This window comes from Pseudomonas sp. H3_D04 (assembly GCF_054669175.1).
The window spans coordinates 454,099-509,470 of record NZ_CP162801.1 but is presented as its reverse complement, the minus strand read 5'-3'; the positions used below and the strand labels follow the sequence as shown (position 1 = coordinate 509,470).

The window sequence follows — 55,372 nt, the reverse complement described above, 5'->3', positions numbered from 1 at the left end:
GCGGCGGTCAGTGGTGCGGGGTGGGAGGCTTAGGTTCACACAAGCTCAAGATCGACCGAAAAACCTGTAGGAGTGAGCCTGCTCGCGATGGCGTCAGATCAGTCAGCAACAATGCTGAATGTACTGACGCCATCGCGAGCAGGCTCGCTCCTACAGGGGTTTTGTGAACTGACTGACATCCGGGATGAACCACGGGTTTTTCGGCGCCTTCGATCACTCAGCTCACAGCAAATGATTGGAAATCAAAGTCGATTACTCGAGCGTGGCGCGCTTCACCCAAGTACAGCGTCGAACGCCCTGGATATTCAGTGAGTGACGAAATGTGGGTTAAGCCGTTTTTCCTGCGTGGGCCGTCGTGGTCACCAGAATCCGCGCCCGCTTCGGACGTAATGGCCATAGGACATTATTTCAATTGCGCCCTCCGTACTGCCTCTGCTAGATTTCTCGACAGGCACGAATCTCAAAATAGTCGCCACTGATCCACGCACTTCGTTAAAAAACCACATAAAGGACTAACAATGGCTCGCAACAAAGCAAGGGACGACAAATTTTTCAATTGCGTACAAGAGTTTGAGGACGACTACGTTTCCAGCCACTACGGCACGAACAAGGGAACAGTAAAATCCTTCCTCAAAGACTCATGCAAAACAGGTGTTATCAATTACAGCACCCATGAGTCAGTCTACAAACTGATTGAGGAAAAACTGGGATACCCGGTTCCATCCTCACCAAAATAAACTTGTAGACATTTTAAAAATCGCACCTATAAAAAACCAAACTGCCAGTTTCAGTTCAATCACGTCAAGGATGAAAACAATGAAAAAGTATCTTCTGCTCGCCGGTGTACTTCTCGCAAGCCAAGCGCATAGCGCGCCAAGCTATGTTGTTGACCTTAAACTCATCACACCGAAGCGAACAACTTCAGACCGGATTGACTCTAACGCTCCGTACTATTCAAAAGAAGGTCAGACGCGTAATTACGTAGAACTTGTTTGCGAAGAGAATAAAAAAATCCTGCGTTCCACACCTGTATTTGATGGAACTACCATAGATGGACTATCAAAAGAAAACGAGCTTTCCATTATCATTGAAAGTTCGACCGTGATCGACAAAAGCGAAGAAATCGGCAAAATTAGCAAGTCCCAATGCATCACTATTCGCCCCGACATAAAAACAAATAAGCTCACCGCAAAAATCCCTTTGACGGCTACTGCAGAGTCTAAAAAGATCGATTTAGGCGACGGCTACAGCATCCAGTATGAAGTGCATCAAAAACACTAACCCGGGTTGAATAAACCCCGAGCTTTCGGGGCTTTCGGGGCTTTCAATGCTCAGTGCTTGGCGGGCGAACAACGCGGCAGCCACTGCATCCCCCTCCAACACAGTGGATCGTTTCCTGGGCAGGTCACCAAGGGATGGAATAAATAATGCTGTTCGACTGGCTGGTTATTTACGCTGCGTGGGCGGGAATGTGGGTTTGGGTGGTGCGCGCTCGCGGCACCATGAATGTGTGGCTTGCCAATCTCGCGGGCTTCGTAGGTGGCTGTATCGTCGCAATGATCGTGGAGTACCTGACTCGCGTCGCCAACGGGGATGCCCCACCGAACGCTCCCTATATGTTGTTCTCGATCATGGCCGCGCTTGGCACGTTAGTCGGAACATGGATGTGGCTCATCGCAAGGCTTCAACAGCCGGAAAACCTGTTCCTGCGCCATCTGTTCGCTGGGGCAGTCAGTCTCGTCACCGGCTCGATTGCGCTCAATTTGGCGTGGACGCATTTGGTTTCCGGATGATGAAGGCGCTGAAAAAGAAAACGGTATGTACAGCGATCATGCGAGCCAGTGCTGATCGACATTTGATGTTGGCTGATCTGCGCTATCGCGAGCAGGCTCGCTCCTACAGGGGGGGGTGTGTAACTGACTGACATCCGGGATGAGCCCCGAGTTTTTCGGGGCCTTCGATCACTCAGCTCAGAGCAAATGCTTGGAAATCAGTTTCGAAATTTCCACCATCGATGTCTTCCCGGTGAACTCGAACTTCACCTTCCCCAGCGACGAAAAATAAATCTCCAACTCCGAATCCAGGTCAAACGTCCCCGACGTTTCCACCGAATACGCCACGATGTTTTTGTACGGCAACGAGGTGAAGTCTTTCTTGCTGCCGGTAAGGCCCTGGACGTTGACCGCGATGATCCGCTTGTTGGTAAACACCACGCCATCTCGCATGGATTTGTAGGAGTCGATCACCTGTTCCCCGTCCAGTAGCAGCGCGGTGACGCGTTCGGCGTATTCGTCGTTTTGCTTGAGTTTGAAGAAGCCTTTGTTGTTGAAATCAATCATCTGTCATTCCCTGTTTTTCAAATGGACACCTGGGCCGGTTAAACGGGCAACACCACCAACGCCTCCAACCCGCCCTTCGACCGATTCCGCAGTTTCAATTCCCCGCCATGTTCCAACACTATCGCCCGCGCCGCCGATAATCCCAAGCCCACACCGCCGGTGCTCTTGTTGCGCGATCCTTCCATGCGAAAGAACGGCACAAACACTTGTTCAAGGCTGGCCTGCGGAATACCCGGCCCGCGATCCAGTACTTTGATCCGCACTTCCCCAGCATCAGCAATCAACTCAATCGCCGGCTCACTGCCGTACTTGATCGCGTTATCCAGCAGATTGGTCATCACCCGCTTAAGCCCCAGCGGCCGCCCGAAATACACCCACCGCGTCGGCCCGACGTAGGCGATCTCAACCCCCTGATCCCGGTAATCATCCAGCAACGTTTGCAGCAACTCGGCCAGATCGAACTGGGTCGCCGGTTCAAGCCGCGCATCATCCCGGAAGAATTCCAGCGCCGAGTTGATCATCGCCTGCATTTCATCCACATCACGAAACAGCCGCTGCTGTTGCTCGCTGTCTTCGATGAATTCCCCGCGCAAACGCATCCGCGTCAAGGGCGCGCGCAGGTCGTGGGAGATGGCGGCGAGCATTTGGGTGCGGTCGCGAATGAAGTGTTGCAGTTGGGCCTGCATGGCGTTGAACGCGAGGATCGCCTGGCGGATTTCCTGAGGGCCTAGCGGTTCGATCGGCGGGGCGCGGAAGTCCACGCCGAAACGTCGGGCGCCTTCGGCGAAGTGTTGCAAAGGTGTGGCGAGGCGGCGGGTGGCGATCAGCGCGACCAGGGCGGTGGAGATCAGCACCAGCAGGATGACGATCAGGTAGCGCGGCGCTTCGTCCAGGCCCCAGCTGCGCGAGGGGGCGGAGAACATGACCCAGGTCGCGTCCGGCAGCTGGATCAGCAGCGCATAACGGGCGTCCGCCGAGGGCTCCGTCCAGTCGGCCGGCTCGTAGGTCTGGATTCGTGCGGCAAACTTAAGCAACGGATGCAGGATGGTCGAGCCGATTTCGGAATCCAGGTCCTCCACCGTCGGCAGATTGAGCTCACGTCGATCAAGGTGCCAACTGACGATGAAGCCCTCATCGCTGACGGCGTGCGCCAGTTGGCTGCGCAGCGGCGCCGGGGCGGCCTGGATGATGCGGGTGATGGCGGCCATTTTGTCCAGCAACCCGGTTTCGGTCAGCGGTGGGCGCGCCCACACACCCGCCAGTTGGATAAACAGCCCGTTGAGCGCCAATGAAATCAGCATCGCCAGAATGATGGTCAAGGCGATCCAGCGCGCCACCGTGTCCCGGCGAATCCGCTTCAACCAGCTCATCGCCGGGTCACGCTGGGGGTGAACAGATAACCGCCATTGCGCACCGTGCGAATCATCGCCGGGCGTTTGGTGTCGGATTCGAGCTTGCGTCGCAGGCGGCTGACTTGCACATCGATGCTGCGATCAAACGCGTCATGGCAATGCCCACGCGCCAGGTCCAGCAACTGCTCGCGGGTGAGGATGCGTTGAGGGTGTTCGACGAAGACCAGCAGCAAGTCGAACTCACCGGCCGACAGCGGGATCATCACGTTGTCCGGCGAGCGCAGTTCACGGCGGGTGACGTCGAGGTGCCAGTCGGCGAAGTCGATCAGCGGCCGTGGGCGCTCCGTCACGACCGGCCGGCGTTCGTCCACGCGCCGCAGCACGGCGCGCACCCGGGCCAGCAGCTCGCGGGCGTCGAAAGGTTTGGTCAGGTAATCATCGGCGCCGAGTTCGAGGCCGACGACCCGGTCGCTGAGTTCGCCCATGGCGGTCAGCATGATCACCGGCATGGCGTAGCGAATCCGCAGTTGCTGACACAGGATCAATCCGCTGTCCCCCGGCAACATCACGTCAAGAATGATCAGGTCCGGCGGATGGCGCTCGATGGCCGCCCACAGCGACGCGCCGTCGGTGGCGACCTCGACGCTGTAGCCGTGCTGCACGAAGAATTTTTTCAGCAGATCGAGGACTTCAAGGTCGTCGTCCACAATTAAAAGGCTGTTCACCGAAGGTCACTTAAGGGGCGAATGGAGCCGCCATCTAAAACCATTCCCGGCAGCGCGTCATATATTTCAATCCTGCAATAAAGCGTCAGCACCGCAATAAACCAGACATCTTTGTGCAAGGCCTGGGGCTCAGCATCTCGGCGAATTCCTCCCGAGACTTGCGTCCATGTTGCCTTTCAAATGTGCTCCCTGGCTGGTCCGCAACACATCGATGGCCGTGCTGGCCGCCGGGCTGGCGGGTTGCAGCAGCCAACCGCCGGCGTCCGCCACCGTGACGTGTGCCGAAATCAGCTATTCGGTGTACGACCCGGCGGAACCGTTCAACCGCGGTGTCTTTGCCTTCAATCGGGTGGCCGATGACTATGCCCTGGCGCCGGTCGCCCGTGGCTATCGGTACTTGCCGGACTTTTTCCAGACCGGTGTGCACAACTTTGTCGCGAACTTTGGCGAGCCCAAGGTCTTTATCAACGACCTGCTGCAAGGCAACCCGATGCGCTCGGTCAATACGTTGGGACGTTTCGCGCTCAATACCACCGTGGGCGTGGTGGGCTTGATCGATGTGTCCGGCATGGCCGGCATCCCGCGTCACAAAGCAGATTTCGGCCAGACCTTCGGCGTGTGGGGCATCGGCAACGGTCCGATCGTCGAGCTGCCCTTGTTCGGCACCTCGAACAGCCGCGATGCAGCCGGGCGAGTGCTGAGTTTTGTGGTCGATCCGTTCGGCAGCAACAGCGATACCGTGGACACGCTGTCCACGATCAACACGGTCGGCGGCATCGTCGATGGTCGAGCCGAAGCATTACCGCTGACCGACAGCCTGCAAAAATTGCCGGATTACTACAGCGCCTTGCGCAACGTGGTCGCCGAGCATCGAGCCGCTTATGTGGAGGATGGCAAACAAGGCTCAGCGCAAACAACCCAACCTCAATGCGAAGGAGTACCGACCGATGGTTTCTGAAAGCAATCATTTGACGCTGCAACAGCGAGTGACCCGGCACGACGCGGTTAATGTGCACTGCCGGGAAATCACCCTGCGCCTGTCACCGGACTGCCGCCAACTGGTGCTCAGCCGCTACACCGAACACTACGGCCCGGCGGTGGTGCGCTGGATCGAGCGCAGTCATACGGTGTCGCTGAGCGAGCTGTTTCGCTGGCTGGTGGCCAACGGGGAAACCAGTGTCACGAGGGGGGACAGCCTTTCGCTGCCTTGATGAATCGCCCGTCTCACTTCAACACCACGCCACTGATTTGCTATCGTGCACGCCATCGCCCCACCTCAAAGAACAATGGACGCCATTGTTACCAAGGAAGAATGAATGGTTCTCGTCGCAATATTGGTGTTCTTGGCTGCGTCAGCGGGGATCTGGTTCTGGATAGTGAGGAACCGTGGCAGCTTGTATCTGTGGTTCGCCAACCTGGCAGGTGCTCTGGCCAGTTTGATTGTCGCGACGATCGTGCTGATGTTCATGAGCCCCGATGAGACAAAAACACGACCCGCTTACTTTCTCTATACGATCATGGCGACCTTTGGCGTCTTCTTCGGAACATGGCTCTTCACAGTCGCCAGGTTCAAGCAGGATGAGTATCCGGTCGGGCGCCATTTGATAGCCGGAGCTTGCAGCCTGGTGACGGCATTCCTGACGTTTGTGATATGCGCAGTGATCATTGATGGCAAATGAGCACTGCCCGGCTCGGCTTTACAATTTCAGCAGCAAGCCAGTAGCCATCAGATAATCCCGGGCGCTGCCTGCGCTATCATCGCGCGCTCTGTGCACCAAGAGTCTTGAACCTGCATGTCCATGTCTTCGCCATTCCCCGACAGCTATCGCTCTCTGCCACCGGTCCTCGCCGGCCCGCTGTTGCGGCGTCTGGAGCCCACGCGTCTGGTGCTCTGGCTGGTAGGAACCCGGGCATTGTCGCTGACCTTGCGCCTGCAAGGTGTCGGCGACATTCGCCTCGATGCCGGGCAATGCACGGTCATTCCGGTGGGCAAGCATGCCTTCGTCCACCTGATCGATGTACCACTGGCGACCGCCCTGCCCTGCGACACCCTGATCGACTATGACTTGCTGATAGATGACGCGGCGACCAGTATTGCCGACTGGGCGCCTCATCTGCTGTACGGCGAAGCCCGTTGCCCGAATTTTGTTTTGCGTTCGCGCATCGATCAGTTGATGCACGGTTCCTGCCGTAAACCTCACCACCCGGCAGCCGACGGTTTGCTGTGCGTCGATCGTTTTCTGGCGACAGAACATGCCGCGACGGAGCGCCCGGCCCTGCTGATGATGAGCGGCGATCAGGTGTACGCCGACGATGTCGCCGGTCCGATGTTGCGGGCGATCCATGCGCTGATCACTCAACTGGGGCTGTTCGAAGAACGCCTCGAAGGTGCGGTGGTCAGCGACAGCGCCAAACTCTACGAACACCCTGCCAGTTATTACCATCGTGCGGATTTGTTGCCGGCGCTTGAGAGCAACAAAACCTTGCGCGAGCGATTTTTCGGCGGAGCGCGCAAGCCGATTTTCACCAGCAGCAGCGCCGACAATCACCTGGTGACATTCGCTGAAGTCATGGCCATGTACCTGTTGGTCTGGTCGCCGACTCCCTGGACGCTGATCGCGCCACAACCGCCAGCGCTGACGCCCGAAAGACGCAAGCGTTATGCCCTTGAACAGACGCGTATCGATGACTTCAAGGGGGGCCTGGGGGATGTCGCGCGGGCCATGGCGCATCTGCCGTGCCTGATGATTTTCGACGACCATGACATTACCGATGACTGGAATCTGTCCGCGCAATGGGAGGAAACGGCCTACGGCCATCCGTTCTCCAAGCGCATCATCGGCAACGCGCTGCTCGCCTACATGCTGTGCCAGGGCTGGGGCAACAACCCGGATGCGTTCGGCGACGTGCTGGAAAAAGCCCGATTATTGAGTGCCACGGGGCACGACGATTATCTCGACAGCGACGTCCAGGACGCTCTGATCGATGAGCTGCTCGGCTTTCAACACTGGCATTACGTGCTGCCGACCACTCCGGCGCTGGTTGTCATCGACACCCGCACCCGACGCTGGCGCAGCGAGATGAATCTCAAGCAACCCTCGGGTCTGCTGGACTGGGAAGCGCTCAGCGAACTGCAACAGGAACTGCTCGATCACCCGTCGGCGATCATTGTTTCGCCAGCGCCGATCTTCGGCGTCAAACTGATCGAAACCGTGCAACGCGTCTTCAGCTGGTGCGGTTATCCGCTGCTGGTCGACGCGGAAAACTGGATGGCCCATCGCGGCGCGGCCCAGGTGATCCTGAACATTTTCCGACACTCGCGCACACCGGGTAACTACGTGGTGCTGTCGGGCGATGTGCATTATTCCTTCGTCTACGAAGTCCTGATCCGACACCGCCAGGCCGGTCCGAGGATCTGGCAGATCACCAGCAGCGGCATCAAAAACGAATTCCCGCCCACGCTGCTCGAATGGTTCGACCGCCTCAACCGCTGGCTCTACTCGCCGCGCTCGCCGCTCAATTGGCTGACCAAACGCCGTCGCATGCGCATCATCCCGCACATCCCTGAACATGCCGAAGCGGGTGAACGGCTGTGGAATTCGGCAGGGATCGGCCAAGTGTTCTTCAATGAAAAGGGACAGCCGCAGGAAATCTTTCAGCACAACTCAAACGGTGCACCGAAGACGCGGATGATTGCGCCCGACACAGACGACTGAACGTGTGAGCCACCATGAACCTCACCCGAACCCTGATCATCGGCAACTCTGGTGCGGGCAAAAGCTGGCTGGCTAAACGACTGGCCGAACACCTGCATGCGCCGTGGACTGATCTTGACCGCGTCCACTGGCTGTCGGATGAAAGCAGCATCGCCCGCTCTCGCTCCGAAGCATTGGGCATGGCGCGCGTGCTGGCCGATGAAGAGCGCTGGGTGATTGAGGGTGTTTACGGCTGGATCGTCAGCGAACTGATCAACCGTGCAACAGCGCTGGTCTGGCTGTGTGTTGACGACGAAAGCTGCGTCGCGAATATTCGTCAGCGAGAAAACCGGCAGGACAACGACGAATTGCTGATCGCGTTGCTGGAATGGGCCGGCAGTTATCGTGTTCGCAAAGACTCCAGCGGGTTTTCCGCACACCGGCAGCTGTTCGAAGGGTTCAGCGGTTCAAAAATCAGACTCAGGGATCGGAGTGAAATCGCGGCCTTCGTGAACACTCTTCCCGACTCATCTCACAGCGTTTGAAAAAGGATTGGTATGTTTGCACGGAGCAAGTTAGTCCCCGAACTGATGGTCACCGACATCAAGAAAAGCCTGCATTTCTGGACCTCGCTAATCGGTTTCAAGATTGCCTACGAGCGCCCTGAAGCGGGTTTCGCCTACCTCGATAACAACGGCGTGCAAATCATGCTGGAGCAATACGCTCCAGACGAAGGCCAGTGGATGACAGGAGCATTAGAAGCGCCGTTTGGCCGGGGCATCAACTTTCAGATCACTGTTGATTTTGTCGAGCCGATACTCAAGCGATTGGCGCATGTCGAATGGCCGCTGTTTCGTCCCTGCGCCGATGTCTGGTATCGCGCTGATGCGGTGGAGGTCGGGCAACGTGAATTTCTGGTTCAGGACCCGGATGGGTATCTGGTTCGGTTGGTGGAGAGTTTGGGGGAGCGGGTGTGTTTGTCCGTAGATCGGATCGCGGGCAAATCGGATTAGGATTACATCGGTCTCGGAAACGTCTTGAAGAAGCTTCGGCGATACTCAGTGCAAGCGTAGACACATCGTCTGCGTAACGACCACTCGGAAGTATCGCCTTGTCAACCTGTACTCATTTCTGTACGTTCTTTGCATCGAGCGAGGACTACAACATGCAAACTATCAACTACACCACCGCACGGGCCCATCTGGCCGAAACCATGGATAGGGTCAATGAAGACCGTGTGCCGTTGCTGGTTACTCGCCAGAAAGGCGAACCCGTAGTGATGATGTCTCTGGCGGAGTACAACGCTCTCGAAGAGACCGCCTATCTGCTGCGCTCCCCCGCCAATGCTGAGCGCCTGATCAAATCGATCAGCAACTTGCGTGCAGGGAAGACCCAATCCAGGCAACTCATCGAAGAATGAATATTGAGTTCACTCCCGAAGGTTGGGACGACTATTTGTGGTTCCAACAAAATGACAAGGCCGGACTCAAACGAATCAACCTGCTCATCACAGCTATCCAGCGTGAACCATTCGACGGGCTCGGAAAGCCTGAGCCGCTCAAACACAATTTGAGCGGCTTTTGGTCACGTCGAATTACTGCTGAGCATCGTTTGGTCTACGAGGTCGATGAAGGTGAGATTCGCGTCGTGATGTGTAGATATCACTACTGAACACGATCTCAGGATGTTCTCATCGCCCGACAAACCCCTCTGACAATCATCTCCACTTCCCGCTCATCAATCGTCAGCGGTGGCAGCAGGCGGATGGTCTTGCCCCGTGTCACGTTGATCAGCAAGCCGTGGTCGCGTGCCGCGATCAGGGTCAGGTCGCGGATCGGTTGCTTGAGCTCGATGCCGATCATCAAGCCTTGGCCACGAATCGCCAGGACGTTCGGGTCGTCGGCCAGTTCGGCGCGCAGTCTGGCCAGCAGGCGTTCCCCCTGAAGCCTGGCGTTTTCCAGCAGACCTTGTTCTTCGATGATGTCCAACACCGTGCAGCCGACCCGACACGCCAGCGGATTACCGCCGAAGGTGCTGCCATGGCTGCCGGGGGTGAACAGCTCGGCGGCTTTGCCCCGGGCCAGGCAGGCGCCAATGGGGATACCGTTGCCGAGGCCCTTGGCCAGGGTCATGACGTCCGGGACGATGCCTTCGTGTTGGAAGGCGAACCACTGGCCGGTACGACCGATGCCGGTCTGGATTTCGTCGAGCATCATCAGCCAGCCGCGCCGATTGCACAGTTCGCGCACGGCTTTCAGGTAGCCGGGGGGCGCCAGCTGGACGCCGCTTTCACCTTGAATCGGTTCCATCAGAATCGCCACGATGCGCGTGCCATGGGCTTGCCGCACTTTGTCCAGCGCGCTGAGGTCGCCGAAGGGCACTTTGACGAAGTCGCCGGGCAACTCGTTGAACCCCAGGCGCACGGCCGGGCCGTCGCTGGCGGATAAGGTGCCCAGCGTCCGGCCATGGAAGGCGTTTTCCATCACCACCACCAGCGGCTGCTCGACACCTTTACGCCAGCCATAAAGCCGTGCGAGTTTCAACGCGGTTTCATTGGCTTCGGCACCGGAATTGTTGAAGAACGCCCGCTCCATGCCCGACAACTGCGTCAGTTTCTGCGCCAACCGCTGCTGCCAGTCGATGCTGTAGAGGTTGGAGGTATGCAACAGCAGCCCGGCCTGCTCGCTGATCGCCGACACGATTTTGGGATGAGAGTGGCCGACATTGGTCACCGCCACACCCGCCACCGCATCCAGATACTCACGTCCCGCCTGATCCCAAAGTCGAGTGCCCAGGCCTTTGCTGAAACTCAGGGCCAGGGGTTGGTAAGTGGTCATCAGGCAAGCGGCGGTCATGACATCAAGCTCCATCAATTGTCGGTGTTTTTGCAGTATGGTTAGCCACCTGAGCTGGATAAACGCTGCAACACTTCAATCATCTTAAAGCTGAGCTTGATAATGGATTTATTCCAGGCAATGACGGTTTACGTCAAAGTGGTCGAAGCCGGGAGCATGACGGCCGCCGCACAGCAGTGCGAAATGTCCACTACCATGGTCGGCAATCACCTCCGCGCACTGGAGCAACGTCTGGGTGTGCGTTTGTTGAATCGGACGACGCGGCGCCAGCGTTTGACGGAGTTCGGCTCCGCCTATTACCAGCGCTGTCTGGAGGTGTTGGGATTGGTGGAGGATTCCGAGCGGCTGGCCGAACAAAGTCAGGACACACCGAGCGGGACCTTGCGCATCACGGCCCCGTTGACCTTCGGCACTGAAAAGCTTGCGCCGGCACTCAGCGAGTTCACCCTGCGTTACCCGCAAGTCAAGCTGGACGTGGTGCTCACCAACGGGCGGCCCGACCTTCTCGAAAACGGCCTCGACGTGGCGTTTCGCCTGGGCGCAATCGAACCGTCCAACCTGATCGCCCGCCCGCTCATCGACTACACGCTGACCATGTGCGCCTCGAAGTCTTATCTGGCACGCCGGGGCACACCGGAAAAACCCGAAGACTTGCAACAGCACGACTGCTTGTCCTTTGCCTACCCGGTCGGCGATGACTGGCAATCCGTGGAAAAGCAATGGCGGCTGAGCGGGCCGGAAGGCGAAGTCATGGTGGCCGTCAGAGGACCGATGCTGATCAACAGCTCGGCCGGGCTGCACCAGGCTGCTCGAACCGGGATGGGCATCGTGATGTTGCCCGATGCGCTGGTCGAGCAGGATTTGCTGAGCGGAAACCTGGTCGCGCTGATGCAAGACTATCGACTGCCCAGCCGGCCGATGCACCTGGTGTACGCCCAGGATCGCTACCGCTTGCCGAAATTGCGTCGCTTCGTCGACTTCGCCATGCAGATGTGGGCCAAACACTAGCCGGGGCAATACACCATGCACTAATCTCCCGGCTGACGGGTCACTTTGATATCAGTGCAAGGAGAGCGGTGATGGGTGAGGCATCAAATATCGAGCCGTTGAAATTCAATGTGTCGGATTTGAACGAGGACATGCTGCACACCATTCTGGAACTGGTCAGTGACGGCATTTGGGACTGGAATGCCAACACCGGGTTCGTCTACCGCAATCCCGGGTGGTACGTGATGCTCGGCTATGCTCCGCACTCCCTGGACAACACCGTGTTTACCTGGGAAAACGTGATGCACCCCGACGATTACCCGCGGGTGATGGCGTTGTTTGATGCGTACCTGAATCAACACACGGCGGGCTATCAAGCCGAGTATCGCTGCCGCAAGCAGGACGGCAGTTATATCTGGATCGAAGATCGCGGCTACGTGCTGGCACGCAATGCCGACGGATCGGTCGCGCGGATGGTCGGTGCGCACCGCAGCATCGAAGACAAGAAACGCCTCTTCGAGGAGATGGAGCGGCGCAATCAATCCCTTGAAGCCATCGTCGAAGAACGCACCCGTGAGTTGTCACGGGTCAATCAGCAGCTGCAAATTCAACTGGAAGAAAATCGCAAACTGGCGGAAACCGATGCGCTGACATCGATCGCCAATCGCTATCGCCTGGAAAAAACCCTGCCTCAGGAATGCGAGCGTGCCCAGCGCTTTCGCCAGCCGCTGTCATTGATCGCCATGGACATTGATGACTTCAAGAACATCAACGATCACTACGGCCATGCCCTGGGAGACGCGGCATTGGTGCATTTCGTCAAGACCGTGAACCGCTGCGTGCGCTACGGCGATCTACTGGCACGCTGGGGCGGTGACGAGTTCATCCTCATCCTGCCCAATACCTCGCTGGCCGACGCCCGATCCTTCGCCGAAAAGATCCGCCAAGGCCTCTCAAGCATGCCGCCTGTGGGTGAGTTCCATGTGACCATGAGTTTCGGGGTGGTCCAGCGCTTTGAAGAAGAGCAACAGACCGGCCTTCTGGCCAGGGCCGATCAGGCGCTGTATCGGTCGAAAGTGGCGGGCAAGAATGTGATTTCCGGGTGAGCGCCGTCCTGCATGTCCGCGATGTACTGCCCTCGGAAGCGGAATCCGTGCGGCTGTTTCTTGAGCAGAACGGATGGGCCCACCGCTTGGGATCAACTGAACATTTTGCGCAGTTGATCGCCAGCTCCCAACGTACCGCGCTTGCCGTGAAAGATGCCCAGATCGTCGGGTTTGCCCGTGGCATCACCGACAGCCTATCCAACGGTTATCTGTCTATGGTTGTCGTGTCCGGACAGCATCGACGTGAAGGCGTTGGCCGGGCGCTGGTCGAGCATGTCATGGGCGAGAACACCGACATCACCTGGGTTCTGCGCGCAGGCCGTGAAGGCGCTTCGGAGTTCTTCTCGCGCCTGGGTTTTGAACCGTCGAGCATCGCGATGGAGCGCCCGCGCAGTCGATAGCCAAAACGCCCTTCACATCCCCGCCTTCACCAGCACCGGTTTCTCCTGATACCGATCCGGGTACAGCTGCTTCAGCTGCGCGACTTTCGGCAGGTCGTTGATCACGATGTATGGATACGTCGGGTGCTCGGTCAGAAAGTCCTGATGTTCCTCTTCCGCCGGGTAGAAACCGTTGTAGGTTTCCAGCTTGGTGACAATGGGTTTGGTGAACGAATGGGCGGCGTCGAGCTGGGCAATGTAGGCCTGGGCGACGCGCTGCTGTTCCGTGTTCGCCGGGAAAATTGCCGACCGATACTGCGTGCCGCTGTCGGGGCCCTGGCGGTTCAACTCGGTGGGGTTGTGCGCCACTGAGAAATAGATTTGCAGCAAGGTGCCGTAGCTGACCTGCGACGGATCGAAAGTGACTTCGACCGATTCCGCATGACCGGTATCGCCGTCGCTGACACGCTCATACCGGGCGGTGCTGGCTTCACCGCCAGCGTAACCGGAGACGGCTTTTTTCACGCCTTTGACATGCTGGAACACCCCTTGGACGCCCCAGAAGCAACCGCCGGCGAAGACTGCGGTTTCGCTGTGGGCCTGGGTGGTTTCATCCAGGGCAGGCGGCGGGATAATGACTGCCTCTTCAGCAGCGCCGAAAGAAAACGCCGAGCATTGGCCAATGACGCCTGCAGCCGCCAAACCCAACAAGGTACGGCGCCAGGTAACCGGGATTTTCATGAGTCTGACTCCTGAACAAATGATAGGGCGATCAACCGAACGTAAACGCATACGCCGACACACCCGGATCGAGAAACTCGATGCTGAAAGTGCGGTCCGTCACGCCGCCGTTCTGGCGCACCAATTGATACAACCGTTGCTCGGTAACGCTGCCGCTGCCATCGGGGGCGACGTCGGTACCGTGGGCATCGCCGGGGGCTTTTCCGTCGATCAGCACTTTGAAGCGCACCGGTTTGCCGTCTGCGTCGGGGCCCAGTACCAGGTGCAAATCGCGCGCGTGGAAGCGGTAGACGATTCGGCTGGCCGGCGCGCTTGAAATCGCGCGCTCCGAACCGACGTTCCATTGACCGTCCAGGCCCCAATCGTTGAGTGCCAATTGCGTCGGCGTGCTGTACGCCGACACCTTGTCCGGCACCAGACCGGTTTGCGGCACGAAGTGCTCCGCACGCTGGTAGCCGACATAGGTTTCCGGCGACTGGACTTCATTCATGTCCGGGGCCAGTTGAACCCCGGTGGCATCGGCTGTGATCAGCCCATCGGCGACTTTTGAGGCGCCCGCTTCACGCAGCAGCTGCTGGATGACGCGTTCCGATTCGGCGTATTCGCCTTCACCGAAGTGGTGATAACGAATGCGCCCCTGCGCGTCGGCAAAATAGTGAGCCGGCCAGTATTCGTTGTTGAAGGCACGCCAGATCTTGTAGTCATTGTCGATCGCCACCGGGTAGTTGATGCCCAGGTCTTTCATGGCTTTGGTGACATTGCCCACATCCCGCTCGAACGCGAATTCAGGCGCATGAACACCGATCACCACCAGCCCCTGATCGCGGTACTTCTCGGCCCAGGCTTTGACATACGGCAAGGTGCGCAGGCAGTTGATGCAGGAGTAAGTCCAAAAATCCACCAGCACGACCTTGCCCTTCAATGCCTGTGCGGTCAGTGGAGGCGAATTGAGCCATTGCACGGCGCCATCCAGCGGCGGGAGGTTGCCCTCAATCGGCAATGCGCCTGGCGCTTTTGCTGACATTTTCATCGCCCCGCCAGCGGCCATCATCGCCCCGCTGTTGTTCGGTGATTTGCCGGCCAAACGGCCCACCAACGCCTGCTCGAGGCCGCCGGTGGAAGCCGTCGAAACCCGCGCCAGGATGCCAGTGTCCAGCCCGAGGGCAATCGCCGCCACACCGGCCAACATCGCCGCGCCCAAACCTCGACGGACCCATTCACCCGCGCCGATCGAGCGCTTCATCGCCGCGAAGACTTTACCGCCCAGCAACAACGCCACGGCGAGGGAAGTGGCGGCACCCGCGGCGTAAGCCAGCAACAGCAACGTGGTGGCGATGCTTACCCCTTGCAGCGCCGCCCCGGTCAGCAACAGGCCGAGAATCGGCCCGGCACACGGTGCCCAGAGCAGGCCCGTGGCGACGCCGATCAGGAACGAAGCGCCGGGACGCGGACGAGCATCGGCGCCCGCGGCTTCCGACAGTCGGCTGCCGGCCGCCACCAGTGGGCGCGTCAGGCGCTCGGCCAATCGAGGCAGCAGCAGCGTCAGCCCGAACAGTGCCACGAACAGCAACGCGAGCCAGCGACCGTACTGATTGACTTGCACCACCCAGCCGCCGCCCACCGCCGCCAATGAGGCGACGAGCGCGAAGGTCACCGCCATCCCCGCCAACAGTGGCAAGCCACTTTTCATAAACGGCTGCCCGGTGCGAGCGAAGACAAAGGGCAATACCGGCAGAATGCACGGGCTGACAATCGTCAGCACACCACCGAGATACGCGAGAACCAGAAGCCACATAGCATCGACCTGCAATAAATGAGTGAAAGGAAGTGCCCATGGGTCACGCCGCCCCGGGCTCGAAGGTCATCGCCAGACCGTTCATGCAGTAACGCAGGCCGGTCGGCTTGGGCCCATCGTCGAAGACGTGGCCCAGATGCCCCCCGCAACGCCGGCAGTGGACTGCTTCGCGCAGTACGCCGAAGGAACGGTCCTGACGGGTCGCCACCGCCTTGTCCAGTGGCGCCCAGAAGCTGGGCCAACCGGTGCGGCTGTCAAACTTCGTGTCGGATGAGAACAGCGGCAAATCACACCCGGCACAGGCGAAAATTCCCTCGCGATGCTCGTTGTTCAACGGGCTGCTGTAGGCCCGTTCGGTGCCTTCTTCGCGCAGGATTTCGTACTGCTCGGCACTGAGCATCGCGCGCCATTCGCTGTCACTGTGAGTCACCTCGAACACCTCCGACGCACTGGCCTCGCTGACCAGCGCCGAATGGGCGGCAAATTTTGGCAACACACCGATCACCAGGGCTGCAGCGCCCAGCCCGCCGCTCGCTACAAGAAACTGTCGCCGTGAAAACATGGCCATCTCCAAAATTCCAGGTGCCTGATAGGGAACACAGCCTAGGCTTGGGTTGATCGCCAAATCCTCACGGACAGTTAAACAATTCGTGATAACTCGCCCCGGGGAAAACCCGCACAATGTGCCCATTGCGCTACAAAGGATTGAGCTTTATGGAACAGACCAAACGTGTCCTGGTGGTCGAGGACGACCTGCACATCGCCGACCTTATCTGCCTGCATCTGCGCGATGAGCAGTTCGAGGTGGTGCACTGCGCCGACGGTGATGAGGGTATGCGACTGCTGCAGCAAGGAAGCTGGGACGCACTGATCCTCGACCTGATGTTGCCCGGCGTCGACGGCCTGGAAATCTGCCGTCGGGCGCGGGCCATGGCCCGCTACACACCGATCATCATCACCAGCGCCCGCTCCAGTGAAATGCACCGGATCCTGGGGCTGGAACTCGGTGCCGACGATTACCTGGCCAAGCCTTTTTCAATGCTTGAGCTGGTCGCCCGGGTCAAAGCCCTGCTACGACGTGTCGACGCCATGGCCCGCAACCTGAAAATGGACGCCGGCAGCCTGATCACCAACGGCCTGTCCATCGACCCGATCACCCGCGACGTGTCCCTCGACGGTCGTCGCCTGGACCTGACACCTCGGGAGTTCGACCTGCTGTATTTCTTCGTCCGCCAGCCTGGCAAGGTGTTCTCGAGGATGGACCTGCTCAACGCGGTCTGGGGCTACAGCCACGAAGGCTACGAACACACGGTCAACACCCACATCAATCGTCTGCGGGCCAAGATCGAAGCCGATCCGGCACAACCTGCGCGCATCCTCACGGTATGGGGTCGTGGCTATAAATTCGCGGCCAAGGAGGAGCAGCCATGAGGCTGACCCTGACACAGCGCCTGTCCCTGGTGTTCGCCATTCTGTTGCTGGTGTGCTGTGGCACCTCGGCCTGGATGCAAGTGCGCTCCAACAAAATGCACGAACTGGAGGTGGTTCAAGGGCTGTCGCGTGATCTCGCCCAGCACATCGCCCGCGACACTGTGCTGATGGACACCAATGGTCTGATGCCCAATGCCGTGCGCGAATTGTTCAGCAAACTCATGCTGGTCAATCCGAGTGTCGAGGTCTATCTGCTTGATAACGAGGGGCTCATTGTCGGCAGCGCCGCCCCCGAAGGCCGGATGCGTCGGGATCGGGTCGATCTGGCACCGATCCAGCGCTTGCTCAAGGGTGAGGCGCTGCCGGTTCTCGGCGACGACCCGCGCAGCGTCGACGGACGCAAGGTGTTCAGCGCAGCGCCGTTGCAGGTCAACGGCAAGCCGGAAGGTTACCTCTATGTGGTGTTGCTCAGTGAAGAACACGACCGCTTCGCCGAACGCGGTGCCACCAGCGCCGCGCTCAATACGGCGCTGCTGTCTATCGGTCTGGTGGCGTCGTTGTGCCTGATCGCCGGCCTTGCCGCATTTGCCCTGATCACCCGACCGTTGCGTCGATTGACCGATCGAGTCAGCCAGTTCGACATCGACGGAGTCCCCTCCACACCGCCCGCATCGGACCCGGTAGAAAAAGCATCGAGCCACGATGAAATAGCCGTACTCGACGCCGCTTTCCGCCAGATGCAAACCCGTCTCGGCGAACAATGGCGCTCGCTGACTCGCCAGGATCAGGAACGCCGTGAATTGGTGGCGAACATCTCCCACGACCTGCGCACACCGCTGGCCTCGCTGCACGGTTATCTGGAAACCCTGTCGCTCAAGGACGCCACGCTGTCCCCCGCCGACCGCCGTCGCTATCTGGGCATCGCCCTGGATCAAAGCCGCAAGGTTGGCGGCCTGGCGCAATCGCTGCTGGAACTGGTGCGGCTGGAACACGGTTTCGTGCAACCGGTGCTGGAGCGTTTCTCCCTGACCGATCTTGTGCAGGACATCTTCCAGAAGTTCGAACTCACCGCCGAAGCGCGCCAGATTGAACTCAAGGCCAACTTCGCGCCCAACGTCTCGGCCGTCTGCGCCGACCTGGGGCTGATCGAACGTGTGCTGACCAACCTGTTCGACAATGCCCTGCGCGATACCCCGCAAGGTGGAGAAATCGAACTGAGCCTGCGACCTCAAGGGCCCTTTATCGAAGTCACCGTCAGCGACACCGGCCCCGGCATCGCGCCCGAATTGCGCGAAGGTTTGTTTCTGCGTCCGTTCAACATTGGCGGTGCCCGGCGCGATGGCGGGCTGGGGCTGCGCATCGTGCATCGGATCCTGCAACTGCACGGTCGCGAGATTCAGTTGATCGACGTTCCGGGACGGGGGGCGACTTTCCGTTTCTCCTTGCCGGTGGATGAGCAAACGGCCGAAAAATGGGCCGTTCGCTCGATGAACCTGAATTCGATGGGGAAATAGCCCGGTTTCAGCGGTCACAGCTTTGAACCCGATACCCGATGCTGAGGCGAGAAAACGTTGATGACGGCCACGACGCCCTTGTATATCGGCTGCGCCGGATGGAGCCTGCCCCGTGAGCAATGGAGTGCTTTTCCCGACGAAGGCACTCACCTGCAACGGTACGCGGCACAGCTGATGTGCGCGGAAATCAACAGCTCGTTTTATCGACCACACCGCCCGGCAACCTATGCGCGATGGGCTGAAAGCGTGCCGGAGAATTTCAGGTTTTCAGTCAAAGTCCCCAAGCAGATCACCCACGAGGCTCGCTTGGTGAATGGTGAACAGTTGATCGATGACTTTATTGAGCAATGCATCCACCTGGGCCCGAAGCTTGGCTGCCTGCTGATCCAGCTTCCGCCCTCCTTGCCCTTCGACGTCAACACGGCCGAAACCTTTTTCGCCACCTTTCGTTCGCGCTACACAGGCTTCGCCGTGTTTGAACCCAGGCACGTCAGCTGGCAAACAGCCGAGGCGCAGGCGCTGCTGATGGAGCATCGAATAGGCCAAGTGGCAGCCGATCCTTCGCCACTGCCCAATGGCGATGTACCCGGTGCCTGGCCGGGCATCCGCTACTACCGATTGCACGGGTCGCCGCGAATCTACTATTCAAACTACGAGAAACCATGGCTTGAAGACCTGGCTCGAACGCTACACCCCCAAGCCGACGGCGTTCCCACCTGGTGCATCTTCGACAACACCGCCAGTGGTGCGGCGACCGCCAATGCGCTGGAGCTTCAGCGAATGACATCCCAGCGCCAAAAATGATGACCAACCGCCTGTTCATCCGTGACAACTCGGGTCAGGTCCAATAGATTAGGCGGCCTGAAAAGGCCCTGTGCTTTCTCGCCTAAACCCAAGTTAAAAGAAGTAGTGAAATTTCAATGTCCGATTCCAATACCGCTGAATCCGTAGTCACCTTGTCGTCCAAAGCGGAATACGAAAACTCCATCAATCTTTCACAGCATGTGCCACAGGCCAAGACCATCAGCGAGATGGTCCTGGACGCTTTTCAATCCACCCGGGAAAGCGACCAGATCCGCGAGCTGCGCGCCGCGATCCGCCAGGCGCACGACAGCTTCGACGACGATAAAGCCTATGAACTGATGGGCGAACTCAAACAACTGAAAGACGCTGAAGCGTCCGACATTGCCGCGCTGGAAGACCTGAGCAGCAAATTCCCGATCAGCCGTATTCTTTCCAGCTTCAAGGAAGACCCGGCGTTTCAGGAAATCGTCTATGGCCTGGCGTTGAAGGTGCTGAACCAGACTCACCAGGCCATCAGCAACCCAAGCACCGGCAAGAGCAAAGTGGCTCGCGCCAAGAAAGACCTCGAAGTGTTCACCATCAGCAAGGATGGCGTGAGCGTTACGCTGCCGCTGCGCACTCCACGTGCGAGCCTGAACGTTGATCGCAAAGCGCTGGAGTTCCTCGGTTTCACTTTCGTCGGCGAAGGTGAAGACGCGGCCATTGAAAACGAAACGTTCCTGGACAATACCGGGGCCGAACAAGCGGTCAACCGCAAGAACATCATCACTGCTATTCAACAACAAACCGCGTTCGACGGTTACAGCATCGCTGCGCAGTAACCGATCGACCTGAAAGCTTTCAGTCAGCAAGGAACCTGTGGCGAGGGAGCTTGCTCCCGCCGGGCTGCGTAGCGGCCCCAAAAAATGTGGCAACAATGCCGACTCTTGTGAGTGCTACCCACTCAAGCGGGAGCAAGCTCCCTCGCCGCAAAAGCAGGTATGCCCGAAAGAATTATCGCGCTGACGGATGCAGGGCCGCGATCATGTCCACTTCAATCGGCGCATTTTTCGGCAGCTGGTAAACACCGACGGTCGTTCGGGTGTGTTTACCGGCCTCACCCAATACATGCGTGAAGACGTCAGACGCTCCATTGGCAACCTCACTGAGGTCCACAAAATCGAACGTGGATTTCACGTAGACCGTGATGCGCAGCAATGCCTTGAGGTTATCCAGTGAGCCGATGGCCTCACGGATCAGGGCAAGCCCGCGTATCGCGCTGATACCGGCAGCCTCTTGGGCATCGGCCAGGTTGAGTTCCAGTCCCACTCGGCCGGGGTACTGGATTTTGCCGTTCATTCGCGGCACCAGCCCACTGACGTACAGTTCATCATCGTGCCGGACCACCGGGGCGTAATGCCCGCCGGCAGAATTCTCGTCGTAGATATCAAAGCCAAGTTCTTTCGCCATCGCGAGGAAGCGTTCGTCGCGACTCATTTGATTACTCATTAACCGACCCCCTCTTAATCAATCATGCATACGCGCAGATGATGGTAGAGAGAGATGCGTGTCTTGATCAGGGCAACTTCGTATAAGATCCAACAAACTTTACTGCCAGGGAGACCAGTAAAATGCAGCGCGCCGTCATCGCCGCCATCGAGTTCCAGCCCGGAGTGCCGCTGGTGCAGCAGATCGTCGATCAGCTGTCTTTGGCCATCAACCAGGGTGGCCTGCCGAACGGGGCCAAGTTGCCACCGATTCGCGAGCTGTCCGAGTTGATGAACGTCGGCAAATCTACCGTGGTCGATGCTCTCGACCGGTTGCGGGCCAAGGGGCTGGTGGTTTCACGCCAGGGTTCGGGGCATTACATTCACCGCCCAAGCATTCAATCCCAGCATGCAACTGGCCCGGACCTGCATCCCCAAGACACACTCAGCCGGGTCCGCCGCGCCTTGCTGCTGAACAACGGCGCGCTGCGCCCCGGCTGCGGATTTCTGCCCGCCTCGTGGCTGCCCGCCGACGAATTGCTCAAAGCCGTGCGCAGCACCCTTCGAGCGACCGCGCTGCGCATGGGCGAGTACGGTGAGGTCGGTGGTTACCTCCCGTTGCGCGAGGCGTTGCGCGTGAAGCTGTCGACCGTCGGCATCGAGGTGCCGGTGGAGCAGATCATCACCACCGCCAATACCGTGCAGGCCATCGACCTGCTGATGCGCCTGTTGATAAAACCCGGCGACACCGTGCTGCTCGACGATCCCTGCTACTTCAACATGCACACCAACCTGGCGCTGCACGGCGCCAAGGTCATCACCATCGCCCGCGATTGCGACGGGCTGGACCTGGAAGCGTTCGAGCAATTACTGATCGCCCATCGCCCAGTGCTGTATATGACCAACAGCACGCTGCACAACCCGACCGGACACTCGTTCTCCGCCGCCCAGGTTTATCGCTTGCTGGAGCTGAGTCACCGTTACGGCGTCCACATCCTCGAAGATGACTTGTATGGCGACATCCAGCAAAGACGCACCCCGCGCCTGGCCGCGAGCGGTCTGGACAATGTCAGTTACGTGTCCGGTTTCTCCAAGACCCTGACCGCCAACAGCCGGGTCAGCTACACCGCGCTATCGCCGCAACTGGCCGCACGCATGATCACCTTGAAGATGGCCTGCGGCGGCGTGACCTCGGAACTGGCGGAGCAGATCACCTGCACCATGCTCAGTAACGGCAGCTACGCCAAACACACCCGGCGCACGGTGGATCGCCTGTATGAGTCGAGCAGTCGCGTGACGAGATGGCTGGTAGAGGCGGGATGTTCGGTGTCATCGATAGCGGGTGAAGGGCTGTTCATCTGGACTCGGTTGCCCGAAGGACTGCACGCCGAAACCCTGGCCGGCAAAGGCCTCGAACACGACCTGGTGCTGGCGCCCGGCACCCTGTTGAGCAAAGCCGCCGATGCCAGCAGCTTCCTGCGTTTCAATGTTGCGCATAGCGATAGCCTGCAGGTGCGTGAGCAGTTTTTCCGGCTGCTCGATCGCTGAGTTTTTCTGATGCCATTTTGCTGTTCCAACAAAAAGCCCCGCTCTTCTCTCGAAGGCGGGGCTTTCAACCGGAGCTGCATCGGGTTCTTGTTTTGCAACTCAGGCTCAAGAAAATGTTGCGCGTTGCTCCGCCTCGTAATGTCGAGTCTGAAAAGGCATGAGGGTTTGAGCCTTTAGGCCAAGGCCTTCACTCAACCCCCAGGAGGCTGCCAGTTCATCACGGCGACGGCGAAGCGGCGCGGCTGGTTCTGGCTTCACGCCTTGCTTGAAAGTCGAGTAGGCAAAAAGCTCAAGGGCATTAAAGGTTTCCAGCACTCGGCTATCAGACACGCATGAAAAACGTGTAAAGCGTTCGAGCAGGTAGCCTGCGCGACGAACCTCGACCTCATCAGAATGCCGACTCAAAAAAGCCGTGACTTCACTTGAGAGGTTCGAGCTTGAGTACCAAACAGCTTTGGCAGCGCTCACAAGCGCAACGTCATCTGCTTGATTCAAAGGACTTTTGACCAGAGTGTCCAAAGCGGATGAGAGGACGTGGCCGCTAAGGGGCTTCGTCATCTGTATTCTCCAGATAGTTTTGCAGAATATTTTCGAGAACAGAGGTTGGTGATTCTTTATTGCCAACATATACATCAATAGCCTGCAACGCCAGTCGGCGGAGCTCAGTGGTGAGTATGAAACCACTTCTGAGCAGCGCCATGATATCGCCAATGTCCTGATCCGTAGCTATACCCAATTTAGAAATGGCAATGTCGATAGGCGATGCAATGTGAACATGCAGAGGAGACTCATTCGGAAACTCGGCAAGTGGAAGGCTTCGCTCCCAGTAATCCTCGTGAACAGGCCCAAAGCTTGTGTTGTATTGAAGGTCGTAGTTCAGTTCCATCAATCGACCGGATCGTTCATCGACAAACTCTTCCGGAACCTCTGCGAGCATGGTTTGAAGGTGGAGACCTTTTGGGACATTAGCCTCGTAAATTTCGGCATCGACATCCGTGGAAACACGGTGATTTGTATAGAGGTGAACCGCACACCCACCGAACACAATAATTTTGACCGCCCCAGTGTCTGCAGACTCAAGCACCAACTCAGCTTCGACAGATTTGAACATTGAAATCAAAGCCTGCCCTAACGCCGTGCTCGTATTAACACGGGGATTGATTACGTCCGGCAAATCCATATTCGAACCTCTAGCGACAAAACGCCAGGCAGCTGCTGCAGCTGATTTGGCAAAGCCCGAGGTTAGAAAGACGACTTCCGACCGACAACCTGAAAGGTTTGTAGGAAGATTCTTCCACATGGGTAAGCAGGAGCACTGGGCCTCGCATTAGTTGCGCGCCTACGAGACTTGGTGTGCCGAACGACTGAATCGCACCCAACAAAAAGCCCCGCTCTTCTCTCGAAGACGGGGCTTTTCTTTACAGCAGCTGGCGCTTAAGGCGCGTAAGTCAGCAACAACTCACTCGGCACTTTGAAGTCCAGCGACATCATCACGCTCAACGCGGTGATGGTGAAGATCGAGAACACGAACAGCTTGCGTGCCCAGACCGTGTCATCCACTGCCTTGTAGCCGGTCCAGGCCATGTACAACCAGTACATGCCCATGGCCGCGGCGACGGCGAGGTAGCTCATGCCGGCGTAGCCGCTGAAGGTCAGCATCAAGGTCGCCACGAGGAACGCCAGGATGTAGAGCAGGATGTGCCGCTTGGCCACTTGAATCCCGCGCTTCACGGGCAACACCGGAATCGATGCGGCCCGGTAATCGTTGAAGCGGAAGATCGCGATGGCGTAGGAATGCGGCATCTGCCACAGGCTGAACATCACCAGCAACGTCAGTGCGGCCATGTCGAAGTTGTTGGTCACGGCCACGTAGCCAATCACCGGCGGCATCGCACCCGACAGACTGCCCACCAGCGTGCCGTGAACCGACTTGCGCTTGAGGTACAGGCTGTAGAAGCCGACGTAGATGACGAAACCGATCACCGCGAACAGCGCGGCCAACGGGTTCGCCACCTTGTACAACAATGCAACGCCGGCCACACCGAGGACGGTCGCGAAGATCAGCGCCAGTTTCAGGGAGATCAGGCCCTGGACCAGTACGCGGTTCTTGGTGCGCTCCATCTTCAGGTCGATGTCGCGGTCGATGCAGTTGTTGAACACGCAACCGGAAGCCACCACCAGGGAGGTGCCGATCATTGCCGCCAGGAAGATGGCCAGATCGACATGCCCTTGAGAGGCCAGGAAAAATCCGCCTGCCACTGAAAGCACGTTACCGAAAATGATCCCCGGTTTGGTGATTTGGATAAAGTGCTTAAAGGACATCCGGACTTACCTCACTTCGCCATCATGAACGTGTGGATGCTGAACATGATCCACAGCGACAGGCCCACCAGCAGGACAATCACGATCGCGGCGAAAACAAATGCAATCACGTTGTTACGCTGCGCGGCCGAACGGTCCAGGTGCAGGAAGTACACCAGGTGCACCAGCACCTGGATCACGGCGAATGCCAGGACGATCATCAGGGTGATCGACTTCGGCAGCGTCGGGTACATCACCAGCGCAAACGGGATGACGGTCAGGATCACCGACAGGATGAAGCCGATCGCGTAGGACTTGACGCTGCCGTGGCCGGCGTCGTGGCTGTCATGGGCGTGTGTGTTAGCCATTTACATAGTCCCCATCAGGTAAACAACGGTGAATACGCAGATCCACACGACGTCCAGGAAGTGCCAGAACAGGCTCAGGCAGCTCAGGCGGGTCTTGTTGGTCGACGTCAGGCCATGCTTGTTGACCTGATACATCATGATCGCCATCCAGATCAGACCGCTGGTCACGTGCAGACCGTGGGTACCGACCAGGGTGAAGAACCCGGACAGGAAGCCACTGCGGCTAGGGCCGTAGCCTTCGGCGATCAACACGTGGAACTCGTTGATCTCCATGCCGATGAAGCCGGCACCGAACAGGAAAGTCATGGCCAACCAGCCCAGGACCTGCTTCTTGTTGCCCCGGTAGAACGCCAGCATGGCGAAGCCGTAGGTGATCGAACTGAACAACAGCAGAGCGGTTTCGCCCAGCACGTACGGCAGTTCGAAGATGTCGTGGCCCGACGGGCCACCGGCGACGTTGTTAACCAGTACCGCGTACACCGCGAAGATCGACGCAAACAGAATGCAGTCGGTCATCAGGTAGAGCCAGAAACCGTATACGGTCATCTCGCCCGAGTCGTGGTGATGGTCATCGTGCCCATGTCCATCGACATGGGTGTGTCCAGCATTGGTCACTAAGTTCGACATGGTTTAAGCCTGTTCCAACGAGGTTTCAACACGGGTGGCGGTGGCCGGGATTTTCCCTGCCGCGACCAGACGCTTGTGCTGCTCGGCTTCGATGCGTTCGATCACATCGACCGGCACCATGTAGCCTTGATCGTCACGTGCAGCGTGGATCACGAAGTAGATGACAGTGCCAGCCAGGCTCGCGATTGCCAGCCACCAGATGTGCCAGATCATCGCGAAACCGAACACGGTCAACAGCGCGCCCATCACCACGCCAGTGGCGGTGTTGTTCGGCATGTGGATCGGCTCGTACTTGGCCGGAGCGCGGTACGCAGTACCGTTTTCCTTGGCTTCGGTGAACGGGTCGATGCAGTCGGCTTTCGGCAGCACGGCAAAGTTGTAGAACGGTGGTGGCGACGAGGTCGACCATTCCAGAGTGTGGGCATTCCACGGATCACCGTGTTCGCACATGTTCTCTGGCTTGTTGCGGTCACGCACACTGACGTACAGCTGGATCAGTTGGCAGGCGATGCCGACAGCGATCATCACCGCACCGAACATGGCGACATACAGGTACGGCACCCACTCAGGGTTGGTGGTGGCGTTCAGACGACGGGTCATGCCCATGAAGCCCAGTGCATAGAGCGGCATGAACGCGACGAAGAAGCCGCTGATCCAGAACCAGAACGCTGCCTTGCCCCAGCCTTCGTGCAGCTTGAAGCCGAACGCTTTCGGGAAGTAGAAGGCGAAACCGGCGATGTAGCCGAATACCGCGCCGCCGATGATCACGTTATGGAAGTGCGCGATCACGAACAGGCTGTTGTGCAGTACGAAGTCAGCACCCGGGATGGCCAGCAATACGCCGGTCATGCCGCCGATGGCGAAGGTCACCATGAAGCCCAGGGTCCACAGAACCTGGCTGGTGAAACGCAGACGGCCCTGGTAAATGGTGAACAGCCAGTTGAATAGCTTCACCCCCGTCGGGATCGAAATCAGCATCGTCGCCAGGCCGAAGAAGGCGTTGACGTTGGCACCCGAACCCATGGTGAAGAAGTGGTGCAGCCAAACCATGAAGCCCAGTACCGAGATCGCGCCGGAAGCGTAGATCATCGAGTGGTGGCCAAACAGTTTCTTGCCGGTGAAGGCCGAGATGACTTCCGAGAAAATGCCGAATGCCGGCAGGATCAGGATGTACACCTCAGGGTGACCCCACGCCCAGAACAGGTTGACGTACATCATTGGATTGCCACCAAGTTCATTGGTGAAAATGTGGAAATCCATGTAACGGTCAAGCGTCAGCAGTGCCAGGGTAGCGGTCAGGATCGGGAACGAAGCCACGATCAGGACGTTGGCCCAGGTGCAGGTCCAGGTGAAGATCGGCATGTCCATCAGTTTCATGCCAGGGGTACGCATTTTCAGCACGGTGGCCAGGAAGTTGACCCCCGTCAGCGTTGTCCCCAGACCCGATAGCTGTAGCGCCCAGATGTAGTAATCCATCCCCACGCCCGGACTGTATTGCAGGCCCGACAGCGGCGGATAGGCAACCCAACCGGTCTTGGCGAATTCGCCGACGCCCAGGGACAGGTTGATCAGCACCACGCCGGACACCAGCAGCCAGAAGCTCAGGGAGTTCAGGAACGGGAAGGCAACGTCACGCGCGCCGATCTGCAGCGGCACTGCAAGGTTCATCAGGCCGGTGAAGAATGGCATCGCCATGAAGATGATCATGATCACACCGTGGGCGGTGAAGATCTGGTCATAGTGTTCAGGCGGCAGGTAGCCAGGCGAACCCTCGGTGGCCATTGCCAGCTGGGTACGCATCATGATGGCGTCGGCAAAACCGCGCAGCAGCATGACCATGGCGACGATGATGTACATCACGCCGATTTTCTTGTGGTCGACCGACGTCAGCCACTCGGTCCACAAGTAGGTCCACTTCTTGAAGTAGGTGATTGCAGCGAACAGTGCCAGACCACCGAGCGCGATCATGGCGATGGTTATCATCACGATCGGTTCGTGGAACGGGACCGCTTCCCAACTTAATTTACCAAACATCGTTTACTCCTCTGCCCCGGCAGCTGAATGCGAGTTCATGTCCATTCCTTGCGTAGCGGCCACTTCTTTCTCTTTCTTCTCGTGCTTCACCTTAGGACCCGGTTTCATGCCTTCGTACTTGTCGACGATGGTCTGGAACAGGTTCGGCGTCACCGAGGAGTAGAGCTCGACTGGGTTGTTCTGGCTCTGCTTGGCAAGGGCTGCGTACTCAACTTGTTCAAGCTGCTTAGGTGACTTTTTGACTTCACTTACCCAGGCGTCGAAATCTTCCTGGGAAGTTGCGATCGCTTTGAATTTCATACCGGTGAAACCCGCGCCGCTGTAGTTGGCGGAGATACCGTCCATTTCAGCGTTACGGTCAGCGATCAAGTGCAGCTTGGTCTGCATGCCCGCCATCGCGTAGATCTGGCCGCCCAGGCCCGGGATGAAGAACGAGTTCATCACGGCGTCGGAGGTGATCTTGAAGTTGATTGGCGTGTGCGCCGGGAACACGATCTTGTTGACCGTGGCAATGCCTTGTTCCGGGTAGATGAACAGCCACTTCCAGTCCAGCGCGACCACTTCGATGGTCACAGGCTTGACGTCGGATTGAATCGGACGGTACGGGTCCAATTCGTGGGTCGAAATGTAGGTGATGTAACCCAGGGCAACGATGATCAGGACCGGGATGGTCCAGACGGCCACTTCGATTTTGGTCGAGTGAGACCATTTCGGGGTGTAAATGGCGTCCTTGTTAGAGGCACGGTACTTCCAGGCGAACAGGAAGGTCATGACGATAACCGGCACCACGACCAACAGCATCAGCAGCGTGGCGGTGATGATCAGGTTTCGCTGTTCCAGGCCGACCTGGCCCGTGGGATTGAGCAAGGTCATGTTGCAGCCTGACAGCAACAACGTGCCGAGCAGCGGCAATAAGCCTAGTAGTCTGGGGTACCTGTTTTTACTCATCTCACGACCTCTAAAGCAGCTTGCGCAATGCAGTTGGGTTTTGATCGCCAACACTTCACCCTGCCAAGGGTTGGCATTTTTCTTGGATTGAATAAGGGCTGCCCGTCGCGCGTCAGACGCTGTTCGACAAATCCTGGGCTAGCGGTAAGTTCTTATTCGAATTCGTGGTCAAAGGCCTTGTTACAGACCAATTCCATTTGGTGCGGATAGTTGGAAGGCTCCGACACCTGGGAGTCGCACGAAGCGTTCAAGCCCCTCGACGCCCTGTTTTCCTGCTCAAGGTGAGCAGTGCCGGAATTCAGTGCGGGCGATTGTAGATACGTAGCGACTCATAAACCATGTCTCATCCCGAAATAATTTTTATCCATTCCAGCAACAATCATTAACGGATTTTGCAAAAGTGCGGCATCTTATCGAAATTAATTCTCAACAAAAACACCAAAATTTGTAGGTCTACAGGGCGCAGTTCAGACAGCTATCGGGGCTGACGCAGACACTTCGACGGTGCCCTAGCCCCTACAAGACAAGGGCTCTGGCGATTTGCCAGCCGCTGTTAAAACTGTCTGTTTGCGTGCGATGGCCAATAAATCGGCAGACGCCTGAGCAGGCCAATTTTGTTGCCAGGCCATACACCGATTCTGCCCGTTGAAATGCCTTGCGACAGTCACGCTGTGACAACATGTCGCACACGTGTCGCACCCTTTCTTGTCGCACATCACGGACTTTTTATTTGTCCCTTGAAATGCAAAACGCCCCGGCCCTCTTGATGAGGACCGGGGCGTTTTTTCACGTTATCCGCACGAGTGGCGGATGACCTCAGCGCAGTGCTTTGCGGTTACGCGAAGTGAGCAGCGGCACCAGCACCACGATCAGCACGAACGCCACCAGCGCCCACTGCGCCAGCGACAAACCGAGGATCGGCGGGTATGGCGTGGAGCAGAAACCGTCGACCTGAAAGCCCAGCGGGAAAATCTTCGCCAGCGGCAGGCCATCGACAATCGGTTGCAGCACATCGATGCCACAGCTGACCGCCGGGTAGAACTGGGTGTAGACGTGATGCCCGGCCACCGCGACGCCGGCCAGTGCGAAAATCACCACCAGGGTTTCAAACACCGTGATGCTGCGGCGGGTGCGCATCGCCGCGCCAATGAAGGCAAACAGCGCAATCAGCAACAGCGCGTAACGTTGCAGGATGCACAGCGGGCACGGCGCCTCGCCCAGCACAATTTGCATGTACAGCGCGCCACCGATCAGCGCCAGGCAGATGATACCCAGCAACACCAGATAGCGCCGTTCACGTCCCAACCGCATTGTTTCCTCGCTCATCGCGTTTCCCTTTTATGCTCGTGGATCAGCTCGCCGGCGGCTGCGCTTGCAGCTGCTGCATGAGGCTGATGTTGTCTTCGATATGCCAATTGGCCGCGATGCGACCGCTTTTGATCTGATAGATATCGGTTGCCCGGAAGTCTACACGCTGACCCTGACCTTTGAGAGCCTTGAACGGACCAGTGAAGTGACCGCGAAAGTGCAAATGCACTACCACCCGGTCGCCAGCAATGATCATTTGCTCGATCTCGCAGCTCAGGTCCGGCACCGCCGTGCGGAAAAACTTCGACGCCAGCAGCGGCCCGGTCGGCCCCTGGACCCGGCCTTCAGGCGGGGTCATGTCGATGAATTGCTCCGACAAGGCCGCCTTGGCCAACGCCTCCTCCCCGCTGTTCCAGAAACTACCGTAACGACGAGCTGCCAATTCCATCGCATCACGCTGCGCCTTGGGCAGGCTCTGATCAACGATCAAGGTCTGCGGCTGGAGCAAGGCGGATTCGGCGAACGCGAAAGGGCTGGCCAGTAACGCAGCCGATAGAACGAGACGGGAGAAGGTGAAGTGAGTCATGGGGCGATCCTGATCATGTAAACGAACGAGCGCCTATCATCAGCATCGGGGAATAAACGATAAACCGGTTAAGAACGGATTAACTTTTAAGGGATTTTTACGAATCGGGACCGCGGCGCGTCTATCGCGGGCAAGCCCCGCTCCTACAGATTTTGTGTTGTTCGCGCGATTGCGCAACGGTACAAAACCTGTAGGAGCGGGGCTTGCCCGCGAAGCAGGCGACTCGGTCTCCCGAGTCGCCGCAAACAGTTACTCCAACGCCGAAGCCGGCCCAAAGAACTCGTAACGGCTCTGCTTCTCCGGCACACCCAACGCCTTGAGGTGACGCTTGATTGCCGCCATGAACCCTTTCGGCCCCAGGAAGTAAGCATCCAGATCGCGCTGCTCCGGCAACCACTCGCCCAGTTGCTCGCGGCTCAACAGCCCGACCGTGTCGGCCGCCGGGCTCACGCCATCATCTTCGGCGTAGCAATAGAAGCGTTTGAGTTGCGGGTGACGCTCGGCCAAGCCATCGATCCAGTCGCGGAATGCATGAACGCTGCCGTTGCGCGCGCAGTGGATAAAGTGCACCGGCCGTTCGGTGGCCAGCGCCGCTTCCAGCATCGCCAGCGTCGGGGTGATGCCGACACCTCCGCTGATCAGCACCAGCGGTTTGTCACTGGCGGTCAGGGTGAACTCGCCCGATGGCGGGAACAGCTGGATGCTCGAACCAACGTGCAACTGATCGTGCAAGTGGTTGGAGGCGCGGCCACCGGTTTCACGCTTGACGCTGATGCGGTACTGGCCCTTGTTGGCCAACGCCGACAGCGAGTAGTTACGACGGATCTCTTCGCCATCGAGGATCAGTTTCATGCCGATGTACTGGCCCGGTTCCGCTGCCAGAATCGCGCCTTTGTCGGCAGGTTCGAAGTAGAACGAGGTGATTTCCGCGCTTTCCTCGACCTTGGCCGCCACGATGAATTCCCGCGCCCCGCGCCAGCCACCGGGTGCCTGTTCCTTTTGATCGTAGATGCTGGTTTCGGCGCCGATCAGGATGTCGGCCAACTGACCGTAGGCCGCGCCCCAGGCACTCATCACCTCAGGGGTGGCAATTTCTTCGCCCAGCACTTCGGAGATCGCACGCAGCAGGCAAGTGCCGACAATCGGGTAGTGCTCCGGCAGGATTTGCAGGGCCACGTGCTTGTTGATGATCTTGGCGACGAGGTCGCCCAACTGATCGAGCTGGTCGATGTGGCGCGCGTACATCAGAACACCGTTGGCCAGGGCGCGCGGCTGATCACCGCTGGCCTGGTGGGCCTGGTTGAACAGCGGGCGCACTTCCGGGTATTCCGAGAGCATCATGCGGTAGAAGTGAGTGATCAGCGCTTCGCCACCGCTTTCCAGCAACGGCACGGTGGATTTGACGATGGCACGGTCTTGAACGCTAAGCATAAAGTGACTCCTGGGCTACTTTGGATTGCTAACTGATGACCCTAGGGTTATCACTTTCCATGCCAACTATTTAACCCTTTAAAAACAATAACTTATAAACACAGTAGTCATATCGACACACGCTGGCTTATAGTCATCCCGACTACACGGAGTCACTATGACTGCAAAATCCTTGCTTACCGCCCTGCTACCGCTGGTCTCCGACCTGTCCCGCGAACTGCCCGAAGGCGAGCGTTATCGACGCCTGCTCGAAGCCATGCGCGCCCTGCTCCCCTGCGATGCCGCCGCCCTGCTGCGCCTGGATGGCGAGTGGCTGGTGCCGCTGGCCGTCGACGGGTTGAGCACCGACACCCTGGGCCGCCGTTTCAAAGTCAGCGAGCACCCGCGTTTCGAAGCGTTGCTCAGCAGCCACGGCCCGACGCGGTTCGCCGCCGACAGCGACTTGCCGGACCCTTACGACGGTCTGGTCGACGGCCTCGACGAGCATCTGGAAGTTCACGACTGCATGGGCTGCCCGTTGTTCATCGACGAGCGTCCCTGGGGCTTGCTGACCCTCGACGCCCTCGACCCGGAAAAATTTGAACCCATCGAACTGGACGCCCTGCAAGCCTTCGCCAGCCTCGCGGCGGCCACCGTCAACGCCGCCGAACGCATCGAACGCCTGGCCAATCGCGCCGAAGACGAGCATCAGCGCGCCGAGGTCTACCGCCAGGCCAGCGGCCAGCAAAACCGCGAGATGATCGGCCAGAGCAAGACGCATAAACGCCTGGTGGAAGAGATCAGCCTGGTGGGCGGCAGCGACCTGACCGTGCTGATCACCGGCGAAACCGGGGTCGGCAAGGAATTGGTCGCGCAGGCGATTCACGCCGCTTCGCCAAGGGCGGACAAACCGATCATCAGCCTCAACTGCGCCGCCCTGCCGGACACCCTGGTGGAGAGCGAATTGTTCGGCCATGTGCGCGGCGCCTTCACCGGCGCCACCAGCGATCGGCGCGGCAAGTTCGAACTGGCCAATGGCGGCACACTGTTTCTCGATGAAGTCGGCGAACTGTCGCTGACCGTGCAGGCCAAGTTGTTGCGGGTGCTGCAAAGCGGTCAATTGCAGCGCCTGGGGTCGGATAAGGAGCATCAGGTGGACGTGCGCCTGATCGCAGCAACCAACCGCGACCTGGCCGAAGAAGTGCGCAGCGGCCGCTACCGTGCCGACTTCTATCACCGCTTGAGCGTATACCCGCTGCTGGTACCGGCCCTGCGCGATCGCGGGCGCGATGTATTGCTGCTCAGTGGTTATTTCCTGGAACAGAACCGCTCGCGGATGGGCCTTAACAGCCTGCGCCTGAGCAGCGACGCGCAGGTGGCATTGCTGGCATACGACTGGCCGGGGAATGTGCGGGAGCTGGAGCATTTGATTGGTCGCAGTGCCTTGAAAGCGCTGGGTAACTGCAAGGTACGGCCGAAGATTCTGAGTTTGAGTGCGGCGGATCTGGATTTGCCCAATGGCAGCATCGAAGTGGTCGCCGAGCAACCGGCGGCGGCCCCAATGGCATTGGTGTCGGGGGATTTGCGAGAGGCTACCGAAAATTATCAGCGCCAATTGATCAGCGCTTGCCTGGAACGGCACCACGACAACTGGGCAAGCGCGGCGCGCGAGTTGGGCCTGGATCGGGCGAACCTCGGGCGGATGGCCAAGCGCCTAGGGATGAAATAACCCCCCCCGCTGTGGCGAGGGAGCTTGCTCCCGCTCGGCTGCGAAGCAGCCGCAAAACCTGAAAATGCGGATAGTCTGATAACACACATCACCTGATCGGGAGTGCTTCGCACTCCAGCGGGAGCAAGCTCCCTCGCCACAGGGTTCGCCGTTGGGCCGGGAATGGGTATTTAGCCTAAAGCCTGCCCCCAACAAGTCGATAACCCGGCATCAATAGTTTTTGGCGACTTTTTACTCGCCCATCACCTTTTTCCACAGAAGGTTTTTATGTCCACCACCAAAGCCCGCGCAGACTCACTTTCGCTTCTGCTGTTTACCTTGCGCAGCGGCAAGCTGATGGCAATCAACCTGCTGAAAGTCAGCGAAATCATCCCCTGCCCGCCGCTGACCAAGCTGCCGGAGTCGCACCCACACGTCAAAGGCATTGCCACCTTGCGCGGCGCCTCGTTGTCGGTAATCGACCTCAGCCGCGCCATCGGCGAGCGGCCACTGGAAGACCCGAATGGTGGCTGCCTGATCGTCACCGACGTCAGCCGCTCCAAACAGGGCCTGCACGTTCAGGCCGTGAGCAAGATCGTCCACTGCCTGACCACCGACATCCGCCCGCCGCCCTTCGGCTCCGGCGGCGTGCGCTCGTACATCACCGGCGTGACCTCGGTCGACGGCACCCTGGTGCAAGTGCTGGACATCGAAAAGGTCATCCACGGCATCGCCCCGGCGCAGATCGAAATGGCCCCGACCGAACTGAGCATGGAAGACGCCGAAGTGCTGGGTAACGCTCGGATCCTGGTGGTCGACGACAGCCAGGTCGCGCTGCAGCAATCGGTTCACACCTTGCGCAACCTCGGCCTGCAATGCCACACCGCCCGCAGCGCCAAGGAAGCCATCGACTGCCTGCTGGACCTGCAAGGCACGGCGCAGCAGATCAACCTGATCGTCTCGGACATCGAAATGTCGGAGATGGACGGCTACGCGTTCACCCGCACCCTGCGCGAGACGCCGGACTTCTCGCACCTTTATGTGTTGCTGCACACATCACTGGACAGCGCGATGAACAGTGAGAAAGCGCGTCTGGCCGGGGCCAACGCGGTGCTGACCAAGTTCTCCTCGCCAGAACTGACCCGGTGCCTGATCGAAGCGGCGAAGGCCGTCGCCGAACAAGGTCACTGAGTCATGACCGAACGCTTTTGCTTGCTGATGCGGCGCAACCTTGCCGAGACGGTGCCCGCAATCACGTGGCCGGTCGGCATTGAATTGATCGAGTACCGTCCCGAAGTCGCCCAAGCCGTCCATCACGTGATGGAACTGGGTCACCTGGAAGGCGGTGGTCGTGTGCCGGAATTGGCGATCTGGCAGCGACGTTTTGAAACCGATCCTGAATACGACCCCACGCTCTGCTTCATCGCTCAAGATGCCGAAGGGATCGTCGGCGTGGCGCAGTGCTGGACCAGCGCCTACATCAAGAAGTTGATGGTGCACCCACGGGCACAGCGACGCGGGCTTGGTCGCGCATTACTGCTCCACGCGTTCCAGGTGTTTCAGGCCCGCCGGGAAGGTTATGTGGATTTGAAAGTACTGGAAGACAACCTTCGGGCGCAGCGGCTGTATGAAAGCGCCGGGATGTATGTAGTCCGCCGAGAATTGGTCCCAGTCTGATACACCGCCATCGCGAGCAGGCTCGCTCCCACAATGTTTTTTGTCGTACACAAAATCGGTGTCTGGTGAAGATCTACTGTGGGAGCGAGCCTGCTCGCGATGGGGCCGACACATTCAACCCAATACCATCAGGCATACTCCCCCCCTCGGCCAACTCAATGCCCAAGGATGCCTGACTTATGAAAACCGCCACCCTGACCTTGCTCTGCCTTACCGCCCTCGCCCCCCAAGCCCACGCCTCCAGTCCCGACGCCTGGGCCGCCTACGACAAAGCCGTGCTCGCCAGCTGCACCAAAGCCAGCGGCCTGAAAAACGCCAAACCCGTCGGCACCGCCGCGCAGTTCGACGACCGAGTCGACTACACCGCGCTCCTGATGCAAGGCCAATACCCGCAAAAACACATGAAAGGCCAGCAAGGCACCGAACTGTGCCTCTACAACAAAAAGAGCAAAACCGCCTACGTGACCGAATGGGACTCCATCCGCCCCACCGCCAAAACCCAGTGACTGGCGCATAACTTGCTTCGACCCGAGCCTTCGCGGTGTCTTTCTGGCGCCGTTCCATGCCCTCGGAAGCGACCGGCCGCTCAATGAATACGACATTTTCCTGCGTAGGTTGCGGCAAATGCTGCAACGACCACCACGTGCCCCTGACCCTGGCCGAAGCCCGCATGTGGGCGGCCGACGGCGGTCAGGTGATCGTGCTGGTGGAAGGTTTCCTCGGCAACGGCCTGGGCCTTCCCGTGCAGCAACGCGAACACGCCGAACGTCGCTCAGCAGTGGTTCGAAGCGGCACGTCCGAGGCTTACGTGGCGATCACTTTTGCCGCCTACAACGTCGGTCCCTGCCGGAATCTTGACGAAGACAACCTCTGCCGAATCTACGAACGCCGCCCGCTGGTGTGCCGCATCTACCCGATGGAAATCAATCCGCACATTGCGCTGAACACCGCAGTGAAAGAATGCCCGCCCGAATCGTGGGAACAGGGACCGGACTTGATCATCGGGGGTAAGTTGGTGGATCAGGAACTCGCGGGATTGATCCAGCGTTCGCGCCAGGCGGATCGCGACGACATTCAGACCAAGGATGCGATTTGCGGGCTGCTGGGGATTCGGACGACAGCGTTGAAGGGGGATGGATTTACGGCTTATCTGCCGGATATGAAGGCGTTTGCCACCGTCATCGACCAGGTTGCCGCGCAGCCGCTGGCGGGCTCAGGCAGTGATTGGCAGTTTCATGTGTCAGGGGAAGACATCGCCGTGCAAGTGCAGGCGGCCGGGGCGATGGTGGCGACGGAAGCGCCGGTGAACTATGCGTTTATTTCGTTGCGGGTGGCTTGATTCCAGGGCTGTTCAACCTGTTATGGCCCCTTCGCGAGCAGGCTCGCTCCCACCATTGATCTGCGTCGTACACAAAATCTGTGTCCTGTTGAGATCTACTGTGGGAGCGAGCCTGCTCGCGAAGGCGATTGATCAGGCACTGCAGCGTTTGAAACTCAGCGCTTACCCATCGACCGACGAGTCCCTGGAGGCGCAGCCCCCGGCGTCTTGGTATGGCCATTCTTCGCGCCATTCTTGTACCAAGGCTGGCTGGCATTCTTCGCAGCGGCCAAATCACCCGGTTTGAACGGGAACTTGAACGCCGGGATCGCGGCTTTGGTTTCGCTGTCTGCGCTGGAGTCGACGCTGTCTGGCAGGTCTGCCGGGTCGTCGCTCAAAGCGTCGGCAACCGGCGGTTGTGTCGGGGAAGTCATGAAAGCTCCGGGGTGATGCAAAAAGTCGGGCCCGGTCAGCGAGCCGCGAAAGAGCGGCAGTATACCTGTGTCCAGAGCCGCAAGCTTCACGCCGCAAGCGAGTCCGTCGGGTTTTGTGCCAATCGCGAGCAACCCCCGCACCTGTGGGAGCGAGGCTTGCCCGCGAAGAACGATCACGCGGTCAATCAGACCGAACGCTATCTACCGGGAAACCTCAACCCTATCCAACACCCGATTCACCGCCAGCTCCGCCAGCATGATGACCTGCTGAATCGCCATCAGCGTATGCCGCTGCGGCCCCTCCAGACTCGTCGCAAAATCACTGCTCATCACACTCGCCGACGCCAACGACTCACAGGCATGGGCCAACAGACTTTCAGAATCAACATCAGGATCGACCACAAACATCGTGCTCGGCCGGCGCGGTTTTTCGATGTAGCGCTCGGGGGGATCGAGGTAGTAATCGAGCGCGCGCTTCATGGCTTCGTGGTCTTTGATGAGCGATTCGGCCTGGGTGGTTTCGTCGCGGGGTGTGGTGGTGTTGATGGGTGGATCGGGGATTAACTTATCCATGCAAACTCCTACTGAAATGGGTGCCACCATTCGCCGGATCTCACGCGGCGAAGAGGTGGCAGCTATGTGCAGTGTGAGATCACCGGTAGTAGGCACCCGGCCAGACCGAAGTCTGCCCGCACACAGCCGCCATAACGCATTTACAGGCAGCGGATAAGCTGGCGCCAATTATGGTGGCATTGGCGCTAGATGCATACTAGTTGCCGGGGATCTCACGCCCGGTCGCTGAATTTGCAGCGACAGCCAAAGGTTAGAGAACACGCTTCCTACCCGGCAACCTGAAAAATGCGTGGGAAAACGCTGTGTTTTTTAAACATCTTTCAACACACAAAAATGGAACGCGGAGCGTCCCGGGCGGCATTCCCACGCGGAGCGTAGGGAACGATCAATCGGGGGCAGTAGAGAGAAATTGGTCGGCTGGCAAGCCGCCATCGCGAGCAGGCTCACTCCTACAGTGGAACGATGCACGTCTGCAAGAAATTGGTCGGCTGGCAGGCCGCCTTCGCGGGCAAGCCTCGCTCCTACAGTGGAACGATGCACCTCCGCAAGAAATTGGTCGGCTGGCAGGTCGCCTTCGCGGGCAAGCCTCGCTCCTACAGTGGAACGATGCACGTCTGCAAGAAATTGGTCGGCTGGCAGGCCGCCTTCGCGGGCAAGCCTCGCTCCTACAGTGGAACGATGCACGTCCGCAAGAAATTGGTCGGCTGGCAGGCCGCCTTCGCGGGCAAGCCTCGCTCCTACAGTGGAACGATGCACGTCTGCAAGAAATTGGTCGGCTGGCAGGCCGCCTTCGCGGGCAAGCCTCGCTCCTACAGTGGAACGATGCACGTCTGCAAGTGATTGGTCGGCTGTCAGGCCGCCTTCGCGGGCAAGCCTCGCTCCTACAGTGGAACGATGCACGTCTGCAAGAAATTGGTAGGCTGGCAGGCCGCCTTCGCGGGCAAGCCTCGCTCCTACAGTGGAACGATGCACGTCTGCAAGAAATTGGTCGGCTGTCAGGCCGCCTTCGCGGGCAAGCCTCGCTCCTACAAGGGGTTCGGTGTACACGCTTCGCTTTTCACCACTCATTAGGCCGAGCGTTAGCTCGCCTGCTTTTGATCTTGATCTGCCCGCCCCTTCGGGAGGCTGAGTGGAGGCGTTCATCTGGGGGTGGGCGCGTAGCGCCGTGCGGCGAAGCCGCACACATCGAGAGGAGGTCGAAGCGAAGCCGACCGGAGGCGATGCCCCCAGATGAATGCCGGAGCGAGGGTACGCCGAGCCCAGGCGAGGGGCCGGACGCTGGGGCGAAGCCTTTTGCTTACTTTTCGGCGTTTGGAAAAGTGAGTCGCTGTAAGAGCGAAACCGCCAGCAACCGTTACCGCAGGAATGGATATGTACGCCATCAACAGCAGCATGGTCGGCTACCAGGCCGCCAAGCCCAAACTGACAGCGCCGTCAGTTAGCAGTCACCTTCCTGACCGCCGAACAGGTTTATAAAGGAAGGTATAAACCCGACCCGACTCCCGACCACCTAGCCCGGCGCCCCCACTCGCATGCGAACCCAGAAAAAAACCGCCTTGATCGCAGGCCTGCTGATCGCCCTGGCAGCGAGTGGCGCGTGGTACGCCACCAAACCCGCCACCGCCAAACTCGCCGCGCCCACAGCGATCCCGGTTCGAGTCGTCAGCGTCACCGAAAAAGACGTCCCCCGCTACGTCACCGGCATCGGCTCGGTCCTGTCCCTGCACAGCGTCGTAGTCCGCCCGCAAATCGACGGCATCCTCACCAAAATCCTGGTCAAAGAAGGCCAATTGGTGAAACAAGGCGACCTGCTCGCCACCATCGACGACCGCTCGATCCGCGCCAGCCTCGACCAGGCTCGGGCACAACTCGGCGAAAGCCAGGCGCAACTGCAAGTCGCGCTGGTCAACCTCAAGCGCTACAAACTGCTCAGCGTCGACGACGGCGTATCCAAGCAGACCTACGACCAGCAACAAGCCCTGGTCAACCAGCTCAAAGCCACCGCCCAAGGCAATCAGGCGTCAATCGACGCCGCTCAGGTGCAGCTTTCCTACACACAGATTCGCTCCCCGGTCACCGGCCGCGTCGGTATTCGCACGGTGGACGAAGGCAACTTCCTGCGCATGACCGACACCCTGGGCCTGTTCACCGTGACCCAGATTGACCCGATCGCCGTCGAGTTTTCCCTGCCGCAACAAATGCTGCCAACCCTGCAAGGCCTGATCGGCGACCCCGAGCGCGCACAAGTGAAGGCCTATATCGGCGCCGACACCGACGGCGAAACCGGCAACCTGCTGGGCGAAGGGCACCTGACCCTGATCGACAACCAGATCAACGCCAACACCGGGACCATCCGCGCCAAGGCGGAATTCAACAATCCCGGGCAGAAGCTCTGGCCGGGCCTGCTGGTGACGGTAAAAATTCAGACAGCCCTGGATAAAGATGCGCTGGTGGTCCCGCCCACTGTCGTACAGCGTGGCCTCGATCAACATTTCGTGTACCGCGTCAACGGCGACAAGGTCGAAACCGTCACCGTACAAATGGTCTACCAAGGCAGCGGCCAGGACATCATCAAAGGCGTAAAACCGGGTGACGTGCTGGTCAGCGACGGCCAGTCGCGGCTCAAACCCGGCTCGACCGTGCAGGTAATGACCGAGCCGCCGCAAGTGGTGCAATCGGAGTCGAAGCCATGAAGGGCCACGGTTCTGTCTCAGCCTGGTGCATCGATCATCCGGTGGCGACGATCCTGCTGACCTTTGCCCTGGTGTTGCTCGGCGTCATCGCCTTCCCGCGCCTGCCGATTGCGCCGCTGCCGGAAGCCGAATTCCCGACCATTCAAGTCGCCGCACAATTGCCCGGCGCCAGCCCCGAAACCATGGCGTCGTCGGTGGCCACGCCGCTTGAAGTGCAATTCAGCGCCATCCCCGGCGTGACCCAGATGACCTCGAGCAGCGCCTTGGGCTCGACCAACCTGACCCTGCAATTCACCCTCGACAAAAGCATCGACACCGCCGCCCAGGAAGTGCAGGCCGCAATCAACACCGCCGCCGGCAAGCTGCCCAAGGACATGCCGAACCTGCCGACGTGGCGCAAGGTCAACCCGGCCGATAGCCCGGTGCTGATTCTCAGCATCAACTCAACCTTGATGCCCGGCACCGAACTCAGTGACTTGGTGGAAACCCTGCTCTCGCGTCAGATCAGTCAGATCGACGGCGTAGGCCAAATCAACATCACCGGCCAGCAACGTCCGGCAATCCGTGTTCAAGTCTCGGCCGACAAACTCGCGGCCATCGGCCTGACCCTGGCGGACATTCGGCTGGCGATCCAGCAAACCAGCCTCAACCTGGCCAAAGGTGCGTTGTACGGTGAGTCGAGTATCTCGACACTGTCGACCAACGACCAATTGTTCCACCCCGAGGAATACAACCAGCTCATCGTTTCCTACAAGGACGGTGCCCCGGTTCACCTCAAGGATGTCGCTAAAGTCGTCAACGGTTCAGAAAATGCCTACGTTCAGGCGTGGGCCGGTGATCAACCCGGGGTGAACCTGGTGATTTCCCGGCAGCCGGGCGCCAACATCGTCGAAACCGTTGATCGCATCCAGGCCGCCCTGCCCGGCCTCGAAGCCATGCTGCCGGCCTCGGTGCAGGTCAAGGTGCTGGTCGACCGCACCCAGACCATCCGCGCCTCCCTGCATGAAGTGGAAATTACCCTGCTGATCGCGATCATGCTGGTGGTGGCGGTGATGGCGCTGTTCCTGCGCCAATGGTCGGCGACCCTGATTGTGTCCGCCGTACTGGGCGTGTCGCTGGTCGCCAGTTTCGCCCTGATGTACATCATGGGTTTCAGCCTGAACAACCTGACGCTGGTGGCAATCGTGGTGGCCGTGGGGTTTGTGGTCGACGATGCGATTGTGGTGGTGGAGAACATTCACCGCCACCTGGAGGCCGGCGACGGCATGCGCGAGGCGGCGATCAAGGGTGCCGGCGAGATCGGTTTTACCGTGGTTTCGATCAGCTTCTCGCTGGTGGCGGCGTTCATTCCGTTGCTGTTCATGGGTGGCGTGGTCGGGCGGCTGTTCAAGGAATTCGCCCTGACCGCCACTTCGACCATCATGATTTCGGTGGTGGTGTCGCTGACGCTGGCGCCGACCCTGGCCGCGCTGTTCATGCGCGCCCCGGTGCATCACGCCCACAGCAAACCCACGTTTGGCGAACGCTTGCTGACAGGTTATGAAAAACTGCTGCGCCGTGCCCTCGCCCACCAGAAACTGATGATCGGGGTTTTCTTTCTGTCACTGGGCCTGGCGGTGGCCGGTTACATCTTTATTCCCAAGGGGTTCTTCCCGGTGCAGGACACCGGTTTTGTCCTCGGCACCACCGAAGCCGCCGCCGATATTTCCTACGGCGACATGGTGAAAAAACACCTGGCGATGGCCGAAATCGTCGCCGCAGACCCAGCGGTTGCGGCGTTTTCCCACTCGGTCGGGGTCTCGGGCAGTAACCAGACCATCGCCAATGGCCGCTTCTGGATTTCCCTGAAAAAACGCGGCGACCGCGACGTCTCGGCCAGCCAGTTCATCGACCGGATCCGTCCGAAACTGATGAAAGTCCCGGGCATCGTGCTCTATCTGCGCGCCGGCCAGGACATCAACCTCAGCTCCGGCCCGAGTCGCGCCCAGTATCAATACGTGCTCAAGAGCAACGACGGCGCAACGCTCAGCACCTGGACCCAACGCCTGACCGAAAAACTGCGCGCCAACCCGGCGTTCCGCGACATTTCCAACGACCTGCAACTGGGCGGCAGCATCACCCACATCAGCATTGACCGCAGCGCCGCCGCGCGTTTCGGCCTGACCGCCAGTGATGTCGATGAAGCGCTGTACGATGCGTTCGGCCAACGGCAGATCAATGAATTCCAGACCCAGATCAACCAATACAACGTGATCCTGGAACTGGACACCCAGCAACGCGGCAAGGCCGCAAGCCTCAATTATTTCTACCTGCGCTCGCCGCTGAGCGGGGAAATGGTGCCGCTGTCGGCCCTGGCGACATTCGATGCGCCAACGGTTGGCCCGTTGTCTATTGCCCACGACGGCATGTTCCCGGCCGCCAACTTGTCGTTCAACCTGGCGCCCGGCGTGGCGTTGGGCGATGCGGTGATCATGCTCAATCAGGCCAAGGCCGACATCGGCATGCCGGCCGCCATGAGCGGCAACTTCCAGGGCGCGGCGCAAGCGTTCCAGAGTTCGCTGGCCAGCCAGCCGTGGTTGATCCTGGCGGCGCTGGTGGCGGTGTATATCATTCTCGGCGTGCTCTACGAGAGCTTCGTCCATCCGTTGACCATTATTTCAACGCTGCCATCGGCGGGGCTTGGCGCGGTGATCATGCTGTGGATCTGCGGCCAGGACTTTTCGATCATGGCGCTGATCGGGCTGGTGTTGCTGATCGGCATCGTCAAGAAAAACGGCATCCTGATGATCGACTTCGCTCTCGATGCCCAGCGCAATCGTGGCTTGCCACCGGAAGAGGCGATTTACCAGGCCTGTATCACGCGGTTCCGGCCGATCATCATGACCACCCTCGCCGCCCTGCTCGGCGCCCTGCCGTTGATGCTCGGCTACGGCACCGGCGCCGAACTGCGCCAGCCATTGGGCATCGCGGTGGTCGGCGGCTTGCTGGTGAGCCAGGCGCTGACGCTGTTTACCACTCCGGTCATATACTTGTGGCTTGAGCGGCTTTTCCATAAGCCCAAACCCGCACCGATGCCGGCGCTGGCAACCACAGACTGAGGCGGGGTCATGCGCGTTCTGATTATCGAAGACGAAGAAAAAACCGCGGACTATCTGCACCGCGGCCTGACGGAACAGGGTTACACCGTGGACTTGGCGCGCGACGGCGTCGAAGGCCTGCACCTGGCGCTGGAAAGCGACTACGCGGTGATCGTCCTCGACGTCATGCTGCCGGGCCTCGACGGCTTCGGTGTATTGCGCGCGCTGCGTGCGCGCAAGCAAACCCCGGTGATCATGCTCACCGCCCGCGAGCGGGTCGAAGACCGCATCAAAGGCTTGCGCGACGGGGCCGACGATTACCTCGGCAAGCCGTTTTCCTTCCTCGAACTGGTGGCGCGCCTGCAAGCGCTGACCCGGCGCAGCGGCGGCCACGAACCCGTGCAAGTGAGCATCGCCGACTTGTGGATCGATTTGATCAGCCGCAAGGCCACCCGCGCCGGCACCCGCCTGGACCTGACCGCCAAGGAGTTCTCGCTGCTCAGCGTTTTGGCCCGCCGGCAAGGTGAAATCCTCTCGAAAACGGCGATTGCCGAGATGGTCTGGGACATCAATTTCGACAGCGACGCCAACGTCGTAGAAGTCGCGATCAAACGCCTGCGGGCCAAGCTCGACGGGCCGTTCGACGAAAAACTGCTGCACACGATCCGGGGCATGGGTTATGTGCTGGAGAGCCGCGGTGTCCAGTAATTCGATTGCCCTGCGCCTGAGCGGGATGTTCACGCTGGTGGCGCTGCTGGTGTTCCTGTTGATCGGCTGGGCCTTGTACCAGCAGGTCGACAAAGGCCTGGGTTTGCTGCCCGAGGCGGAGCTGGACGCGCGTTACAGCGTGCTCGAATCCACCGTCGGGCGATATGGCACGCCGGAGCATTGGGTGAAGATCAACAACAAGCTCAAGTTGCTCGGCGAAGAAGACAAGCGCATCAGTTTCTGGATCATCAGCGGCGACCCTCATTACGAATACGGCAACCTGACACCGCAGATCCGCGCCTTTGCCGAAGGGCCCCTGGGGATGCGCGACATGACGTTGCCGGACCAGCCTTATCCGCTGAAAGTGCTGGTCAGCCAGTTCCCGGCCAAGGATCAACGGCCGCCGCTGCGTTTCATGATCGGTATCGACACCGAGACGTTTTTCCAGACCCAGCATCATTTGCTGATCGCGCTGATCAGCCTGGCAATTATCGGCGTGTTGCTGGCCTCGGCGCTGGGTTATTGGGTGGCGCGGATTGGCCTCAAACCCTTGATCAAGTTGTCGCAGGAAGCCCAACGCCTGGCGCCGCCGTTGCGTTCCGGGCGTTTGCGCTTATCGCCGCTGCCGCCGGAGCTCAATCAGTTCGTCAATTCGTTCAACTCCACACTGGAGCGGGTCGAGCAGGCCTATTCGCGGCTTGAGTCGTTCAACGCCGACGTCGCCCACGAACTGCGCTCGCCGCTGACCAACCTGATCGGCCAGACCCAGGTCGCGCTGACCCGTGGACGCTCGGCGGAACACTACTTCGAAGTGCTGCAATCGAACCTCGAAGAGCTGGAACGGCTGCGTTCGATCATCAATGACATGCTATTTCTTGCCAGCGCGGATCAGGGCAGCAAGGCGACCAAACTGACTTCCACCTCGCTGGCCGACGAAGTGGCCACGACTCTGGAATACCTGGATTTCATTCTTGAGGATGCGCAGGTTCAGGTGCAGGTCAGTGGAGATGCGCAGGTGCGGATCGAGATTGCGCATCTGCGCCGGGCGTTGATCAATTTGCTGAGTAACGCGGTGCAACACACCGGGCCCGGGCAGGTGATTGAGGTGCGGATAGAGGTCGAGGAGCACCAGGTGAGCATCGGCGTGGCCAACCCCGGGTCGCCGATTGCCAGCGAGCATTTGCCTCGATTGTTCGAGCGTTTTTATCGCGTCGACGCATCGCGCAGCAACAGCGGGAATAACCACGGGCTGGGGTTGGCGATCGTCAAGGCGATTGCGCTGATGCATGGCGGTGATGTGTTTGTGCGCAGTGATCACGGCATGAACACCTTCGGCATCCACCTCCCGGTCTAGACCCTTCCCTGTGGCGAGCGAGCTTGCTCGCGCTGGGCTGCGTAGCAGCCCCCCAATCAGCCGCTCAGGTTCCTCAGGAAAATCGGGGGGTTGTTTGCGACTGCTGCGCAGTCGAGCGCGAGCAAGCTCCCTCGCCACAAAAGCCATTTCCCGCCGCTGGCTACTGTTGCTTTTAGCGCAACAGTCCTTTCATGAATCCGCTCTTTTTCCCCTGTCCAATCCCCCTTATCTTTGCCGCACCAAACAGCACTTGCCAAGCAAGAAGGTTTTAAAGATGTCCAACACTATGGGTATTGCCAGCGCTTTCGTTTTGTCCTCTTTGTTCCTGTCTCCGTTCGCCGTGGCTGAAGAATCGCCGGCCTTCGTCGCGCACAATGCCGCACGCGCCGCTTCGTATGAAGAGCATCAGGGCGAAATGACAGCCAAGGCTAAAGAGGCTGCGCAAACCCCTCAAGCATCAATGTCTTCAAGCCAACCACGGGTTGAGAAAGACAGCTGATCCGACCCGTTTGCTCCTTTTCCCTCGACACTTTTCATCGGCTCTTCCCTTTGAAAAGTTGTCTTCAAAGCCGCTGCTATCAGCGGCTTTTTTTCGTTGTGGTTTAAACGCCGTCCAGTTCGTCTTCACTGACAAGAAACATTTTGCACTTCAAGAGTATGAAGTGTTTAGTTGACCAAGGAGCTTTACCGCAAGTGCGTTTCCCTCTCCGTTTCAACCCGTTGTTCATTGCAATCGCTGCAACGATGACCCCCGCCGCCTACGCCGCCGACGAATCCAGTCAGGAAGGTTTTGTCGAAGGTTCGAGCCTCAACCTTAATGTCCGTAACTACTACATGAACCGCAACCGCCTGCAGCAGGCGGACGACAACATAGAGTGGGGTCAGGGTTTCCTCGGTCTCTTTGAATCGGGTTTCACCCAGGGCACCGTCGGGTTCGGCGTTGATGCCCACGCCATGCTGGGGCTCAAGCTCGACGGCGGTGGCGGCACGGATGGTTCGAGCATCCTGCCGATCAGCGATGGCAATGGCAAAGCGCCTGGGTCGTTCTCAACGGCGGGTGGCACGCTGAAAATGCGTGCTTTTGATACCGAGTTGAAGGCCGGCGACCTGTTCCTCGCCAACCCGGTGATTGCCGGCGGCGAAACCCGCATGTTGCCGCAGACCTTTCGTGGGGTCAGCCTGACCAACCACAGCTTCGACGGCTTCCTGATCGAAGGTGGCCAGGCGAGCTTCACCAAGCCGTACAACCAGAGCGGTCACACCCGCATCGGCACCTCCTACGGCAGCCTGGCAGACGGTGACGACAGTCAGCACCTGAACTGGGCCGGTGTGGCGTGGAGCGGTCTGCCGGGGTTGACCAGCAGCCTGTACGCCTCCGAACTCAAGGACATCTGGAACCAGTACTACTACGACCTGGATTACACCTACGCGCTGAACGACCTGGTCAGCCTCAACCCGGGCCTGCATTTCTATCACACGCAAGACACCGGCGATGCGCTGCTGGGTAACATCGACAACAACGCCTACAGCCTGCATTTCACCGTCGGCGTGGGCTTTCACAGCGTTACGGCGGCGTATCAGCGAGTCAACGGCAACACGCCGTTCGACTACATCAGCCAGGGCGACAGCGTCTTCCTCGACAACTCCCAGCAGTATTCTGACTTCAACGGCCCGAACGAGCGCTCGTGGAAACTCAAGTACGCCTACGACTTTGCCGGTCTCGGCCTGCCCGGCCTGACCTCGGCGCTGTCCTACTCCCGAGGCGAACTGGACCTGACCAAAGTCGATCCGGACAGCCGCGGCTACGCCTCGTGGTACAGCGCCGACGGCAAAAACGCCAGGCACTGGGAGCGCGACATCGATCTCAAGTACGTGATCCAGGGCGGCAAGGCCAAGGATCTGGCGGTGCGCATGCAATGGGCCACCAACCGCGGCGGCAATGGCTATGGCGCGCTGGATCAGGACACCGATGAATACCGGGTGATCGTCGACTACCCGCTCAATGTCTTCTAAGCTTCACTAAGCAAAAGGCCAGCATTTTTTTGCTGGCCTTTTTTTTATCCGGCATTTATACAAGCGCTCTGGACGCGACCGGTTTCTGGAACTCTGCCCGATTCTTGTAAAAAACTTTTATAACGCCTTATTTGCAGAAGTCAGAACCATGAGTGTGAGCAATGAGAAATCTCAACATCCGATCAGCTCGACACGATCGGAGCAACTTCTGACTCTCGGCAGTGTGCTGTTGGTGATTGCGATATTCAGCATTGTGACCTTCCTGCTGATCCGTGAACGCGCCAACGCCGAGTTGTCCGCCGCTCGCGCCGCCAACAACATCGTGCAATTGATCGACGCCGATGTGCTGCGCAATGTCGAACTCTATGATATTTCCCTGCTGGGTTTGATCGCCGCCTCCCGGCGAGAAGATCTCAAGAGCGTTTCTCCCACCATTCGCCATCTGGCCTATTTCGACCGCGCCACCGCCGCGCCGTACAAGGGCGACATTTTGTTGCTCGACAACAAGGGCGACGTGATCGCCGACTCGGCGTCGGTGGAACCCAGGCAAGGCAACTACGCTGATCGCGAATACTTCCAGTCGCACGTGAACAACCCGGCCCCGGGCATGTTCATCAGCCCGCCCTTCCGGGCCAGGTCGGCCGAACACGACTGGCGTATCAGTTTCAGTCGACGGGTCAGCGGCTCCCAGGGTGAGTTTCTGGGGGTTGCCGAAGCCGCCATGCGCTTGAGTTACTTCGATCAGTTGTTCAACAGTTTGAGCATCGGCCGCGACAGCACGGTCAATCTGATCAGCAAGAACGGGATTCTCCTGGCCCAGCAACCACGCCTGGCCGAAGAGCTGATCGGCAAGGATTTCAGTAACCGCCCCAATTTCCAGCGCATCGTCAAAGAAGGCAACGGCAGCTTCACCAGCATGTCCGATCTATACCGTGACAAGCGCCTGTACACCTTCTCCAAGGTCGGAAATTTGCCGTTGATCGTCATCGTTGCACTGTCCAGTGATGAAGTCTTTTCGGCCTGGAAACGCACTGCGGTGGTGGTCAGCTCTGCAACCGCTGCCTTGTGCGTGAGCCTGCTGTGGCTGACGTGGGTGCTGCGCCGGGAATTGCGCCGGCGTCACAATGCCGAACACGAACTGGCGCAACTGGCCGCCACCGATGCGTTGACGGGGCTGGCCAACCGCCGAACGCTGGATCAGGCCCTGCGCCATGAATGGTTTCGCGCTCAACGTTCCGGCATGCCTTTGTCACTGATGATGATTGATGCCGACCATTTCAAAGCGTTCAACGACCGCCATGGCCATCAGGCCGGCGACGAAGCGCTGCGCTCGCTGGCCAACGTTATCAGCGCCCACGTGCGACGACCGGCGGACCTGGCTGCCCGTTATGGCGGCGAGGAGTTTTCGGTGATCCTGGCGGAAACCGATAGCGCCGGTGCGCAGCAGATTGCCGAAAATATCCGCAAGGCCGTTGAGCAGTTGCCGCTGGTTGAGGGAGCTGATGGGCCGATGACTGTCAGTATCGGGATCAGCACCTGGACGACAGCGACGGATATCAGCCTGGAGAGTTTGCTGTTTGCGGCGGACAAGGCGTTGTATCAGGCCAAGGAAAACGGACGGAATCGGGTGGTCGACACGGCTTGAAATCTGCGGTGTCGCTACTGGCCTCTTCGCGGGCAAGTCGGATCGCCGCACCGCCCGCTCCTACAATGGCGCTCGGTCTACCTCTTTCCCGCGGGCATAAAAAAAGGCCACCCGAAGGCAGCCTTTAAAAACTAGAGAGGTTTTTGACTTACACGGCCGCGACGGGACGCATGTAAGAGATCGGTGCAGTGCTGGCGTCTTCGAAAGTCACGACTTCCCAAGCATCTGTCTGCTCAATCAACTTGCGCAGCAGCTGGTTGTTCAATGCATGTCCGGACTTGAAGCCCTTGAACTCACCAATCAGGCTATTGCCCAGCAGGTAGAGGTCACCAATTGCATCGAGGATCTTGTGCTTCACGAATTCGTCTTCATAGCGAAGGCCGTCTTCGTTCAGTACACCATCCGCGTCGACCACAATAGCGTTTTCAACGCTGCCGCCGAGTGCGAGGTTGTGCTTGCGCAAGTACTCGATGTCACTCATGAAACCAAAGGTACGGGCGCGGCTGACTTCTTTTACGAACGAAGTACTGGAAAAATCCACGCTTGCACTTTGTGTGCGGTTACGGAAAACCGGGTGATCGAAATCGATCTCGAAACTCACCTTGAAGCCTTCGAAAGGGACGAAAGTGGCGCGCTTGTCGCCGTCTTCCACTGTCACTTCCCGCAGGATCCGGATGAACTTCTTCGGTGCGTCCTGTTCTTCCAGGCCGGCCGATTGAATCAGGAATACGAAAGGTCCAGCGCTACCATCCATGATCGGGACTTCGGACGCGGAGAGCTCGACGTAGGCGTTATCGATGCCCAGGCCAGCCATGGCCGAGAGCAAGTGCTCCACCGTATCCACTTTGGTGTCGCCACTGACCAATGTGGTCGACATCGTGGTTTCACCAACGTTTTCCGCGCGGGCAGGAATCTGCACCACAGGGTCGAGGTCGGCACGAACAAACACAATGCCGGTGTCGATAGGTGCAGGCTTGAGGGTCAGGTAAACCTTCTCCCCGGAGTGCAGGCCTACACCTGTAGCACGGATAATATTTTTCAGTGTGCGTTGTTTAATCATGGCTTGGGCCGCTTCAGCGCAAATTGCGAACTGGTATCAACAAAGGCTGGCGATAATAGCAGACCAGACCTTTGCTGAACACCAATCACCTTCATAGCCCTGATACATTCCATCAATCAGCCTGACGACGCAGGAAAGCCGGGATGTCCAGGTAATCCAGATCATCTTGCGGATTCATCTTCGCGGCAGTCGCAGCACCGGCCTGAGCCTGGTTGCGCATGACGGTCGGACGGTCCAGGTCACGGTAATTTACCGCCGGTTGTTCCTGACGAGCGGGCGCCGATTGTTGCGGCTGGGAGGCCATGGAGGTGTGAACGGTGTTGTCGATGACCTTCACAGGCTTCTCGATTTTCGCGCCCAGACCGGTGGCAACCACAGTCACGTGCAGTTCGTCGCGCATGTCCGGATCGATAACGGTACCGACCTTGACCATCGCGTGCTCGGAAGCGAAGGCTTCGATGATGCTACCCACGTCGGAGTACTCACCCAGGGACAGGTCAGGACCGGCGGTGATGTTCACCAGGATGCCGCGTGCACCTTGCAGGTTCACGTCTTCGAGCAACGGGTTGCGAATGGCCGCTTCAGTGGCCTCACGTGCACGGTTCGGACCGCTGGCACAGCCAGTGCCCATCATCGCCATGCCCATTTCGCTCATTACAGTCCGTACGTCGGCAAAGTCGACGTTGATCATGCCCGGACGCTTGATGATGTCGGAGATACCGCGAACGGCACCGGCCAGCACATCGTCGGCCTTGGCGAAAGCCGACAGCAGGCTGGCGTCTTTACCGAGGATGGTCAGCAGCTTCTCGTTGGGAATGGTGATCAACGAGTCGACGCTTTCAGACAGCAGACGGATACCTTCGTCGGCGATCTGCATACGCTTGCGGCCTTCGAACGGGAACGGACGAGTCACCACCGCAACGGTGAGAATCCCCATTTCCTTGGCCACTTCAGCAATGATCGGCGCAGCACCGGTACCGGTACCACCGCCCATGCCGGTGGTGATGAACACCATATTGGTGCCCTGCAGGACTTCGGCAATGCGCTCACGGTCTTCGAGAGCGGCCTGACGACCTACTTCAGGGTTGGCACCGGCGCCCAGACCTTTGGTAACGCCGGTACCCAATTGCAGGATGGTCCGCGCGCCGATGGATTTCAGCGCCTGGGCATCAGTGTTGGCGCAGATGAATTCAACGCCTTCAATGTTGCTCTTGACCATGTGGTTGACGGCGTTGCCGCCGCCTCCGCCAACACCGATAACTTTAATAACCGGGCTTGCGGGGATGTTGTCTACGAGTTCGAACATTTTCCCTCTCCTTTACGTTCTCTAGTTTTTTCGCCTACTGCTTTTACTGCTTGTCGCTTTTACTGCTTGCTCTTGCGGCTTGTAGCTTGCCGCTTGAATCTGCTTCGTCAGAAGTTGCCTTGTACCCAGCTCTTGATGCGATCGAGCAAGGCGGCTTTCGGTTCTTCATTGCTGTAGCTGTCGCGGCTGCTGATGCCCGAGAACGAAATCCCGTCGGACTGCTTCTGCAGGCCATACATCAACAGGCCTACGCCGGTGGAATAAATCGGGTTGCGGACCACGTCGTCCAGGCCCTTGACGCCATGGGGCACGCCCAGGCGGACCGGCATGTGGAAGATCTCTTCGGCCAGTTCGACCGCGCCTTCCATTTTCGAGGTACCGCCGGTCAGCACGATGCCGGCCGGGATCAGGTCTTCGTAGCCACTGCGGCGCAGTTCGGCCTGGATCAGCGTGAACAGCTCGTCGTAACGCGGCTCGACCACTTCGGCCAGGGCCTGGCGGGACAGCTCGCGCGGTGGACGGTCGCCAACACTTGGCACCTTGATGGTTTCACCGGCACCGGCCAGCTTGGCCAGGGCGCAGGCGTAGCGAATCTTGATTTCTTCGGCGTACTGGGTCGGGGTGCGCAACGCCATGGCGATGTCGTTGGTCACCTGGTCGCCCGCAATCGGGATCACCGCGGTGTGACGGATCGCGCCTTCGGTGAAGATCGCGATGTCGGTGGTGCCGCCGCCGATGTCCACCAGGCACACGCCCAGCTCTTTCTCGTCGTCGGTCAGGACCGAATAGGCCGACGCCAGTTGCTCGAGAATGATGTCGTCGATTTCCAGACCGCAGCGACGCACGCATTTTTCAATGTTCTGTGCGGCATTGACGGCGCAGGTCACCACGTGAACCTTGGCTTCCAGACGCACGCCCGACATGCCCAGCGGCTCACGAACGCCTTCCTGGTTATCGATCACGTAATCCTGCGGCAAGGTGTGCAGTACGCGCTGGTCAGCCGGGATCGCCACGGCCTGGGCGGCGTCGAGGACACGCTCAAGGTCGGCGGAGCTGACTTCGCGATCACGAATCGCCACGATGCCGTGGGAATTCAGGCTGCGGATGTGATTGCCGGCCACGCCGACGAACGCCGAGTGGATCCGGCAACCGGCCATCAGCTGCGCTTCTTCGATCGCGCGCTGGATCGATTGCACGGTGGACTCGATGTTCACCACCACGCCTTTCTTCAGGCCACGGGACGGATGAGTGCCGATCCCGACGATTTCGAGCGTGCCGTCGTCCGAGACCTCGCCGACCAGCGCCACCACCTTGGAGGTGCCGATATCGAGACCGACGATCATTTTGCCGCTTTGCACGTTTGCCATGGGTCCTGCCTCTTCTTAATTCTTCGCGACAGCGGGTTGGGCTGTCGTGGGCGCTACAGGTTCCCGCCAGCCAACAGCAAGGCCGTTGGCGTAGCGCAGATCGATGCGCGCAATGTTCGTAATCTGTTCTTTAAGCGTCTTGTCGTAGATGGCAATGAAGCGGCGCATCTTTTCCACCAGCTTGCCGCGTCCCAGCAGCAGTTCGATCCCCGGGCCCGCGCTGCCGGCGCCGGTGGTCAGGAACCAGCTGCCTCGTTCACGCAACTCCAGGCGTGCAATCGAGAAGCCCATCGGCCTGAGCATCTGGCTCAGCACCTGGTATTGCTGCATCACTTGCTGTTGCGCCCGTTGTGGGCCGAACAGCTGTGGCAAATGTTCGTAATTGGCCAGCTCACGCGGGGTGAACGCCTGGCCCTGGTTGTTCAACAGCGATTCATCGCCCCAACGGGCTATCGGCAGTTGTTCTTCCAGGCGGATCACTACTTGATCCGGCCACACCCGACGCACTTCGGCGTGGGCAATCCATGGCATCGTTTCAAGTTCGGTGCGCATGCTCGCAAGATCGATGGTGAAGAAGCTCGACGCCACATAAGGGGCGATTCGCTGCTGCACCGCTTGCTGGCTGATGTAACTCAAGTCACCCTGCACAGCGACTTTGGTGATCGGCCGGTCGGCGTAGGGCAGCAAACGCTGCGCGCCTTCGTAAGTGCCGAACCCCAGCGCAACCAACATCACCGGCCAGAACAGGCTTTTCAGAAAACCAAAATTGGCTTTCGGCAGGCGCGCAGACATCGGCTCTTTGGCCACCATTCGGCTCGCACCCCGTGGCACCGGCTTGCGGCCGGGTGCTGGAGGGGGCTGATGTCTCAGCTGTGCGCCTTGCATGGTCTTAACCCCGCGCCTCGATACTTGCGGCCAGAATCGCCAAAACCAGTTGCTGGAAATCCAGACCGGCGGCACGGGCCGCCATCGGCACCAGGCTGTGATCGGTCATGCCCGGTGCGGTGTTGACTTCGAGGAACCAGAACTGCCCGTCGGCGTCCTGCATCACGTCTGCCCTGCCCCAACCGGCGACACCCAGCGCCTCACAGGCTTTCGCCGTGAGGTCCATCAATTCTTTTTCCTTGGTGCTGTCCAGGCCACACGGGATCCGGTACTGAGTATCGGAAGCCACGTACTTGGCGTCGTAGTCGTAGAAGCTGTGCGTGGTGCCCAGGGCAATCGGTGGCAACACCTGGTCACGCAGGGTGGCGATGGTGAACTCCGGACCTTGAATCCATTGCTCGACCAACACTTGCGAATCGTAGGTACTGGCCGCTTTCCAGGCGTCGATCAATTCCGACGCGGACGTCACTTTGGCCATCCCGATACTTGAACCTTCATGGGCCGGTTTGACGATCAAAGGGAAGCCCAGTTCCGTCGCTGCCGAAATACAATCGGCCTCAGAGCTCAGTACCGCGTGACGTGGCGTCGGGATGCCGAGGCTGTGCCAGACCTGTTTGGTCCGCAGCTTGTCCATGGCCAGTGCCGAAGCCAGGATGCCGCTGCCGGTGTAGGGAATACCCAGGCATTCGAGCAGGCCCTGCATGCTGCCGTCTTCACCACCACGACCGTGGAGGATGACAAAGGCGCGGTCGATCTTTTCGTTCAGCAAACGCTGCAGAAGGTCATCGCCCACATCGAGGCCGAACGCATCCACACCGGCGCTCAGCAGCGCGTCGAGTACCGCGTTGCCCGACTTCAGGGACACCTCACGCTCGGCACTCTTGCCGCCGAACAGCACGGCGACGCGGCCGAAGTCTTTCGGCGCGACCGTGGAGACGAGGTTGGCGTAGGCAGCAGTCATTTCAACTTCCCCACAGTCGGCGCGGCAACAGCACCCGCAAATAGCGGACTGGCCAACAGTTTCGGGGCGAGACCACCGATATCACCGGCGCCCTGGCACAGCAGTATGTCGCCGGCACGCAGCAGCGGCTTGACCAGTGGCGCGAGGTCGACTCCGCGCTCGATGTAGATCGGGTCGAGCTGACCGCGCTGACGAATGCTGTTGCACAGCTTGCGGCTGTCGGCGCCCGGAATCGGTTCTTCACCGGCCGGGTAGACTTCCATCAGCAGCAAG

Annotated in this window: 58 protein-coding genes (2 of these 58 running past the window's edge); 32 read left to right on the top strand and 26 right to left on the bottom strand. The window is 59.2% G+C overall.

Annotated elements, in window-relative coordinates:
- From AB4N91_RS02520 to AB4N91_RS02510, 3 genes are all read left to right on the top strand, one after another.
- On the top strand, window positions 1-33 hold the 3' portion of the coding sequence (locus AB4N91_RS02520; RefSeq protein ID WP_010457997.1) for a formate dehydrogenase subunit delta. It extends 189 nt beyond the left edge of the window; only the last 33 of its 222 coding nucleotides appear in the window; its start codon lies off the left edge, out of view; the stop codon is at window positions 31-33.
- Between the two features lie 783 nt (window positions 34-816).
- Window positions 817-1,281 carry a hypothetical protein gene (locus AB4N91_RS02515; protein ID WP_460112092.1) on the top strand — a complete coding sequence of 155 codons (465 nt, stop codon included), beginning with the start codon at window positions 817-819 and terminating at the stop codon, window positions 1,279-1,281.
- Between the two features lie 146 nt (window positions 1,282-1,427).
- On the top strand, window positions 1,428-1,793 hold the full coding sequence (locus tag AB4N91_RS02510; protein ID WP_010458003.1) for a hypothetical protein: 366 nt from the start codon (window positions 1,428-1,430) through the stop codon (window positions 1,791-1,793).
- 177 nt (window positions 1,794-1,970) lie between these two features.
- Here AB4N91_RS02510 and AB4N91_RS02505 read toward each other — a convergent pair whose 3' ends face one another.
- From AB4N91_RS02505 to AB4N91_RS02495, 3 genes are read right to left on the bottom strand one after another with little or no spacing between them, the layout of a single operon-like run.
- A complete protein-coding gene (locus tag AB4N91_RS02505) occupies window positions 1,971-2,339 on the bottom strand; it encodes a PH domain-containing protein (protein WP_083375797.1) in 369 nt (122 codons plus the stop codon).
- Between the two features lie 38 nt (window positions 2,340-2,377).
- Window positions 2,378-3,709 carry an ATP-binding protein gene (locus AB4N91_RS02500; RefSeq protein ID WP_282411008.1) on the bottom strand — a complete coding sequence of 444 codons (1,332 nt, stop codon included), beginning with the start codon at window positions 3,707-3,709 and terminating at the stop codon, window positions 2,378-2,380.
- A complete protein-coding gene (locus AB4N91_RS02495) occupies window positions 3,706-4,416 on the bottom strand; it encodes a response regulator (protein ID WP_460112091.1) in 711 nt (236 codons plus the stop codon). The genes AB4N91_RS02500 and AB4N91_RS02495 overlap by 4 nt, the downstream gene beginning before the upstream one ends.
- A gap of 166 nt (window positions 4,417-4,582) precedes the next feature.
- On the opposite strand from AB4N91_RS02495, the gene AB4N91_RS02490 reads away from it, so the two are divergent.
- From AB4N91_RS02490 to AB4N91_RS02455, 8 genes are all read left to right on the top strand, one after another.
- Window positions 4,583-5,374, top strand: a complete 792-nt coding sequence (locus AB4N91_RS02490) for an MlaA family lipoprotein (RefSeq protein WP_010458011.1) — start codon at window positions 4,583-4,585, stop codon at window positions 5,372-5,374.
- Window positions 5,364-5,627, top strand: coding sequence for a hypothetical protein (locus AB4N91_RS02485; RefSeq protein ID WP_010458013.1), 264 nt, complete (start codon window positions 5,364-5,366; stop codon window positions 5,625-5,627). The genes AB4N91_RS02490 and AB4N91_RS02485 overlap by 11 nt, the downstream gene beginning before the upstream one ends.
- Window positions 5,628-5,732: 105 nt before the next feature.
- The gene (locus tag AB4N91_RS02480) at window positions 5,733-6,095 is read left to right on the top strand and encodes a hypothetical protein (protein WP_010458015.1); all 363 of its coding nucleotides are present in this window, start codon (window positions 5,733-5,735) and stop codon (window positions 6,093-6,095) included.
- Between the two features lie 114 nt (window positions 6,096-6,209).
- Complete coding sequence (locus AB4N91_RS02475) at window positions 6,210-8,132, top strand: alkaline phosphatase D family protein (protein WP_460112090.1); 1,923 nt, start codon at window positions 6,210-6,212, stop codon at window positions 8,130-8,132.
- A gap of 14 nt (window positions 8,133-8,146) precedes the next feature.
- Window positions 8,147-8,656: a P-loop NTPase family protein gene (locus tag AB4N91_RS02470; RefSeq protein ID WP_154912465.1), complete on the top strand. Its 510-nt coding sequence runs from the start codon at window positions 8,147-8,149 to the stop codon at window positions 8,654-8,656.
- A 12-nt stretch (window positions 8,657-8,668) separates the two neighbouring features.
- Window positions 8,669-9,124: a bleomycin resistance protein gene (locus AB4N91_RS02465; protein WP_154912464.1), complete on the top strand. Its 456-nt coding sequence runs from the start codon at window positions 8,669-8,671 to the stop codon at window positions 9,122-9,124.
- Window positions 9,125-9,276: 152 nt separating this feature from the next.
- Entirely contained in the window at window positions 9,277-9,531 is a 255-nt protein-coding gene (locus AB4N91_RS02460; RefSeq protein WP_154912463.1) for a type II toxin-antitoxin system prevent-host-death family antitoxin, read from the top strand.
- A complete protein-coding gene (locus AB4N91_RS02455) occupies window positions 9,528-9,782 on the top strand; it encodes a Txe/YoeB family addiction module toxin (RefSeq protein ID WP_077749362.1) in 255 nt (84 codons plus the stop codon). The genes AB4N91_RS02460 and AB4N91_RS02455 overlap by 4 nt, the downstream gene beginning before the upstream one ends.
- Before the next feature lie 8 nt (window positions 9,783-9,790).
- On the opposite strand, the gene AB4N91_RS02450 is transcribed toward AB4N91_RS02455, so the two are convergent.
- Window positions 9,791-10,966 (bottom strand): acetylornithine/succinylornithine family transaminase, encoded by a 1,176-nt coding sequence (locus AB4N91_RS02450; protein WP_460112089.1) that lies wholly within the window; start codon window positions 10,964-10,966, stop codon window positions 9,791-9,793.
- Between the two features lie 102 nt (window positions 10,967-11,068).
- Here AB4N91_RS02450 and AB4N91_RS02445 point away from each other — a divergent pair, with 102 nt between their 5' ends.
- The 3 genes from AB4N91_RS02445 (at window position 11,069) to AB4N91_RS02435 (ending at window position 13,460) form a co-directional block, all read left to right on the top strand.
- Window positions 11,069-11,974 (top strand): LysR family transcriptional regulator, encoded by a 906-nt coding sequence (locus AB4N91_RS02445; protein WP_077749364.1) that lies wholly within the window; start codon window positions 11,069-11,071, stop codon window positions 11,972-11,974.
- Window positions 11,975-12,045: 71 nt separating this feature from the next.
- Entirely contained in the window at window positions 12,046-13,059 is a 1,014-nt protein-coding gene (locus AB4N91_RS02440) for a sensor domain-containing diguanylate cyclase (RefSeq protein WP_460112088.1), read from the top strand.
- Entirely contained in the window at window positions 13,056-13,460 is a 405-nt protein-coding gene (locus AB4N91_RS02435; RefSeq protein WP_172791617.1) for a GNAT family N-acetyltransferase, read from the top strand. The genes AB4N91_RS02440 and AB4N91_RS02435 overlap by 4 nt, the downstream gene beginning before the upstream one ends.
- A gap of 12 nt (window positions 13,461-13,472) precedes the next feature.
- Here AB4N91_RS02435 and msrA read toward each other — a convergent pair whose 3' ends face one another.
- Genes msrA through msrB form a run of 3 tightly spaced genes read right to left on the bottom strand, consistent with a single transcriptional unit; the run spans window position 13,473 to window position 16,537 of the window.
- Window positions 13,473-14,180: a peptide-methionine (S)-S-oxide reductase MsrA gene (gene msrA, locus AB4N91_RS02430; protein ID WP_077749367.1), complete on the bottom strand. Its 708-nt coding sequence runs from the start codon at window positions 14,178-14,180 to the stop codon at window positions 13,473-13,475.
- 31 nt (window positions 14,181-14,211) lie between these two features.
- Window positions 14,212-15,975: a cytochrome c biogenesis protein DipZ gene (locus AB4N91_RS02425; protein WP_460112087.1), complete on the bottom strand. Its 1,764-nt coding sequence runs from the start codon at window positions 15,973-15,975 to the stop codon at window positions 14,212-14,214.
- A gap of 43 nt (window positions 15,976-16,018) precedes the next feature.
- Window positions 16,019-16,537 (bottom strand): peptide-methionine (R)-S-oxide reductase MsrB, encoded by a 519-nt coding sequence (msrB, locus tag AB4N91_RS02420; RefSeq protein ID WP_077749381.1) that lies wholly within the window; start codon window positions 16,535-16,537, stop codon window positions 16,019-16,021.
- A gap of 152 nt (window positions 16,538-16,689) precedes the next feature.
- Between msrB and AB4N91_RS02415 the strand changes: the two genes are divergently transcribed.
- The 4 genes from AB4N91_RS02415 to AB4N91_RS02400 all read left to right on the top strand — a co-directional run bounded on the left by AB4N91_RS02415 (window position 16,690) and on the right by AB4N91_RS02400 (window position 20,545).
- A complete protein-coding gene (locus tag AB4N91_RS02415; RefSeq protein WP_010458041.1) occupies window positions 16,690-17,406 on the top strand; it encodes a response regulator transcription factor in 717 nt (238 codons plus the stop codon).
- On the top strand, window positions 17,403-18,920 hold the full coding sequence (locus tag AB4N91_RS02410) for a sensor histidine kinase (protein WP_458724895.1): 1,518 nt from the start codon (window positions 17,403-17,405) through the stop codon (window positions 18,918-18,920). Before AB4N91_RS02415 ends, AB4N91_RS02410 begins: the two co-directional genes overlap by 4 nt.
- A 60-nt stretch (window positions 18,921-18,980) precedes the next feature.
- Window positions 18,981-19,724, top strand: coding sequence for a DUF72 domain-containing protein (locus AB4N91_RS02405; RefSeq protein WP_460112086.1), 744 nt, complete (start codon window positions 18,981-18,983; stop codon window positions 19,722-19,724).
- Window positions 19,725-19,840: 116 nt separating this feature from the next.
- Entirely contained in the window at window positions 19,841-20,545 is a 705-nt protein-coding gene (locus tag AB4N91_RS02400) for a hypothetical protein (protein WP_010458047.1), read from the top strand.
- Window positions 20,546-20,717: 172 nt separating this feature from the next.
- Here the strand turns inward: AB4N91_RS02400 and AB4N91_RS02395 are convergent, their stop codons facing one another.
- Window positions 20,718-21,212, bottom strand: coding sequence for a RidA family protein (locus tag AB4N91_RS02395; RefSeq protein WP_042932582.1), 495 nt, complete (start codon window positions 21,210-21,212; stop codon window positions 20,718-20,720).
- A gap of 122 nt (window positions 21,213-21,334) precedes the next feature.
- On the opposite strand from AB4N91_RS02395, the gene AB4N91_RS02390 reads away from it, so the two are divergent.
- On the top strand, window positions 21,335-22,738 hold the full coding sequence (locus tag AB4N91_RS02390; RefSeq protein WP_200666971.1) for an aminotransferase-like domain-containing protein: 1,404 nt from the start codon (window positions 21,335-21,337) through the stop codon (window positions 22,736-22,738).
- A 105-nt stretch (window positions 22,739-22,843) separates the two neighbouring features.
- Here AB4N91_RS02390 and AB4N91_RS02385 read toward each other — a convergent pair whose 3' ends face one another.
- The 10 genes from AB4N91_RS02385 to hmpA form a co-directional block, all read right to left on the bottom strand.
- On the bottom strand, window positions 22,844-23,296 hold the full coding sequence (locus AB4N91_RS02385) for a hypothetical protein (protein ID WP_077749374.1): 453 nt from the start codon (window positions 23,294-23,296) through the stop codon (window positions 22,844-22,846).
- On the bottom strand, window positions 23,280-23,918 hold the full coding sequence (locus tag AB4N91_RS02380) for a DUF6036 family nucleotidyltransferase (RefSeq protein ID WP_460112084.1): 639 nt from the start codon (window positions 23,916-23,918) through the stop codon (window positions 23,280-23,282). The genes AB4N91_RS02385 and AB4N91_RS02380 overlap by 17 nt, the downstream gene beginning before the upstream one ends.
- 254 nt (window positions 23,919-24,172) lie before the next feature.
- On the bottom strand, window positions 24,173-25,060 hold the full coding sequence (gene cyoE, locus AB4N91_RS02375) for a heme o synthase (RefSeq protein ID WP_010458052.1): 888 nt from the start codon (window positions 25,058-25,060) through the stop codon (window positions 24,173-24,175).
- A gap of 11 nt (window positions 25,061-25,071) precedes the next feature.
- The gene (gene cyoD, locus AB4N91_RS02370) at window positions 25,072-25,407 is read right to left on the bottom strand and encodes a cytochrome o ubiquinol oxidase subunit IV (RefSeq protein WP_077749376.1); all 336 of its coding nucleotides are present in this window, start codon (window positions 25,405-25,407) and stop codon (window positions 25,072-25,074) included.
- Window positions 25,408-26,034: a cytochrome o ubiquinol oxidase subunit III gene (locus AB4N91_RS02365; RefSeq protein WP_010458056.1), complete on the bottom strand. Its 627-nt coding sequence runs from the start codon at window positions 26,032-26,034 to the stop codon at window positions 25,408-25,410. It abuts the gene before it with no gap.
- A gap of 3 nt (window positions 26,035-26,037) precedes the next feature.
- Window positions 26,038-28,068 carry a cytochrome o ubiquinol oxidase subunit I gene (gene cyoB, locus AB4N91_RS02360; RefSeq protein WP_010458058.1) on the bottom strand — a complete coding sequence of 677 codons (2,031 nt, stop codon included), beginning with the start codon at window positions 28,066-28,068 and terminating at the stop codon, window positions 26,038-26,040.
- A gap of 3 nt (window positions 28,069-28,071) precedes the next feature.
- Entirely contained in the window at window positions 28,072-29,016 is a 945-nt protein-coding gene (gene cyoA / locus AB4N91_RS02355) for a ubiquinol oxidase subunit II (RefSeq protein WP_010458061.1), read from the bottom strand.
- A gap of 816 nt (window positions 29,017-29,832) precedes the next feature.
- Entirely contained in the window at window positions 29,833-30,342 is a 510-nt protein-coding gene (locus AB4N91_RS02350) for a disulfide bond formation protein B (RefSeq protein WP_145308392.1), read from the bottom strand.
- Window positions 30,343-30,367: 25 nt separating this feature from the next.
- Window positions 30,368-30,910 (bottom strand): ester cyclase, encoded by a 543-nt coding sequence (locus AB4N91_RS02345; RefSeq protein WP_010458066.1) that lies wholly within the window; start codon window positions 30,908-30,910, stop codon window positions 30,368-30,370.
- 249 nt (window positions 30,911-31,159) lie between these two features.
- Entirely contained in the window at window positions 31,160-32,341 is a 1,182-nt protein-coding gene (hmpA, locus tag AB4N91_RS02340; protein WP_010458067.1) for an NO-inducible flavohemoprotein, read from the bottom strand.
- A gap of 157 nt (window positions 32,342-32,498) precedes the next feature.
- On the opposite strand from hmpA, the gene norR reads away from it, so the two are divergent.
- The 5 genes from norR (at window position 32,499) to AB4N91_RS02315 (ending at window position 37,044) form a co-directional block, all read left to right on the top strand.
- Window positions 32,499-34,049, top strand: a complete 1,551-nt coding sequence (norR, locus tag AB4N91_RS02335; RefSeq protein ID WP_169857853.1) for a nitric oxide reductase transcriptional regulator NorR — start codon at window positions 32,499-32,501, stop codon at window positions 34,047-34,049.
- A gap of 267 nt (window positions 34,050-34,316) precedes the next feature.
- Window positions 34,317-35,219 carry a chemotaxis protein CheV gene (locus AB4N91_RS02330; protein WP_010458072.1) on the top strand — a complete coding sequence of 301 codons (903 nt, stop codon included), beginning with the start codon at window positions 34,317-34,319 and terminating at the stop codon, window positions 35,217-35,219.
- A 27-nt stretch (window positions 35,220-35,246) separates the two neighbouring features.
- On the top strand, window positions 35,247-35,705 hold the full coding sequence (locus AB4N91_RS02325; RefSeq protein ID WP_083377268.1) for a GNAT family N-acetyltransferase: 459 nt from the start codon (window positions 35,247-35,249) through the stop codon (window positions 35,703-35,705).
- A 179-nt stretch (window positions 35,706-35,884) separates the two neighbouring features.
- A complete protein-coding gene (locus AB4N91_RS02320; protein WP_077749378.1) occupies window positions 35,885-36,211 on the top strand; it encodes a hypothetical protein in 327 nt (108 codons plus the stop codon).
- Between the two features lie 83 nt (window positions 36,212-36,294).
- A complete protein-coding gene (locus tag AB4N91_RS02315) occupies window positions 36,295-37,044 on the top strand; it encodes a YkgJ family cysteine cluster protein (protein ID WP_154501696.1) in 750 nt (249 codons plus the stop codon).
- 155 nt (window positions 37,045-37,199) lie between these two features.
- On the opposite strand, the gene AB4N91_RS02310 is transcribed toward AB4N91_RS02315, so the two are convergent.
- Both AB4N91_RS02310 and AB4N91_RS02305 read right to left on the bottom strand, forming a co-directional pair.
- Window positions 37,200-37,457 (bottom strand): hypothetical protein, encoded by a 258-nt coding sequence (locus AB4N91_RS02310; RefSeq protein ID WP_083375782.1) that lies wholly within the window; start codon window positions 37,455-37,457, stop codon window positions 37,200-37,202.
- 201 nt (window positions 37,458-37,658) lie between these two features.
- Window positions 37,659-38,030 (bottom strand): DUF6124 family protein, encoded by a 372-nt coding sequence (locus tag AB4N91_RS02305; protein ID WP_460112082.1) that lies wholly within the window; start codon window positions 38,028-38,030, stop codon window positions 37,659-37,661.
- 462 nt (window positions 38,031-38,492) lie between these two features.
- Here AB4N91_RS02305 and AB4N91_RS02300 point away from each other — a divergent pair, with 462 nt between their 5' ends.
- The 8 genes from AB4N91_RS02300 to AB4N91_RS02265 all read left to right on the top strand — a co-directional run bounded on the left by AB4N91_RS02300 (window position 38,493) and on the right by AB4N91_RS02265 (window position 49,520).
- A complete protein-coding gene (locus AB4N91_RS02300) occupies window positions 38,493-38,870 on the top strand; it encodes a hypothetical protein (RefSeq protein ID WP_460112081.1) in 378 nt (125 codons plus the stop codon).
- A 692-nt stretch (window positions 38,871-39,562) separates the two neighbouring features.
- Entirely contained in the window at window positions 39,563-40,723 is a 1,161-nt protein-coding gene (locus AB4N91_RS02295) for an efflux RND transporter periplasmic adaptor subunit (RefSeq protein WP_010458085.1), read from the top strand.
- Window positions 40,720-43,821 (top strand): multidrug efflux RND transporter permease subunit, encoded by a 3,102-nt coding sequence (locus AB4N91_RS02290; RefSeq protein ID WP_102593547.1) that lies wholly within the window; start codon window positions 40,720-40,722, stop codon window positions 43,819-43,821. Before AB4N91_RS02295 ends, AB4N91_RS02290 begins: the two co-directional genes overlap by 4 nt.
- Window positions 43,822-43,830: 9 nt before the next feature.
- On the top strand, window positions 43,831-44,508 hold the full coding sequence (locus AB4N91_RS02285; protein WP_007916978.1) for a heavy metal response regulator transcription factor: 678 nt from the start codon (window positions 43,831-43,833) through the stop codon (window positions 44,506-44,508).
- A complete protein-coding gene (locus AB4N91_RS02280; RefSeq protein WP_077748987.1) occupies window positions 44,498-45,862 on the top strand; it encodes a heavy metal sensor histidine kinase in 1,365 nt (454 codons plus the stop codon). Before AB4N91_RS02285 ends, AB4N91_RS02280 begins: the two co-directional genes overlap by 11 nt.
- 274 nt (window positions 45,863-46,136) lie before the next feature.
- Entirely contained in the window at window positions 46,137-46,361 is a 225-nt protein-coding gene (locus tag AB4N91_RS02275) for a hypothetical protein (RefSeq protein ID WP_010458093.1), read from the top strand.
- A 194-nt stretch (window positions 46,362-46,555) separates the two neighbouring features.
- The gene (locus AB4N91_RS02270; protein ID WP_154912455.1) at window positions 46,556-47,875 is read left to right on the top strand and encodes an OprD family porin; all 1,320 of its coding nucleotides are present in this window, start codon (window positions 46,556-46,558) and stop codon (window positions 47,873-47,875) included.
- A 148-nt stretch (window positions 47,876-48,023) separates the two neighbouring features.
- Window positions 48,024-49,520 (top strand): sensor domain-containing diguanylate cyclase, encoded by a 1,497-nt coding sequence (locus AB4N91_RS02265; protein WP_460112080.1) that lies wholly within the window; start codon window positions 48,024-48,026, stop codon window positions 49,518-49,520.
- A gap of 148 nt (window positions 49,521-49,668) precedes the next feature.
- On the opposite strand, the gene lpxC is transcribed toward AB4N91_RS02265, so the two are convergent.
- The 6 genes from lpxC to murC all read right to left on the bottom strand — a co-directional run.
- Complete coding sequence (lpxC, locus tag AB4N91_RS02260; RefSeq protein WP_008147525.1) at window positions 49,669-50,580, bottom strand: UDP-3-O-acyl-N-acetylglucosamine deacetylase; 912 nt, start codon at window positions 50,578-50,580, stop codon at window positions 49,669-49,671.
- Between the two features lie 112 nt (window positions 50,581-50,692).
- On the bottom strand, window positions 50,693-51,886 hold the full coding sequence (gene ftsZ, locus AB4N91_RS02255; protein WP_007943486.1) for a cell division protein FtsZ: 1,194 nt from the start codon (window positions 51,884-51,886) through the stop codon (window positions 50,693-50,695).
- 107 nt (window positions 51,887-51,993) lie between these two features.
- The gene (gene ftsA / locus AB4N91_RS02250) at window positions 51,994-53,253 is read right to left on the bottom strand and encodes a cell division protein FtsA (RefSeq protein ID WP_008147519.1); all 1,260 of its coding nucleotides are present in this window, start codon (window positions 53,251-53,253) and stop codon (window positions 51,994-51,996) included.
- A 15-nt stretch (window positions 53,254-53,268) separates the two neighbouring features.
- The gene (locus tag AB4N91_RS02245; protein WP_010458113.1) at window positions 53,269-54,138 is read right to left on the bottom strand and encodes a cell division protein FtsQ/DivIB; all 870 of its coding nucleotides are present in this window, start codon (window positions 54,136-54,138) and stop codon (window positions 53,269-53,271) included.
- Between the two features lie 4 nt (window positions 54,139-54,142).
- Window positions 54,143-55,099, bottom strand: coding sequence for a D-alanine--D-alanine ligase (locus AB4N91_RS02240; RefSeq protein ID WP_460112079.1), 957 nt, complete (start codon window positions 55,097-55,099; stop codon window positions 54,143-54,145).
- A protein-coding gene (gene murC / locus AB4N91_RS02235) for a UDP-N-acetylmuramate--L-alanine ligase (RefSeq protein WP_077748991.1) crosses the window boundary here: on the bottom strand, window positions 55,096-55,372 show its 3' portion. 1,184 nt of this gene lie beyond the right edge of the window; the window shows 277 of its 1,461 coding nt (coding positions 1,185-1,461); its start codon lies off the right edge, out of view — the gene reads right to left on this strand; it ends in the stop codon at window positions 55,096-55,098. The genes AB4N91_RS02240 and murC overlap by 4 nt, the downstream gene beginning before the upstream one ends.

What these genes read in the sequence shown, in the direction of transcription:
- AB4N91_RS02515 (WP_460112092.1), top strand. Translation starts at nt 817, where the DNA reads ATGAAAAAGTATCTTCTGCTCGCCGGTGTACTTCTCGCAAGCCAAGCG.
- AB4N91_RS02510 (WP_010458003.1), top strand. Translation starts at nt 1,428, where the DNA reads ATGCTGTTCGACTGGCTGGTTATTTACGCTGCGTGGGCGGGAATGTGG.
- AB4N91_RS02505 (WP_083375797.1), bottom strand. Translation starts at nt 2,339, where the DNA reads ATGATTGATTTCAACAACAAAGGCTTCTTCAAACTCAAGCAAAACGAC.
- AB4N91_RS02500 (WP_282411008.1), bottom strand. Translation starts at nt 3,709, where the DNA reads ATGAGCTGGTTGAAGCGGATTCGCCGGGACACGGTGGCGCGCTGGATC.
- AB4N91_RS02490 (WP_010458011.1), top strand. Translation starts at nt 4,583, where the DNA reads ATGTTGCCTTTCAAATGTGCTCCCTGGCTGGTCCGCAACACATCGATG.
- AB4N91_RS02485 (WP_010458013.1), top strand. Translation starts at nt 5,364, where the DNA reads ATGGTTTCTGAAAGCAATCATTTGACGCTGCAACAGCGAGTGACCCGG.
- AB4N91_RS02480 (WP_010458015.1), top strand. Translation starts at nt 5,733, where the DNA reads ATGGTTCTCGTCGCAATATTGGTGTTCTTGGCTGCGTCAGCGGGGATC.
- AB4N91_RS02475 (WP_460112090.1), top strand. Translation starts at nt 6,210, where the DNA reads ATGTCCATGTCTTCGCCATTCCCCGACAGCTATCGCTCTCTGCCACCG.
- AB4N91_RS02470 (WP_154912465.1), top strand. Translation starts at nt 8,147, where the DNA reads ATGAACCTCACCCGAACCCTGATCATCGGCAACTCTGGTGCGGGCAAA.
- AB4N91_RS02465 (WP_154912464.1), top strand. Translation starts at nt 8,669, where the DNA reads ATGTTTGCACGGAGCAAGTTAGTCCCCGAACTGATGGTCACCGACATC.
- AB4N91_RS02460 (WP_154912463.1), top strand. Translation starts at nt 9,277, where the DNA reads ATGCAAACTATCAACTACACCACCGCACGGGCCCATCTGGCCGAAACC.
- AB4N91_RS02455 (WP_077749362.1), top strand. Translation starts at nt 9,528, where the DNA reads ATGAATATTGAGTTCACTCCCGAAGGTTGGGACGACTATTTGTGGTTC.
- AB4N91_RS02450 (WP_460112089.1), bottom strand. Translation starts at nt 10,966, where the DNA reads ATGACCGCCGCTTGCCTGATGACCACTTACCAACCCCTGGCCCTGAGT.
- AB4N91_RS02445 (WP_077749364.1), top strand. Translation starts at nt 11,069, where the DNA reads ATGGATTTATTCCAGGCAATGACGGTTTACGTCAAAGTGGTCGAAGCC.
- AB4N91_RS02440 (WP_460112088.1), top strand. Translation starts at nt 12,046, where the DNA reads ATGGGTGAGGCATCAAATATCGAGCCGTTGAAATTCAATGTGTCGGAT.
- msrA (WP_077749367.1), bottom strand. Translation starts at nt 14,180, where the DNA reads ATGAAAATCCCGGTTACCTGGCGCCGTACCTTGTTGGGTTTGGCGGCT.
- AB4N91_RS02425 (WP_460112087.1), bottom strand. Translation starts at nt 15,975, where the DNA reads ATGTGGCTTCTGGTTCTCGCGTATCTCGGTGGTGTGCTGACGATTGTC.
- msrB (WP_077749381.1), bottom strand. Translation starts at nt 16,537, where the DNA reads ATGTTTTCACGGCGACAGTTTCTTGTAGCGAGCGGCGGGCTGGGCGCT.
- AB4N91_RS02415 (WP_010458041.1), top strand. Translation starts at nt 16,690, where the DNA reads ATGGAACAGACCAAACGTGTCCTGGTGGTCGAGGACGACCTGCACATC.
- AB4N91_RS02410 (WP_458724895.1), top strand. Translation starts at nt 17,403, where the DNA reads ATGAGGCTGACCCTGACACAGCGCCTGTCCCTGGTGTTCGCCATTCTG.
- AB4N91_RS02405 (WP_460112086.1), top strand. Translation starts at nt 18,981, where the DNA reads ATGACGGCCACGACGCCCTTGTATATCGGCTGCGCCGGATGGAGCCTG.
- AB4N91_RS02400 (WP_010458047.1), top strand. Translation starts at nt 19,841, where the DNA reads ATGTCCGATTCCAATACCGCTGAATCCGTAGTCACCTTGTCGTCCAAA.
- AB4N91_RS02395 (WP_042932582.1), bottom strand. Translation starts at nt 21,212, where the DNA reads ATGAGTAATCAAATGAGTCGCGACGAACGCTTCCTCGCGATGGCGAAA.
- AB4N91_RS02390 (WP_200666971.1), top strand. Translation starts at nt 21,335, where the DNA reads ATGCAGCGCGCCGTCATCGCCGCCATCGAGTTCCAGCCCGGAGTGCCG.
- AB4N91_RS02385 (WP_077749374.1), bottom strand. Translation starts at nt 23,296, where the DNA reads ATGACGAAGCCCCTTAGCGGCCACGTCCTCTCATCCGCTTTGGACACT.
- AB4N91_RS02380 (WP_460112084.1), bottom strand. Translation starts at nt 23,918, where the DNA reads ATGGATTTGCCGGACGTAATCAATCCCCGTGTTAATACGAGCACGGCG.
- cyoE (WP_010458052.1), bottom strand. Translation starts at nt 25,060, where the DNA reads ATGTCCTTTAAGCACTTTATCCAAATCACCAAACCGGGGATCATTTTC.
- cyoD (WP_077749376.1), bottom strand. Translation starts at nt 25,407, where the DNA reads ATGGCTAACACACACGCCCATGACAGCCACGACGCCGGCCACGGCAGC.
- AB4N91_RS02365 (WP_010458056.1), bottom strand. Translation starts at nt 26,034, where the DNA reads ATGTCGAACTTAGTGACCAATGCTGGACACACCCATGTCGATGGACAT.
- cyoB (WP_010458058.1), bottom strand. Translation starts at nt 28,068, where the DNA reads ATGTTTGGTAAATTAAGTTGGGAAGCGGTCCCGTTCCACGAACCGATC.
- cyoA (WP_010458061.1), bottom strand. Translation starts at nt 29,016, where the DNA reads ATGAGTAAAAACAGGTACCCCAGACTACTAGGCTTATTGCCGCTGCTC.
- AB4N91_RS02350 (WP_145308392.1), bottom strand. Translation starts at nt 30,342, where the DNA reads ATGAGCGAGGAAACAATGCGGTTGGGACGTGAACGGCGCTATCTGGTG.
- AB4N91_RS02345 (WP_010458066.1), bottom strand. Translation starts at nt 30,910, where the DNA reads ATGACTCACTTCACCTTCTCCCGTCTCGTTCTATCGGCTGCGTTACTG.
- hmpA (WP_010458067.1), bottom strand. Translation starts at nt 32,341, where the DNA reads ATGCTTAGCGTTCAAGACCGTGCCATCGTCAAATCCACCGTGCCGTTG.
- norR (WP_169857853.1), top strand. Translation starts at nt 32,499, where the DNA reads ATGACTGCAAAATCCTTGCTTACCGCCCTGCTACCGCTGGTCTCCGAC.
- AB4N91_RS02330 (WP_010458072.1), top strand. Translation starts at nt 34,317, where the DNA reads ATGTCCACCACCAAAGCCCGCGCAGACTCACTTTCGCTTCTGCTGTTT.
- AB4N91_RS02325 (WP_083377268.1), top strand. Translation starts at nt 35,247, where the DNA reads ATGCGGCGCAACCTTGCCGAGACGGTGCCCGCAATCACGTGGCCGGTC.
- AB4N91_RS02320 (WP_077749378.1), top strand. Translation starts at nt 35,885, where the DNA reads ATGAAAACCGCCACCCTGACCTTGCTCTGCCTTACCGCCCTCGCCCCC.
- AB4N91_RS02315 (WP_154501696.1), top strand. Translation starts at nt 36,295, where the DNA reads ATGAATACGACATTTTCCTGCGTAGGTTGCGGCAAATGCTGCAACGAC.
- AB4N91_RS02310 (WP_083375782.1), bottom strand. Translation starts at nt 37,457, where the DNA reads ATGACTTCCCCGACACAACCGCCGGTTGCCGACGCTTTGAGCGACGAC.
- AB4N91_RS02305 (WP_460112082.1), bottom strand. Translation starts at nt 38,030, where the DNA reads ATGGATAAGTTAATCCCCGATCCACCCATCAACACCACCACACCCCGC.
- AB4N91_RS02300 (WP_460112081.1), top strand. Translation starts at nt 38,493, where the DNA reads ATGCACGTCTGCAAGAAATTGGTCGGCTGGCAGGCCGCCTTCGCGGGC.
- AB4N91_RS02295 (WP_010458085.1), top strand. Translation starts at nt 39,563, where the DNA reads ATGCGAACCCAGAAAAAAACCGCCTTGATCGCAGGCCTGCTGATCGCC.
- AB4N91_RS02290 (WP_102593547.1), top strand. Translation starts at nt 40,720, where the DNA reads ATGAAGGGCCACGGTTCTGTCTCAGCCTGGTGCATCGATCATCCGGTG.
- AB4N91_RS02285 (WP_007916978.1), top strand. Translation starts at nt 43,831, where the DNA reads ATGCGCGTTCTGATTATCGAAGACGAAGAAAAAACCGCGGACTATCTG.
- AB4N91_RS02275 (WP_010458093.1), top strand. Translation starts at nt 46,137, where the DNA reads ATGTCCAACACTATGGGTATTGCCAGCGCTTTCGTTTTGTCCTCTTTG.
- AB4N91_RS02265 (WP_460112080.1), top strand. Translation starts at nt 48,024, where the DNA reads ATGAGTGTGAGCAATGAGAAATCTCAACATCCGATCAGCTCGACACGA.
- lpxC (WP_008147525.1), bottom strand. Translation starts at nt 50,580, where the DNA reads ATGATTAAACAACGCACACTGAAAAATATTATCCGTGCTACAGGTGTA.
- ftsZ (WP_007943486.1), bottom strand. Translation starts at nt 51,886, where the DNA reads ATGTTCGAACTCGTAGACAACATCCCCGCAAGCCCGGTTATTAAAGTT.
- ftsA (WP_008147519.1), bottom strand. Translation starts at nt 53,253, where the DNA reads ATGGCAAACGTGCAAAGCGGCAAAATGATCGTCGGTCTCGATATCGGC.
- AB4N91_RS02245 (WP_010458113.1), bottom strand. Translation starts at nt 54,138, where the DNA reads ATGCAAGGCGCACAGCTGAGACATCAGCCCCCTCCAGCACCCGGCCGC.
- AB4N91_RS02240 (WP_460112079.1), bottom strand. Translation starts at nt 55,099, where the DNA reads ATGACTGCTGCCTACGCCAACCTCGTCTCCACGGTCGCGCCGAAAGAC.